This window comes from Massilia sp. ZL223 (genome assembly GCF_018119395.1).
Lineage (GTDB): Bacteria > Pseudomonadota > Gammaproteobacteria > Burkholderiales > Burkholderiaceae_D > Telluria.
Window position 1 is genome coordinate 56065 of record NZ_JAGPWD010000007.1, and the last position, 56441, is coordinate 112505.

Below are 56441 nucleotides of genomic sequence, written 5' to 3' on the forward strand. Positions count from 1 at the left end.
GAGAAGCTGCGCACCAATGCGTCGCGCGATGCGCAGCTGATGGCGGAATGGCAGAACGCGGCCAGCCAGTTCCAGCGCACCCTGAAGAACCAGGCGGGCAAGAACAACGATCCGCGCATGGTGGAGTTCCGCTGGATGCTGGAGGAGTTGAGGGTGTCGCTGTTCGCGCAGGAACTGAGGACGCCGATGCCGGTGTCGGCCAAGCGGCTGCAGAAGGTGTGGGAGTCGATGATTCGGTAGAGCTGATCGACTGTTCGACAGTTGGTTGAACTTGGGTCCCCGCCAAGGGGGCCGCCGAGGCCGGGACGACGGGCCTAGGAGCTGGCTAAAGAGTGAACGGCCAGATTTCACGCACCTGAATCAACGTCGTCCCCGCGAAGGCGGGGACCCAAGTTTTAAGCAAACCACCATTGCATCATTTACCCGATATTGCTCCCCCGGATCCTGCTCAGATCCTTGTCATCGCCATCATGCCCCGGCCGCGGATCGGCACTGCCGCCCGGACCATAGGACGAGCCTCCGGCGGCAGTCCCGCCCCCTGCGCTGCCACCCAGGTTGCTGCTCCCGCCACCCGCACCAGACCCCATCCCGGCATTGCCGGTTCCGGAGCCCACACCACCCAGCCCCGACCCGCTGCCCAGGTCGCCGCCGCCAGCCGAGCCCGACCCCATGCTCGAGCCCATGCCGCTGCCCATGCGCGAGGACCCCGTCCCCGCGCTGGCGCCGCCCACCATGCCGCCCACGGCCACGCCCGGCCCCATGCTCGGCGCACCCGGACGATCCATGTCGGTGCCGTAGAAGCTGTGAATGCCGCTCGCCCAGTTGACGTCGCTCATGTCCGGCCAGGCATCCTTGTCGAACCCCGGCGCATTCTTCAGGCGATCCTTGTCGACATTCAACACGAAGCGGTGGTGCGCGGTATCGAGGTGCAGCGCTTGCCAGGGCACGGCGAACAGCTTTTCGCCCATGCCGAGGAAGCCGCCGAAAGCGAGCACGGCGTAAGCCACCTGGCCGGTCTGCATGTCGAGCATGATTTCCTTGATGTCGCCAAGGTTCTCTTCTTTGCCATTGACGACGCTGTCGCCGATCAAGGTGTCGGCGCCCATGAGTGCCGGGCCAGGACCCGCATGCCGCGTGTCCTTGTACATCCCGTACTTGTCACGATCTGCGTAGCTCATCTTGTCCTCCTTGGTCTGTAGACCTTTGCTGCAATGTCGACGGCTACCCGACAAGGGTGGCGCGCAACAATGCTGTAACAATGATATGGCTCAATCCATGCAGGGCGCGCGCGTTAGTTACGGTCGAGTTGACGTGCAATGCGAGCTAGCGCACAGAAGCCGGTAGAAGGCGTAGTTATTCTGCTAAGTAATGTTTCGGAGGCTACAAGAAATGACGATCAACTCGCGTTGCAACTATGGCGGCTCGTTGGGCAAACTGATCCGCACCCGTTCGCTGTCTTCTCTTTTCGCCAGCCTGCGCTGGGTGCGCAACCGCTAAGTCCGGAGCGCATTCGCCTGCGCAGAGTGGACCTCGGACGCTTTGCCGTCCAGGTAGCGTGACAGAACGAGTATATCTGGGCCCGGCTTCCTGCTAGCATGCGTCATTCGACAGGGAGAATGGGGCTGGCAGTGATCACGCTATTATCGACCTCCGGCAGGCTGACATTCGCCTGCGCTACGCTCCTGCTTGGCATCTTGGCCAGCCCGGACAGCAGTGCCTGCCGTGCGCTTCCACGAAAGCAAATCGTCACACCGGACGAGCAGATTGCGATCGCAACCGATGTCTCTGTCGCCAGGGTGGTTCGAGCGACTCCCTTGCCGGTACCTGTGCCTGGGATGAGTCCCGACATCGAGTACGAGTTCGAAGTCCAGGAGCGCATCCTGGGGCCTGACGACAAGCGCTTTATCCTCATCGGTGGGGAGGTCCCAACGCGGACCGGACCGTCATCGGACAATCATAGCGACAAAGCGTTCTGGGAGCGTAATGGAGGACGTCTGTACCACGGTACCGATTGCCTCCTGAAACTGGACTTCGTCGTCGGCGAACACTATCTCGTTTTTCGCGGCAAGCCCGCCACCCGGCGCAGCTTCGAGCATATCGACACCGTGGGTGGCCGGCCCGATCCGGATGACAAATGGCTGTCTTATGTGAAGGAGAGGCTGGGCGGTCGACAGCAATAGCATCCAGGCGCACCCCGGATAGACGGGACATATAAAAACGGGATGGCATCACAGCCATCCCGTTTTGCATTCGACGCCAAGTCCGGATCGGTCGACAAGTCCATACCTCCAGCACCTGAAACGGATGCAGACGCGGTAAGCATGGCCCAGGCGCTGTCCCAGTCACGCGAATTCCATTAATTGGCAATAAATACTGCTACGGCATGGTAGTTAACATGCTAGCATTGATCCACTTCGTTGCTTCTTCGATGAGGTTCTGGCCCGAGAAAGCATTAAACCCCCGCGTGCACAATCAGAGGAAAACATGATCAAAAAATGGATTGTCATACCGCTTTTGCTGGTTTTCACGATGTACGGTGTGATTTACACCATGGATACCTGGGTTCCATTTCTACAAAGACTAAAGCCGAGGACTGAGATTGTCATCGACAAAGCAACCCAGAAAGAGGCGATCAATACATTAATAGCGAAGCTGAACGCTCACTATGTCTATCCCGAGAAGGCCCGGCAGATGGAAGTGGTCTTGCGTCAGCATCTGCGCGAGGGCAAGTACGAGAAGATAACGGACGGGGAAGAGTTCGCAGATCGGCTCACCGACGACCTTCGCGGGGTAAGCCGTGACCTGCATATGATGGTGCACTCCAGCCCCGAGGAGGTGCCGTACGACCGTGAACTCCCACCCCCGCCGGCCTCGAAAGCGGAGTGGGAACGACGCACCCCGTTTGCCAGGCGCCTGCTCCTGAACCTTGGCCTTGGCCTCGGAAAAGCTGGCGTGGCAAAGGTCGATCACCTCAGTTCCAATATTGGTTACCTGAAGCTGCCTGACTTTCCTCCTGGTTTCGTCATGGCCGAACGATATGCCGCAGCGATGGACAAGCTGGCCGACACTGACGGCCTCATCGTGGACTTGCGTGAGAACGGTGGCGGCGACCCGGCAACCGTAGCCTTACTGATCAGCTACTTCGTCGACCAGCCTACACGTGTCAACGACATGTGGGATCGCACTTCCGGTATCACCACGCAGCGGTGGACGGTGGATAAGCTTGACGGCAAGCGTTATGGCGGCAGAAAGCCGATCGTCATCCTGGTCGGCCCCAATACCAAATCGGCCGGCGAAGATTTCGCCTATACGATGCAGGCATTGAAACGGGCCACCGTGATCGGCGGGCCGACCTGGGGTGGCGCCCATCCCAGCCGGCCCTATCGCCTTGGCGACCACTTTGCTGCCTGGATACCGAGTCGCCGTGCGATCAATCCGATTACCCATACCAATTGGGAGGGGGGGGCGTCATTCCGGATGTTGCAGCGACGCAGGACAACGCGCTCTCGATAGGGAAGGAGCTGCTGCAGCGTCGATTCAAAGAGCTTCCCCGGCAAATTGCCGCAGGTCGTTGACGCCGCTGCGCATTACCAGCGCCGCACGTGCGACGCCGACGCCTCATAAAGAAAATGGGATGGCCATGACAGCCATCCCATTCGGATCAGACACTAGTCCGGATATCAGTCGACGGTCGCGCCGCTGTCCTTGACCACTTTCGACCACTTGACCGATTCAGCCTGGACGAACTTGGCGAAGTTCGCCGGGGTGTCGCCCACGTATTCGGTGCCGGTGTCGTGCAGCACTTTCTGGAAGTCCGCGCCCTTCATGACCTTTTGCGCTTCGGCATTGATCTTGGCGACCACCGCAGCCGGGGTCTTGGCCGGTGCGAACATGCCGTACCAGGCATAGGACTCGATGGCCGGCAGGCCGGCTTCAGCGAAGGTCGGCACGTCCGGCAGCAGCGGCGAGCGCTTGGTGCCCGACTGGGCGATCGGCTTGACCTTGCCGCTCTTGATGTGCGGCATGATCGCGATGGTGCTGTCGAACATCATCGGTACGTGGCCGCCCAGCAGGTCCGAGATCGCCGGCGCCGAACCCTTGTACGGCACGTGGATCATCTCCAGCTTGGCCACGCTGGCGAACAGTTCGCCGGTCAGGTGCTGCGGAGTGCCGTTGCCCGACGAAGCGTACTGGAACTTGCCTTTCTGCGCCTGGATGTGGGCCATCAGTTCCTTCAGATTCTTGGCCGGCACCGAGGGGTGGGCGACCAGCACCAGCGGGGCGCGCAGCAGGTTGGTGACCGGGGTCAGTTCCTTGATCGGATCGAAAGCCATCTTCTTGTACAGGCTCGGATTGATGACGATCGGTGCGCTCGAGGTGATCAGGAGGGTCTGGCCATCCGGCTCGGCGCGGGTGACCGCGGCGGTGCCGATGTTGCCGCCGCCGCCGGCGCGGTTGTCGATGACGAAGGTCTGGCCCAGGTTCTGGGTCAGGCCCTTGGCCAGCGGACGCGCCGCGATGTCGGACGGGCCGCCCGGCGGCCACGGCACGACGACCGTGACGGTTCCGGCGGGCCAGTTCTGGGCCAGGGCGCTGGCGGACAGGATGGTGGCGGCGACAGCAAACGCGAATTTGCCTTGGGTGGGGAAGAGACGCATATTCGAACCCTTTATTTGGTCTACATTCGGTGGTTGATGATTCAATAACCGGCGCAAAGATTCTACACTAATGAGAATATGACAGAACAGCGTGTCACTGCGTATTCACCTGAGCAATTTGTCGTGCTAGACTGACATCATGCAGATCAAAAAATTCTACTTTGGAGCATGTCGACACAGGCCATAGAAGCCTGTCGTACGCATTTCTGCACCTTATTTAGTCTTCTATCGGCCACAGCGAACTTGTTTCCCTGTGGCCTTTGTCTTTTCTGGAGCCGCCATGGACCTCAAGCTGTACGACACCTACGAGCGCGCACTGCGCCCCTTCCAACCGATCCAGGCGGGACGCGTGGGCTTGTACGCCTGCGGTCCCACGGTCTACGACTACGCCCACATCGGCAACCTGCGCACCTATCTGTTCGGCGACACCCTGCGCCGGGTGCTGGAACTGAACGGCTATGCGGTCCACCACGTGATCAACATCACCGACGTCGGCCACCTGAGCTCGGATGGCGACACCGGCGAGGACAAGATGGAGAAGGGGACGCGGCGCACCGGCCGCTCGGCCTGGGACATCGCCGCCTATTACACGCAAGCCTTCCAGCAGGACCTGGCGCTGCTCGGCATCCAGGCCCCGGCCGTGTGGGCGCGCGCTACCGACCACATCCCCGAGCAGATCGACTTCATCGCCGGGATCGAGCGCCAGGGCTACGCCTACCGGACCGAGGACGGCATCTATTTCGACACCGCCAAACTGGCGGCCTACGGCCACCTGGCGCGCCTGAACACCGCCGGCCAGCGCGCCGGGCACCGGGTGGAGCTCGGCGGCAAGCGCTCGCCGACCGATTTCGCGTTGTGGAAGTTCAGCGGCGCGGGCGAGCAGCGCCAGATGGAATGGGACAGCCCCTGGGGACGCGGCTTCCCGGGCTGGCACATCGAGTGCTCGGCCATGTCGAGCAAGTACCTGGGCGCGCTGTTCGACATCCACATCGGCGGCGAGGACCATATCCCGGTGCACCACTCGAACGAGATCGCCCAGCACGAAGCCTGCCACGGCCACGCGCCGGCGCGCTACTGGCTGCACGGCGCTTTCCTGCAGCTCGAAAGCGGGGACAAGATGTCGAAGTCGGACGGCGGTTTCCTGCGCCTCGCCACACTGGCCGAGCGCGGTTTCGATCCGCTGGCCTACCGCTACCTGGTGCTGACGGCCCATTACCGTTCGCCGCTGGCCTTCTCCTGGCCGGCCTTGCAGGCGGCGCAGACGGCCCTGAACCGCCTGCGGCAGGCGCTGCACGCGCTGCCCGAAGGCGGCATGCCCGACGCGGCCTATCGCGACGCCATGCTGGCGGAACTGAACGAGGACCTGAATACGCCGCGCGCGCTGGCGCTGGCCTGGGAAGTCCTGAAGTCGCCGCTGGATGGCCAAACGAAGCGGGCGACGGTCGCGTGGCTGGACCAGGCGCTTGGCCTGGGCCTGGAACAATGGCGTCCCGCCGCGATCGAAGTGCCGCTGGCCGTCAGGGAGCTGGTTGAAGCACGCGGCCTGGCGCGCAGGGAGAAGCGCTGGAAGGACGCCGATGCGCTGCGCCTCGCCATCGAGGAGGCAGGCTTCATCCTGCGCGATACCCCGGACGGTACGGTGGCCGAACCGGTGCCGGGGTAAGAAGGGAGCTTAGCCCGGCTGCACGCGCGACCCGGCGCCGACGAAATGCTGCTCGATCTCTTCCAGCGTCTTGCCCTTGGTCTCGGGCAGCAGGAAGGCCGCGGTCAGGAAGTACAGGACCGAGAACGCCGCCCCGAAGAAGAACACGGTCGAGTAGCCGTAGAAGCCGACGGTGGGCAGGAACATGGCGGCGATCACGGTCGAGACGAACTGGTTGATCAGGAGGGCGATGCTCATGCCGTTGGAGCGGATCCGGGTCGGCATCAGCTCCGACAGCGCCAGCCACACGCACACGCCGGGACCGACCGCGAAGCCGGCCACGAACAGGCAAATCGCCAGCGCCACCTGCCAGCCGTGCGCCTCGGGCGGCACCGGGCCGAGCCAGGCGCGTTCGATGGTGAGCGGCGCATCCCTGGCGGCGGCCGGGTCGGCGAAGGGATTCAGGTGCCAGCGGCGCAGGGAGGCGCCGATCACGCTGTCGTTCTGCACGGTATCTTCACGGCTCAGGGTCATGGCCGGCAGCAGCGGGTCGTCGCTGCGGCGCGACTGCACGTTGGTGAAGGGGCCGTAGGCATAGGCCACCGTCAGCTGCTGGGGCGCGTCTTTGCCTTCAATTTCGCCTCCGCCAAGGGCCGCGAGCTGGGCGCCGTCCAGGCGCAGCGCCAGTCCGCCATTCTTCACCTGGGCTTCGACCGCGGCGCGCACGTCGCGCTGGTTCGATTCCGCCCCACGGAACAGCAGGCCCGCCGACACCAGCGCCACCACGATGCAGCCGCTGCCCAGTTTCAAGAGGAACTTGCGGCCCTTGCGGTCGACCAGGATGACGGCCACCACGGTCATGACCGCGTTCAGCACCTTGAGGGCCACGTCCGCCGCGTTGGCGGTGGCGCCGGGCAGGCCGGCCTGGTTCAGGATCGTGACCACATAGGCCAGGATGGAGTTGATGCCGGTGGCCTGGGTCAGCGCCAGCACCAGGCAGGCCAGCAGGAAGGGCAGCACGTAGCGGCGGCTCGCGAGCGAATCGCGTCCGACTGCAAGCTTGGCGATGGGCTGGTCGATCTTGCCTTGCCCGCGCAGGGCCAGCCAGCGCGGCGATTCCTTCAGCGCCAGGCTGCCGAGGGTGAACACCAGGCCCGGCGCCAGGCAGAGCCAGAAGATGGTGCGCCAGGCGTGGTCCTGGGCCGCGAACACGGCGGCGGCCCGATCAAGCGGCGCCAGCGCGGCGGCGGCCTGGGTGGCAGCGTCGACGTTCTGGGCCTGGCTCAGGCCGATGACGGCCGCGCCCACCAGGCCGATGGTCAGCATCAGCTGGAACAGGGCGGCGCCGCGTCCACGCTGGGCGGCGGGCAGCGACTCGGCCAGGTAGAGCGGCACCACGACGCCGATCAGGCCACCGCTGATGCCCTGCAGCAGGCGGCCCAGCAGCAGGGGCGTGTAGCCGTCGGACAGCGCGATCATCGGAATGCTGACGGTGAACAGCGCGCCCGACAGCACCATCGCCCAGCGCCGCCCGATGGCGTCGGCCAGCGCGCCCGCGAACAGCGAGGACAGCACGGACCCGAGCAGCACCGCCGCCACGATGAAGGACAGCTGCTGGGTGCTCAGCTTCCAGGCCACCGTGGCCGTCGATTCCAGGTAGGGCAGGGCGCCGGCGATGATGCCGACGTCGATTCCGTACAGCAGGCCGCCCATGCCGGCGATGAACAGCAGGTAGCGCTTGCCGCGCTCCGCCGAAGAGGTTGAAGCGTCCATGGTGTCTCCGTTGATTTGGTTTTGGTCAGTTCAGATCGATCGCTTCGCCTTCGACGAAGACGGCCACCGGCCGCAATGCTTCGTCGAGCACGACGATGTCGGCCCAGGCGCCCGGCTGCAGGCGCCCGCGCTGGGTCTCGCCCAGGTAGTCGGCCGGGTAGGTCGAGACGCGCAGCGCGGCGTCGGCCAGGTCCAGGCCCAGGCCGACGAAGTTGCGCAGCGCCTGGTCCATGGTCAGCACGCTGCCGGCCAGCGAACCAGCGCCGTTTTGATCACCCTTCAGGCGTACGCAGCCCGCGCACTTGAACACGCGCTGGGTGCCGAGCGCGTATTCGCCGTCCGGCATGCCGGTGGCGGCGGTGGCGTCGGTGATGCCGTACAGGCGCGGGATCGCGCGCAGGGCGGCGTGCAGCGCGCCCGGGCTCACGTGCTCCAGGTCGGGAATGATCTCGGCGTACTCGGCGTGCGCCAGGGCCGCGCCGACGATGCCGGGCTCGCGGTGGTGGATGCCGGTCATGCCGTTGTACAGGTGGGTGAAGCCGGCCGCGCCGGCGCGCAGGGCGGCCACGCCATCTTCGTAGCTGCCGTCGCTGTGGCCGATCTGCACCCGGATGCCGAGCGCGGCGAGGTCCGGGATCAGCGCCAGGTGGCCGTCGACTTCCGGCGCGATGGTGAGCACGCGGATCGGCGCCATGGCGTGCAGGCTGTTCACCAGTTCCAGGGTGGCGGGAATGACGTCGGGCGGCTGGGCGCCCAGGCGCTTCTGGCTGAGGAAGGGTCCTTCGAGGTGCACGCCCAGCATGCGCGCGCCGCCTTGCGGGCGCTCGGCGATGACGCCGGCCAGGCCGCGCAGGGCGCGCCGGATGTCGAGCTCCTTGGCGGTCATGGTGGTGCCGAGCAGGGAAGTGGTGCCGTATCTGGCGTGGGTGCGGGCGATGGTGATGCCCGCATCGCCGCCCTGCATGGTGTCGGCGCCGGCCGCGCCGTGCACGTGCAGGTCGACGAAGCCGGGGAGGATGGTGTGCTTGCCGGCGGCAGGGCCTTCGATGATCCGGTGGATGCAGTCGCTGAACTCGATGCTGCCTGTGATCCAGCCTTGGGGAGTAAGGATTCTGCCGCTGAGCATTTATTCCGCTATGAGTAATTCGATGCCCAGCTTTTGCAGCCCCTCACGGTATTCAGGGCTGATGCTGGCATCGGTGATGACGGTATGGACCCGGTCCAGCTGCACGATGCGGTGCAGGCTGACGCGGCCGAATTTGGAAGCGTCGGTGAGCACGATGATCTTCTTCGCGCGCTCGACCATCTTGTGATTCAGGCTGGCCTCGGCCTCGTGGTGGGTGGTGACCCCGAACTGCAGGTCGAAGCCGTCGACGCCCAGGAACAGCTTGTCGAAGTTATAGGCCTGCAGGGTGGCCTCGGCCTGGCTGCCTTGGATCGACAGCGACTGCTTGCGCAGCAGGCCGCCGGTCAGGATCAGGTCCACGCCCGGCGACTCCGCCAGTTCCCAGGCGATGTTCAGGCCATTCGTCATCACCGTCACGTTGTTCGCATCGCGCAGGTGGCGCGCCAGCGAAATGGTCGTGGTGCCCGAGTCGATGATGATGTTGTCGCCTTCCTGCACCAGGGTGGCGGCCAGCGCGCCGATGCGCTCCTTCTGCTCCTGGTTGATCGCATCCTTCTGGCGGATCGTGTGCTCGGTCGGCGGGGTGCGGGTGAGGGTGGCGCCGCCGTGGCTGCGCGTGGCCAGTCCCTGCGCCTCGAGCGCGCTCAGGTCGCTGCGGATGGTCACCGCCGACACGCCGTACTCCTGCACCAGGTCGGTCACCTGGACCGAGCCCTGGCGGGTCAGGAGCTGGAGGATGGCTTCGCGGCGTTGGGTGGTGTTTCGCATGATGGCGGATGGGTCGACGGTAAAAACGCCGAGCTTAACAGATAGGCACGCCCTTGTTGACGGCTTCCGCCGCATTCCGGTTGCAGGCCCGCGCATACTGCGCCAGCACGCGGCCGATCTTGTGCTCCAGCAGCGCGCGGCTGCCGGTTTTCAGCTGCCCCTGCAGCACGTCCAGGTACTGCTCCGGCAGGTGCTGGCTCAGGAGCGGCAGCGGAATCTCGATCGCGTCCAGGTTGGCGAACAGCTGCTCCACGGCGGCCGCCACCGGCGGTTCGCCCCAGTAGTAGCGGCAGCGGTCGGACAGGCCGTAGCGGCGCATCACGCGCTGCTCGTCGCTGCTGCCCGGGTAGTGCTTGCGCCAGTGCTCGGGCTTGGCCAGCATCACTTCGTCCAGCACCTGCATCAGGCGCGAGGAGCGCTCGGGCGCCACCAGTTCGTCCTCGATCTGGCACAGGGCCAGCAGGCCTTCGCGCAGGGCGAAGGTCGCGGCCGGGCCGACCTTGAGGATGGCGAAGTGGTCGCGCACCATTTCGTGCAGGCCGGACTCCTTCTGGTAGTCGGTGGAGTGCGCCTCGAACACCAGGCCTGGCTGGCCGGCCACGAAGGCCGACAGGCTGGCCGCTTGGGCAGCGTCGTAATGCTGGATATGGCTGTGGTCGAAGTCCACGCCCGGCTGCACCACCATGGCGATCACGCGGCGCCAGGCGTCGTGCAGGCCGGCGTCGAGGAAGGCGCGGCAATGCACTTCCAGCGTGCGCCCGGCCGCCAGCGGCGAGGTCGGGGCGCCCGCATCGGCCAGCGCGGATTCGCCGCCCGGCACCGGCACTTCGGTACCGATCACGTAGACCGGCGGCGCATGGCCGGCGCTGCGCGCGGCCGCGTCGGCCACGATGGCCAGGCGCACGGCGCGCTCGGCGACGATGGCGTCGTCCAGGGCAGGCGGATCGTCGGCGCAGCGCATGCTGCAGTCCAGGTGGATCTTGTGGAAGCCCGCGGCGGCGTAGGCCGCTACCAGGGTCTCGGCCTTGGCCATTGCCTCATCGGCGGGACGGCCCTGCCAGGCGTTCGGACCCAGATGGTCGCCCCCGAGCACCAGGCGATCGAGCGGGAAGCCGCGCTCGCGCGCCAGCTGTTCGACATAGGCGCGGAACTGGGCCGGATTCATGCCGGTGTAGCCGCCGTACTGGTCGACCTGGTTCGAGGTCGCCTCGACCAGCAGCAGGGTAGCGTAATCCTGCGCCACGCGCATGGCGGCGGTGAGGACGATCGGATGACTGCAGCATACGCTGTACAGTCCGGCCGCTTCGCCGCGGCGGTGCGCCTTGATCACTTGCTGGATGGGGGAGAGGGCCTGGTTCATGGTGCGCTCGTCTTCAGGTGCTGGTGGATCAGCAGGGCCGCGCCGCGCGCGCCGCCGGCGTCGCCGAAGCGCGGCGGCAGGATCGGCGGCACCTGGGCGCCGGCGAACAAATGGCGCTTGATGGCGTCGGGCAGCTGTTTATAAAGGTGGGGAAGCTGGGACAGCCCGCCGCCGAGCACGATCGCATGCGGATCGAGGGCCAGCACCAGGCTGGACATCGCGTGGGCCAGCAGGTCGAGGTGGGCGGACAGCGTCTTGGCGGCGATGGCGTCGCCCGTGTTGGCGCGCGCCGCGACGACCATGGGTGCGGCGCCGTCGCCGCCGAAGTGGCGGTGCAGCATGCTCATGCCGGGGCCGGAGACATAGCGCTCCATGCAGCCGGCGCGCCCGCAAGGGCAGGCGATGACCGGCAGCTTGTACAGGGACAGCAGGTGCGCCGGCGCGGCCCAGTGGCCCCATTCGCCGGCGACGCCGTTGAAACCGCGGTGCAGGCGGCCGCGCGAGCAGTAGCCGCCGCCGGCGCCGGTGCCGAGGATGGCGCCGAACATGGTCGGCAGGCCGTCGGCGGCGCCGCCTTGCGCTTCGGACAGGGCGAAGCACTGGCAATCGTTGCCGATGACGACGGGACGATGCAGCGCTTCTTCCAGCGCAGGGGTAACCAGGCGGCCGTTCAGCGCCGGCACATTGGAGCTGAGCTGGCGGCCGGTGAGGGAATCGACCACGCCGGGCAGGCCGATGCCGACCGGCGCGGCGGCGCCGAGGACGGCGTCGGCGCGCCGTACGATGGCGGCGATGGCCTGGACGAACTCCTGGAAGTCGTGTCCGGGCGTGGCGATGCGCTCGCGATGCACCTCGCCCATCTGCGCATCGAAGGCGACCAGCTCGATCTTGCTGCCGCCGATGTCGATGCCGTGGAAGCCGCGCAGGTCAGGAGGCGTCATGGCGGTAGATGGTGACGCCCTTGACGACACGGTTGACCGTGCCGCTGGCGAAAGGATTATCGGGAGTCAGCTGCAGCGTGGCCGAGAGGTGCAGGGCATACTGCTGGGCGAACAGCAGCCACAGCGGAGCGAGCCAAGCGTCGGGCAAGCCCGGGGTGTCCACATCAAAATCGCCGCCCGGACCGATCGTCAGCACGCGCTGGGCGATACCGTCGCGACGCACTTCCTCGACCAGATCCGCCTCGTAGCGGCGCGACAGCGCGCGGCTGCTGTTGAAGACGAGGACCGCCGATGCGCCGTTCAGCACCGACTTGGGACCGTGGCGGAAGCCCAGCGGCGTATTCGCCATCGCGGTCACGCGTCCGCCCGTCAGTTCGAGCAGCTTGAGGGCGCTTTCCTTGGCCAGGCCTTCCAGCGGGCCGCTGCCCAGGTAGACGACGCGCTCGGCCACCGTGCCGCCGAGGGCGGCGACCGGCGCTTCCCAGGCGAGCAAGGCCCGCTCCGCCAGCTGGGAGAGGGCGGCGATGCGGTCGAGCTGGTCGCCTTTGCCCAGCACGCCCAGCGCCGCCAGCAGCATGCAGGTGAAGCTGCTGGTCATGGCGAAGCCGCGGTCGCAGCTGGCGGCCGGCATCAGGAGGTTGAAGCTGTTCGGGTCGGCGGCGCTTTCGCGCGCCAGCCGGCCTTCGGCGTTGCAGGTGATGTTCAGCAGGCGTGCGCCCGGCACCAGCTCGCGCACCAGGTTGACGGCGGCCAGGCTTTCCGGGCTGTCGCCGCTGCGGGCGAAGGACACCAGCAGGGTAGGCGCGTTCGCATCCAGGTAGAGCTCGGGGTGGGTGAGCAGGGTGGTGGTGGCCAGCGCGCGCACCTGGGCCGGCCAGGCGGCATTGATCTCGTCGGCGACGATCTCGCCGACGTAGGCGGAGCTGCCGGCGCCGGTGAGGATCACCCGCTGCAGCGGATTCGCCAGGCAGCCGCCCAGGAAGGCCTCGACGCGTTCGCGCTCGCTGCGCAGGTTCGCGTACAGTGCGCCCCAGAGCGCCGGCTGCTGCGCGATTTCCTCGGCGGTGTGCAGGCCGCCGATATCGCGCCACGCTTGTTGGCTTCGCTGCAGAAGAGTAGTCATCGAAAGAAATGTAAAAAGTTTTTAGTGTGATCAATCTTAAATAGAAAGTTTGCGAAAGTCAAACACGAAAGATAAACGAAAGATACTGGGCGGGCGATCGTGGCTATTTTGCAGCCATCTGGACTGCGAGGAGCCGATTCATGCACAGATGTGTGCTTGCTACGCCACAATTCGAAAGATGACTCGGCATTTTTTAGTTTAAACGAAAGGTTTTTGGCGTGTTTCGTTCGTAGTTTGGAACTTTTTTAGGGTTTTCCTTTCCTTTTTGTTGACCTTCTTTGTTTTTGTTCATACATTATCTTCATCAAATCGCAAAACGATCCGAAAGACCTTGTCCATGAAGCACGCATCTTCCCTGCATCGTCCTCTCGCCGTCTCCCTGCTGGCGCTGGCTGTTTCCTCCGCCTGGGCCGCGCCGCTCGGCAGCCTGCGCAGCGTCAGCCCGGTCCAGGCCGACAGCCCGTCCTGGGACCTGGTGTCGGATTCCGGCGCCTTGGTGCGTGTCAGCCTGCCGCGTGCGGACGTGGTGCGCATCCAGGCCGGGCGCAAGGAACTGACCGGCCCCGGCGACAAGGCCGCAGCCATCGTGGTCGCCACGGCGTCGAAGGACGTGAAGCACGAATTCAAGGAAGAGAACGGCCAGCTGGTGCTGCGCACCGATGCGCTGACCCTGCGCGTGGACCGCAAGCCGCTGCGTTTCACCCTTTACCGCGCCGGCGAGACCCAGCCGTTGTGGCGCGAGCTCCAGGCGCTCGACCTCGGCGACAAGCAAAGCGTGCAGGTGCTCTCCAGCGACAAGGCCGAGCGCTTCTTCGGCGGCGGCCAGCAGAACGGGCGCTTCGAATTCAAGGGCCGCGAACTGCCGGTCTCCTACTCGGGGGGCTGGGAAGAGGGCGACCGCCCGAATCCCGCGCCCTTCCTGATGAGTTCCCGCGGCTGGGGCATGCTGCGCAACAGCTGGGCCGACGGCAACTACGACCTGCGTGAAGACAACCAGCTCACCCTGCAGCACGCCGAAGGGCGCTTCGACGCCTATTACTTTGTCGGCAAGTCGATGCACGAGGTGCTGGCCCGCTATACCGAATGGACCGGCCGCGCGCGCATGCTGCCGCGCTGGGCCCTGGAATACGGCGACGCCGACTGTTATAACGACGGCGACAACGTCAAGAAGCCGGGCACGGTGCCGCGCGGCTGGAGCGACGGCCCCACCGGCAAGACGCCGGACGTGGTCGAGACCGTCGCCAAACAATACCGCGAACACGACATGCCGGGCGGCTGGATCCTGCCGAACGACGGCTACGGCTGCGGCTACACGGCGCTGCCGGAGACCGTGCAGGGCCTGGCCAAACAGGGCTTCCGTACCGGCCTGTGGACCGAGAACGGCGTCGACAAGATCGCCTGGGAAGTCGGCCAGGCCGGCAGCCGCGTGCAGAAGCTCGACGTGGCCTGGACCGGCAAGGGCTACCAGTTCTCGCTGGACGCCAACAAGTCCGCCTACGACGGCATCCTGAATAACTCGAACAGCCGCCCCTTCATCTGGACCGTGATGGGCTGGGCCGGCACCCAGCGCTACGCGGTGGCCTGGACCGGCGACCAGAGCGCCAGCTGGGACTACATCCGCTGGCACGTGCCGACCCTGATCGGCTCGGGCCTGTCCGGCCAGGCCTATGCCACCGGCGACGTCGACGCCATCTTCGGCGGCAGCCCGGAAACCTATACCCGCGACCTGCAGTGGAAGAGCTTCACCCCGGTGCTGATGGGGATGTCCGGCTGGTCGGCCAGCGCGCGCAAGCATCCATGGTGGTTCGACGAGCCTTACCGCAGCATCAACCGCCGCTACCTCAAGCTCAAGCTGCGCCTGACGCCCTACATGTACAACCTGACGCGCGAGGCCGAGGAAACCGGCGCGCCGATCGTGCGCGGCCTGATGTGGGATTACCCGAACGACCCGGCCGCGCTGCTCGAGACGCACAAGTACCAGTTCCTGCTGGGCCGCGACCTGCTGGTGGCGCCGGTCTACCGCAGCCAGGCCGTGAGCCAGGGCTGGCGCAAGGGCATCCACCTGCCGCAGGGCCGCTGGATCGACTACTGGGACGGCCGCCAGGTCGTCGCCGGGGCGCAAGGGAAGGACATCGACCTCCAGGTCAGCCTCGACAAGCTGCCGGTCTTCGTGCGCGCCGGCGCCATCGTGCCGATGTATCCCGAGATGCTGTACGACGGCCACAAGCCGAAGGACAGGCTCACACTCGACCTCTACCCGCAGGGCGAGTCCGCTTACACCCTGTATGAAGACGACGGCAATACCCGGCGCTACCAGCAGGGCGCGTTCAGCCGCCAGAAGATCGCGATGCGCGAGGCTGGAGGCAAGGTCGACGTCACCATCCACCCGGTCGAAGGTGCGTACGACGGCCAGGAAGCGAAGCGCGGCTACAGCCTGCGCATGCCCAGCCGCCAGCGTCCCACGAAGGTGCTGGCGCAAGGCGCCGCACTCAAAGAGCTCAGCCGCGCCGGGTTCGACGCCGCCGATGCGGGCTGGTTCTTCGACGCCCAGGAGCGCCTCGGTACCGTGCACGTCAAGACCCCGAGCCAGGACATCCGCCAGGCGCTGGGCTTCACGCTGGAAGGCATCGCCCAGGCCGCGGGCGACGACGCCTTCCCGGCCGCTCCGGCGCAAGGCCGCGCGCTGCCGCCGGACGCCATGGTCGTGGTGAACCGTCCTGCGGAAGAGCCGGGCCACCCGATGGAGAACGCCTTCGACGGCAACCCGGCCACCTGGTTCCGCACCGTGCGCAGCCAGGCTGTGAAGAGCGGCGCCCACGAATGGGTGATCGGCTTCACCGAACGCCGCCTGGTGGATGGCATCGAGATCGCGCCGCGCAGCGACGCTAACTGGAAGCATGGCCAGGTGCGCGACTACGAGATCTACCTGGCGGACACGAATGGCGAGTGGGGCGCGCCGGTCAAGCGCGGCCAGCTCACTCTGACCAAGGACACGCAGACCATCGCCTTCCCGGCCAGCGCCGGCCGCCTGCTGCGCTTCCGCGTGCTGAGCACGCAGAATCCGGACGGCAGCGGCGCCGCCAGCACCGATCCGATGGTGACGGCGGTCTCGGGTGACGCACCCGCCCGCGCCTTCGATGCCGCGGCCCCGGCCGAGGTGGCGCCGATCACCCTATCCGAATTCCGCATCCTCGAGCACCCGGTGCCGGAAGGCCAGGAACTGCGCCGCTACCTGAGCGAGCTGCCGCTGCCGAAGGCCCTCGGCCGCGACAAGCCCGCAAGCAAGGCGAGCGAAATGCGCATGAACGGCCTGCGCTTCAACAAGGGTGTCGGCATGGGCCCGGCCGGGCGCCTCGACCTGCAGCTGGGCGGCGCCTGGCGCCTGCTGCGCGCCGACCTGGGCGTGGACGACAGCTGCCGCGATGCAGGTGGGCTGCGCTTCCAGGTGTGGAGCGGCGAGCGCCTGCTCTACGACAGCGGCCTGGTGAAGGCGCCGGCCGTGGTCAAGCCCGAAATCGACGTGCGCGGACTGGGCCAGCTCAGCCTGCGAACCCTCGGCGCAACGGGCGCCCAGCCGGCCCGAACGTGCGGTAACTGGGCCAACGCCGTGTTGATCGGCACGGAAGGCGCCACGGTCAAGCCCCGCTAAGTACTTCAACCTCAAGCGATGTCGGAGCCCCCTCCTTGGAGCGGGGAGGGCCCCGCTCATCCCTCGCATCGAAAAAAAGACGGAGACAGCATATGAAACGACGCAATTTTCTTTCCCTGGGTTCGGCGCTGGCAGGCAGCGCGCTGTCGGCAGGCGTGATGTCGAGCGCTTCGGCGGCCAGCCGCGAGCGCCTGCGCATCGGCATGATCGGCACCGGCATGCGCGGCCAGGTCCTGCTGCGCGAACTGGTGCGCCGTGACGACGTCGACGTGGTGGCGCTGTGCGACATCGAGCCGATCATGCTGGGCCGCGCGGTCGAGATGGTGACCAAGGCCGGCAAGGCGCGTCCCGCCACCTTCGGCGAGAACGGCCATAGCCTGGACTACCGCCGCATGCTGGACGCCAGCAAGCTCGATGGCGTGATCATCGCCACGCCCTGGGAATGGCATGCGCCGATGGCGATCGAGGCCATGCGCGCCAAGGTGCCGGTCGGCTGCGAAGTGGTGGCCGGCGTGACCCTGCAGGACCACTGGGACGTGCTGGATGCCCAGCTCAAGACCGGCACCCCCTACATGCTGCTCGAGAACGTCTGCTACCGCCGCGACGTGCTGGCGGTGCTGCGCATGGTGCGCTCCGGCCTGTTCGGCGAACTGGTGCACCTGCAGGGCGGCTACCAGCACGACCTGCGGGCCGTGAAGTTCAACAGCGGCGATCCGGCCAAGCCCTACGGCGGCGGCGTGGAATTCGGCCAGAAGGGCTGGTCCGAGGCGCGCTGGCGCACCGAGCACTCGGTGCGCCGCAACGGCGAGCTGTATCCGAGCCATGGCATCGGCCCGATCGCCATGTACACCAACATCAACCGCGGCAACCGCTTCACCCGCATCAATGCCTTCGCCAGCAAGGCGGCCGGGCTGCACGACTACGTGCAGCGCCAGGGCGGCAAGGACCACCCCAACGGGAAGACCCGTTTCAGCCTGGGCGACCTGGTAACCACCACGCTCTCCTGCGACAACGGCGAGACCATCATCCTGCAGCATGACACTTCGCTGCCGCGTCCGTATTCGCTGGGCTTCCGCGTGCAGGGCACGCGCGGCCTGTGGATGGACCTGAACCGCTCGGTGCACGTGGAAGGCGTGAGCAAGCCCCACGAATGGGACGACTTCAAGCAGTGGCAGGACAAGTACGAGCACCCGCTCTGGCGCAAGTACGGCGAACGCGCGGCGAGCGCAGGCCACGGCGGCATGGACTTCTTCGTGATCCACGCCTTTATCGAGGCGCTGAAGGAGAACGCGCCGATGCCAATCGATATCTACGACGCCATCACCTGGAGCGCGATCACGCCGCTGTCCGAGCAGTCGATCGCCCTCGGCTTCCAGACCCTCGACTTCCCGGACTTCACGGGCGGCCAGTGGCGCAACCGCAAACCGATCTTCGCTTTCGACGACCGCTATTGATGCGGACTCATGCTGTTCCACACCTCGAGGAGAACCAGATGAAATCCAGGATGCTGATGTTGAATGCCGTCGCAATCGCCTTGCTGGGTTGCGCCCATGTCCACGCCGAACCGCGCGCAGCCGCAGACCCGACGGCGGGCAAGAAGGCGGTGGTGGCGGCGCCGCTGAACGTGGCGCTGGCTGGCAATGCCTTCGTGACGACGGCGGGCGCCGGTGCGACCGAGACCATCACCGCGAATGGCCTGTCCAACTGGACCAATCCGTCCACCGTCACCAGCATCTGGTTCCGGATGGCGCAGGCGGGCAGCGCCACCATTGGCCTGGACGCCAGCCTGTCCGGCAGCAAGAGCAGCACCATGCGCGTCACCGTCGACGGCGCGCCGTACACGCTGGCGCTGAGCAAGGGCGCGAAGAAGACCTACACCGTCGGCACGCTCGATCTGCCGGCCGGCTACATCAAGGTCGACTTGCAGGGCGTGAGCAAGGACGGCGGCTATTTCGGCGACGTCGCCGGCCTCACCGTCGACACGGCGACGCCGGTCAATTATGCGAATGACGCCGCCAACTACTACTGGTCGCGGCGCGGCCCCTCGGTCCACCTGGGCTTTGCGGTGCCGGCGAATACCGAATACTTCTACAGCGAGCTGTCGGTGCCGGTGGGGCAGGACGCGATCGGCTCCTACTACATGGCCAACGGTTTCAATGGCGGCTACTTCGGCATCCAGGTCAATTCGCCGTCCGAGCGCCGCGTGCTGTTCTCGATCTGGGACGCCGACAACGGCGCCAAGACCACCCTGGTGGGCAAGGGGGCGGGCGTGGTGGACAACGGCTTCGGCGGCGAAGGCACGGGCGGCCAGTCCTACCTGCTGTACAACTGGGTGGCGGGCAATACCTACCGCTTCGTCACCCGCGTGCGCCCGGATGGCGCCGGCGCCACCGATTTCTCGGCCTGGTTCTTCGCGCCGGAAACCGGCGCCTGGCGCTACATCGCCACCTGGAAGCGCCCGGCGACCACGACCTACCACGCGGGCGTGTATTCCTTCCTCGAGAACTTCCTGGACACCAAGGGCTACCTGGGCCGCCTGGCCGAATACGGCAACCAGTGGGCGCGCTCCACCAGCGGGACCTGGAGCGAGATCACCAATGCGCGCTTCACCGGCGACGCCACCGCCGCCAACGCCCAGCGCATGGACTACGCGGGCGGGCTGCGTGGCAGTGCTTTCTACCTGCGCAACGGCGGCTTTTTCAGCGACTACGTCCCGATCAACCAGAACTTCACCCGTCCCGCACTGGGCCTCGCGCCCGGCGTGGACGTGAACACGCTCCCCATGCAGTAAGCGATTTACACACAACTATTATTACAAAAGGAGAGGCACTTGAAACTCAAGACACTGATCGCCGCGCTGGCGGCCGCAGGAATGGCGTCGAGCGCACTGGCCGCCGGCCAGGTGGATGACAAAACGACCAACAAGGAGGAGGGCAAGCCCGAGAAGATGGCGCGGGTCGAAGTGACCGGCTCCAGCCTGAAGCGCATCAACGCCGAAACCGCCTCGCCGGTGCAGGTAGTGGACGCCAAGCAGATCGAGAACATGGGCGCCCGCACCCTGATGCAGGTGCTGGACAACCTGCCGGCGGCGCGTCCCGCCCAGCAGGACTTCCGCTCGATGTTCACCGGTTCGGACGGCGCCTCGCAGGCCAACCTGCGCGGCCTCGGCGCCCAGGGCACCCTGGTGCTGCTCAACGGCCGCCGGTTGTCCTTCTATGGCGCGCCGTCCGGCTTCCAGACCATGTTCGTGAACATCGACGCCATTCCGGCGGCGGCGATCGAACGCATGGAAGTCCTGACCGACGGCGCTTCGGCGGTCTACGGTTCGGACGCGGTGGCCGGCGTGATCAACGTGATCACCAAGAAGAACTACCAGGGCCTGGAAGCGCGCGCCAGCTATGACACGTCCGCCGATGTCAAGTCCTACGGCGAGAAGCAGGGCAGCCTGCTGTTCGGCACCGGCGACCTGGCCGAAGACGGCTACAACATCTATGGCTCGGTCAACGTCTACCAGCGCGACCGCATTTCGCTGGCCGACACCTACGACAAGCGCCCCGATTACTTCTACGTCAACAATCCGAACTTCATCTCCAACTTCCGCATCGGCACCGGCAGTGAGCCGGGCGTGCTGAATCCGGGCACCCTGTTCGTGTTCGACCCGGCGCGCAACAACGCCCGCGTCCAGCGCGCCGTCAACGGCTGCCCGACCGCGATCACCGAAGCCTCCGGTACGCGCTGTATCTGGAACAACCTGCCGTACGCGCTCGATACCGGCCCGACCTCGGACCGCATCACCGGCTACCTGGCCGGCCGCAAGCGCTTCGGCGGCGGCCTGGAAGGCTTCGCGGAAGCGGCATACACCCACATCCGCATGCGCGGCGAGAACGGCCCGCGCAGCTTCAACAGCGGCAGCACCAGCAACTGGTTTGCGCGCAACACCGGCACCAAGCTGAATACCTTCGTCAATCCCTACCTGGGCCCGAACAACGTCTACCTGCAGGGCAGGCTGTCGCCGGAGATGGCGGCCATGATGGGCGGCGCGGCCGGCCTGAACTACCTGATGCAGGACGCCGTCGGCCACTTCGGCCAGAAAAACGTGGACGACAGCTACCGCGCGGTGGCCGGCCTGCGCGGCAGCGTATTCGGCGACTGGGAATTCGAGACCGCGCTGAGCATCGCAGGCAGCCACTCGACCCTGTACCAGACCGTGAACATCAACACCGCCGGTTTCGCCAAGGCTTTCGGCCCGTTCACGACCGACCCGGTCACCGGCCGCACCTATATCGCGGACAACCCGGCCTATAAATTCGGCGAAATCAGCGAGGCCAATGCCGCGCTGCTGCGCGAAGCCTACCCGACCTTCGACATCCAGTCCTGGACCAAGCTGATCACCTGGGACGGCAAGATCGAAGGCACGCTGATGAAGCTGGGCGACCGCGAAGTGCGCGCCGCCTTCGGGGCCAACCTGATGCGCGAAAGCTTCGACACCCCGGGCAATGCCGACGCGGCGAATGGCCTGATCACCCAGCAGGGCGGTTCCTGGTTCGACGGCGAGCGCACCATCAGCGCGGTGTTCGGCGAAGTGGTGGTCCCGGTGACCGACAAGCTCGAAGTCAACGCCGCCGCGCGCCTGGACAAGTACCCGAACTTCAGCGCCAACCTGGCGCCGAAGATCGGCGTGGTGTGGCGCGCGCGTCCCGAGGTGATGGTGCGCGGCACATATTCCGAAGGCTTCCGCGCCCCGAACCTGGCCGAATCCGGCTCGGGCGGCGTGTTCGCCCAGGTGGGCGGCATCCGCGACACCGTGCGCTGCGACGAGACCAACGCCATCGCCAACCTGTTGATGAAATCGGCGATCGCCACCGAGGTCGACCTGGGCAAGAGCCTGTTCAACTCCAACTGCTCGACCACGGTGGGCGGCCTGACCCCGCCGAACCCGGACCTGCAGCCGGAGAAGGCCAAGATCGCGACCGTGGGCCTGGTGCTGCAGCCGATCAAGGACCTCAGCATCTCGTTCGACTACTGGTACGTGAAGCGCCGCAACGAGATCGTGCGCCAGGACTTCAACGAGCTGTTCACCGAACTGGTCGACCAGTACGGCCCGGGCCTGGCCGGCACCGACAAGGCGATCCGCAACGCCCTGACCGACGCCGACCGCGCCAACATGGCGGCCGTGGCCACCATGTGCGCCAACCCGGCCAATGCGGCGGCCTGCGCCGGCGGCCTGCCGACCTACTCGGTGGGCAACCTGGGCGGCCTGATCAACTCCTACCTGAACCGCGGCAGCACGCTGGTCGACGGCTTCGACATCGACGCGCGCACCCGTTTCTCGCTGGGGAACTGGGGCAAGCTGAACACCGGCGCCGCGGTGACGATCCGCCGCCGCGAGACCTACGACTACGGCGACGGCAGCGGTTTCTCGGGCAACTACGTCGGCTACTACGACTCGCCGCGCGTGCGCGGCACGGTCAACGCGGATTGGATGTACGGTAACTTCACCACCAGCCTGTTCGTGAACTACACGGGCGGGACCAAGTGGGCCTACGGCGACTACGACACCGACAACACGCCGGAGAACTGCACCGCGGCGGGTGTGTCGCTGCCGGAAGAGCTGTGCGACGGCGCCCCGTCGTACACGACGGTGAACCTGGGCTTCAACTGGAAACCGATGAAGAACCTGAACCTGGGTATCAACATCAAGAACGTGCTCGACAAGAAACCGTACTACGATCCGAACGGCTGGGAAGGCTACAACCACAGCCAGAACCTGTTTGGGCGCCAGTTCGCGTTCTCGGCAAGCTACAAGTTCTGGTAAGCCGCGAAGTAATCTAGTTTAGTTAGCATCCAAACGTCGTCCCGGCGAAGGCCGGGACCCAAGTTTAGCGTCTCAGTAACGCTCGCAGAACTTGGGTCCCGGCCTTCGCCGGGACGACGGTCTTTCTGCTAACTGAAGTTTGTAAGGTTCGCGGGTTTGCCAAATACTGCTTGTCATTTCGCACAACTGTGCTAAAGTGGCTCCATGAACTCCACTGCCAAAAGCGAAGCCACCTATGCCACCATCGTCGGCGCTGCCATGGAAATGGCCGCCGCCGAGGGGATCGGCAAGCTCTCGCTGGGCGAGCTGTCCAAGCGCACCGGCATCAGCAAGAGCGGCATCTTCTCCCGCGTCGCGTCGCTCGAAGCGCTGCAGCTCGCGGTGCTGGAGGAGTACGACCGCGTGTTCGCGGAAGAAGTCTTCCTGCCGGCACTGAAAGCGCCCAGGGGCTTGCCGCGCCTGGTGAAGCAGGTCGAGCTGTGGCTCAAGCGCATCGGCAGCGATACCTCGCGCGGCGCCTGTCTTTATACGGCGGGCGCCTTCGAATTCGACGACGTCCCCGGCCCACTGCGCGACCGGCTGGAAGAGGGCGTGGTGCGCTGGCGCGCATCGCTGCGCAAGACGGTGCTGCAGGCGATCGAGGAAGGACACCTGCGCCCGGACACCGATCCCGAGCAGCTGGTGTTCGAGATCTACAGCCTGATCATCGGGATGATGCACGACGTGCGCTTCCTGCGCGGCGACGCCACGGCGCGCCGGGTGCAGCGGGCCTTCAACCGCCTGATCTCGACCTACAAGAGTTTCAACGACCTGGAATAGCAGTACCGGCGGTGGGCCAAGCCCGCCATTTTTTTCAAGTTATTTCGCACAGGTGTGCGAAATGAAGCGTGAGTGAGGAGATCGTCATGTCCAATCTATGGTTGCTGGCCCTGCCTTTCGGCGGCTATGTCTGGTATGTGCTGGGCTGCGTGATGCGCATCGTCCCGAAATCGAACGAGGATTTCACCTTTTTCTAAAGCGGTCGGCTGGGGGAGACGTACGCCTGGATCAGCTATGCGACATGCACTTCAACTTGTCGCTACGATCTGATCAAGCGAACAACAAAAGGACGATGCCATGTCTTCTCCAACGACCGCCGGCGTACACTATCGCCACCCGCCAGGGCCGCTGCACGCCACCTTGCTTGCCGGTAGTGTTCCTCTTTTCCTGGGCGCCTTGCTGAGCGATGTCGCCTACTACCAGACGTACCAGATTCAGTGGGGCAACTTCGCGTCCTGGCTCATCGCGGGCGGCTTGCTGTTCTGCGGCCTGGCTCTTCTGTTTGCCCTGGTCAATCTCATCCGGGCGGAGCGCAAGGCGGGGCATCCCGCGCTGTATTTCCTGCTGCTGCTGGCAACCTGGGTGCTGGGACTGATCGACGCTTTCGTGCATGCCAAGGACGCCTGGGCCGTGATGCCGGCCGGCCTGGTCTTGTCCATCATCGTGGCCGTGCTGGCCTGCGCCGCGACCTGGGTGGGACTGGGACCGCGTCAGGGAGGTGTGAAATGAAGCCATGGAAGCCATTGACGGTGCTGGGCGCGGCGCTGCTGCTGGCCGCATGCGGAGAAGACGGCGCAGGCAGCCAGGCGCTCGGGGCCGATCCGAAGTTGCCCGAACCGCAGCGCGGTTTGCTGCCCAGCATGAAGATTGCCGAACCGGAGGCCTGGGGCGATCGCAAGCCCAGCGTACCGAAGGGTTTTACCATCACGGCGATCGCAACCGGCCTGAAGATTCCGCGGCAGACCCTGGTGCTGCCCAACGGCGATATCCTGGTGGCGGAAGGACGCGGAGGCGGCGCGGCCAAGCTCAAGCCCAAGGATGTGATCGCCGGTTATATCAAGGCCAAGGGCAATACCAAGGTCAAAGGCGGGAATCGCCTGACTTTGCTGCGCGATGCCGATGGCGACGGCCAGTACGAGCTGAATACCGTGTTCGCGGAAAACCTGAATGCCCCTTACGGCCTGGCCCTGGCCGGCAACAAGCTTTACGTGGCCAACCAGGACGAGCTGGTCAGCTTCGACTACAAGGAAGGCCAGACCAAGGCCAGCGGCCCGCCCGTCAGCGTCACCAAGCTGCCCTCCGAGATCAATCACCACTGGACCAAGGCGCTGACCGTCAGTCCCGATGGGCGCTTCCTGTATGTCGGCATCGGCTCCAACAGCAATATCACCGAGCGCGGCATGGAGGCCGAGGTCGACCGGGCCATGGTATGGCAGGTCGACGCCGCCACGGGCGCCCACAAGCCGTATGCGACCGGGCTACGCAATCCGACGGCCCTGGCGATGCATCCGCAAACCGGGCAGTTGTGGGCAGTGGTCAACGAACGCGACGAACTGGGACCGGACCTGGTGCCGGACTACCTGACCTCGGTGCGCGAAGGGGCATTCTATGGCTGGCCGTACAGCTACTGGGGCCAGAACGTCGATACCCGTGTCAAGCCCCAGGACAAGGAAAAGGTCGCCGCCGCCGTCAAGCCGGATTACAGCCTGGGCTCGCACGTCGCGGCGCTCGGCCTGAGCTTCTCCGTGCCGGCGATGGGCGAACGGTTTGCGAGCGGAGCCTTCGTCGGGGAGCACGGCAGCTGGAACCGCATCCCGCCGGTCGGCTACAAGGTGATCTACGTACCCTTCAGCAACGGGCGGCCTGCCGGCGCGCCGGTCGACTTCGTGACGGGCTTCCGCGATGCGGACGGCAAGACACGCGGGCGGCCGGTGGGCGTGACGGTCGATCCGCGCGGGGCACTCATTGTCGCGGACGACCTGGCGAACACGGTGTGGAGGGTCGTTCCGAGTCCTTGAATCCGCTCAGAGATACCGGGCGAAGTGCCGCACCGGGATAAAGTACTCCTGCAAGACATATGTCTGGATGGCGCGGGTGCGCGGGTCCAGTTCGGCCAGGTCCAGGCTCAGGTATCGGTCTTGATCCGGGCCCTGGTGTCGTCGTCGAGTATCTGCCTGACCGCGGAGAACAGCGGATGCGCCTGGGTGTAGCGCTGACCGTAGCCGAGGTTGAAGGCATAGTCGAAGTCTGGCGGATTGTCGCCCTGGTTGTGCTGCAGGATGGTCTCCAGCTTGTCCATGGCCTTGACGGCCTGCGCTTCGGGCGTGGCCGCCGTCTCGTACTCCTCCCACAGCGCCAGGATCTCCTGTCGCAGCATCGGATCGAGCGGGCTGGTGAGCTGCAGCATGTCTTGCCGCTCCTGTTCGCTCTTGGCTGCGGGATCGGATTGAACGATGGCCGGGATGTCGCCGTGGATGGCCTCTCCCAGGTCGTGGACCACGCACAGCTTCAGCACCTTCAGCATGTCCAGGCCCGCCAGGCCGTCTTCGAAGGCCAGGGCCATCAGGCACAGGCGCCAGGTGTGTTCGGCGGTGCTCTCCGGGCGTCCGGACGAGGTGTGGCCGCTGCGCAGGACGCTCTTGAGCGATTCGGCGGCGCGCAGGAAGGCCAGTCTGGCCCGGATGGTCTCCTGGTCCATGCGGTCTCCGTCAGGCGCCCACCGGCCGCCAGTCGTTCAGCCCTTCGATCTCGCACATGGTCTTCCAGCTCGGGCGCTGGAACACGCGCAGCGCGAGGTCGTTCAGGTGCGTCCAGGTGGTGCCCGGACGCGGCATGTTGCGCGCCCAGCGGATGTACATGGTCAGCTGGAGGTCGGCGCTGGAGAAGGTCTCGCCCAGCAGGTAGGGGCCGTTGCTGGCGAGATGGCGGTCGATGCGGTCCAGGGTAGATTCGATCTTCCCGCGCAGGGCTTCGCGCACGGCGGCCGGATGCTCGTCGAGGCCGATGTCCCGCGAATAAAACCAGGTCCGGTACAAGGCGCCCAGGTGGCAGGACAAATGCACGCTCCACTTCATCCAGTCGGCGCGGCCGGGCGTGCCCGGCGCCGGCGCCAGGCTTGCCTCGGGGTGGCGCTCGGCCAACAGCATGACTTGCGCCGCCGATTCCTGCATCACGACGCCGTCCACGACCAGGGTGGGCACCACGCCGTCGGGGTTGAGCTCCAGGTAGGCGCTGTCGTGCTGCTGGTCCTTGTCGAAGTCGACCAATTGCAGCTGGTGCGGCGCCCCGGTTTCCAGCAGCATCGCGTGAACCACCATGCTGGCGGTGCCCGGTGAGTAGTGCAGCGTGTACATCGGTTTCCTCCCTTGAATGGAAGTGCAGAGCTTAGGCCATGTGCATGCGGGATGTCACGCATAATCATCGAAAAAAATGGCCGGTATCAGCGCTTGATGAGTTGCCGCCGCCGCAGCTTCCGCTGCAGCTGCATGATTCCGTAGATCAGGGCCTCCGCCGTGGGCGGGCAGCCGGGAATGTAGACGTCGACCGGGATGATGCGGTCGCAGCCGCGCACTACCGAATACGAGTAATGGTAATAGCCGCCGCCGTTGGCGCAGGAACCCATCGAGATCACGTATTTCGGGTCCGGCATCTGGTCGTAGACCTTGCGCAGCGCGGTCGCCATCTTGTTGGTCAGGGTGCCGGCGACGATCATCAGGTCCGCCTGGCGCGGACTGGCGCGCGGAATGAGGCCGAAGCGGTCCATGTCGTAGCGGGCCGAGGCGGCCTGCATCATCTCGACCGCGCAGCAGGCCAGGCCGAAGGACAAGTACCAGATGCTGTTGCTGCGTACGTGGCCAACCAGGGTGTCGACGCTGGTCAGCAGATAGTGCTGGCCTTCCAGCGCCGTGTCTTGCAGGGTGTTCGTGTCTTCCATGCCGGTCTCCTTGTGAACGCCTGGAAGCATACGAAGGCGGACCGGCGGCGTCTTGTACGGACGCGACATGCGCTAGGTGGTGAAAGCCTGCAGCTCCTCGCTGTCGAACTGCCAGAATCCGTAGCCGGTGCCGCTGTCGAAACGGCTCCTGAGGAAGCTGGCCGGGGTGTCGCCGACGAACTGCCTGAAGTCGCGCGTGAAGTGAGGCTGGTCGACATAGCCTGCCGCATGGGCCGCCGCGGCCAGGCCGCCCGGCCCGCCGCGCATCAGGATCGCCAGCCCCAGCGAGAAGCGCGCTAGCCTGCGCACGTCGCGCAAGGGCAGGCCGTGGTGCATCAGGAAGCGGCGTTCGAACTGGCGGGTGCTCAGCCCCAGGTCGCCGGCCAGCTCCGCTGCCGGCCGCAGCAGCCGTTCTGCCGGCAGGGCCGGCAGGGCAGGGGCTTCGCGCCCGCCTTGCATGCGCTTGCGCAGCAAGAAGGCTTCGAGCGCCTCGACCAGCTCGCCGACGCGCCGGCCACGGTGCAGGCGCTCCAGCAGCGGCAGCAGCTCGTCCGGCGGCAGCAGGGCGTCGAGCGGCACGGGGTCCGGGCCGAGCAGGTTGACCGGCACGCCGAAGCAGCGCAGGAAGCCGGATGGCTTGAAGGTCGCGGAAATGAAGCAGCTGTGCGGCGCCGCGCGAAAGCGGCCCGGCGCCAGCACGGGACCGGTCACGAAGGCCTGAGGCAGCTGCTGCGCGGGACCGTCCTCGCGCAGCACCAGGCTGCCGCCGCGCAGGTAGACCACCAGCTGCGGGTCGGGGCGGGCCGGCAGGTGCACCTCGGCGCTGTCGAAGCCGCCGAACATGAAGTTGCGTACGAAGGGCGCCAACTCCCGGCGCGGCAGGACGATGGCGCGCAAAGGCTGTTCGTTCAGGGCGGGAAGGGCGGGCATCCGCCTATGGTAGCAGCTCAGGCCTTGCAGGCAGGCTGGTGTCAGGCCACCAGTCTTCCCGCCAGTTCGTCCAGGGTCACGTGCCCGCGGAATGCCCCGCCGCCGCGGACGTTCCTGCCCTCTTCGATCTCCAGCGCGAAGCGCCCCGCCGGGGAGTTCCTGACGCGCTCCGCATGGCGGTGGATCGCGGGGAACAGCGCCTGCGTATCGAACAGCTGGTGGTAGTCGGCCCAGCGGCTGACGGCGAACAGGTAGGCATCGGCCACCGTCGGCGCTTCGCCGCCCAGCAACCAGCTGCGCTCGCCGAGCATGCGTTCGACGTGGCCGAATTCGTGCCTGACCAATGCCAGGCCGTCCGCGCGCATCTGCTGCTTGCGCTCTTCGCTCAAGCCTTGCCCTTCATACGACTTCCACAGCGGGGCGAAGGCGGCGAAGAAATCAGTGGTGAGGTAGGACAGCATCTCGGCCAGGCGGTCGAACTCCAGCGTGCCCTGGCGGAAGCCGAGGCCCTGCTTGATGCCGCGCCCCCCGATATGCTGGAGAATGGCCGCGCTTTCGGTCAGGCTGGCGCCGCCCCCGCCGAGCCGCAGGGCAGGCGTCTTCATGCGCGGATTGAAGCGGGTGAAGGTGGGCGGCCAGGGCTGCTCCAGCATCTCGATGCGGCACAGCTTGTAAGGCTGGCCGAGCCACTCGAGTGCAATGATGGAAGCAAGCGAGCATCCGCCGGGTACGCCGTAAAACAGGACTGGTTCCATGGTTTCTTTTCCTTTGAAGTATTCGTAGTAAAGCGCGTCCGGATGCGTGGGATAACTATAGCTTCGTGGACGATGGGCGGATAGACTGGCCGGTGTAGAATCAGCGTCCATATTTATGGACGATGAAAATGCTGAACCTGAACGACGTTTCCTTCTTCGTGCAGGTCGTCGACCGCGGCGGGTTCTCGCCGGCGGCGCGCGCGACCGGCACGCCCAAGTCGACCCTGGCCAAGCGCGTCGCCGCACTGGAAGCGCACCTGGGCGTGCGCCTGATCCAGCGCTCCTCGCGCCGCTTCTCGGTGACCGACCTGGGCCAGGAGTTCTACCGCCACGCCGTGGCCATGCTGATCGAGGCGGAAACCGCGGAGAATCTCGTCAGGGGACGCCTGGCCGAGCCGAGCGGCACGGTGCGGATCACGGCCTCGCTGCCGACGGTGCAGCTGGCCTTGGCCAGGCCGCTGGTGGAACTGGCGCAGAAGTATCCGCGCCTGCACGTGGCGGTGCAGGCGGCCGACCGCTTTGTCGACATCGTGCAGGAAGGATTCGACATCGCCGTGCGCGACCATTTCGCGCCGCTTCCGGATTCAGGGCTGATCCAGCGCACCGTGTGCAGCGATGCGGTCTACCTGGTCGCTTCGCCGGATTACCTGGCGGCGCATGGCGAACCGGCGCGGCCGGACGAACTCCCTGGCCACCAGGGCTTGCTGACCAATCCGCAGGCAGGCGGCTGGCAGTTGCAGGACGAGGCGGGGAAGGCGGCGGAGGGGCGGCCGCAAGCGAAGTTTTCGGCCAACGAGTCCAGCGTGCTGCTCGCGGCGGCCGCGGCAGGCCTGGGCATCGCCTGCCTGCCGCGCAAGCTGTGCAACGCCGCCCTGAAGGCCGGGACCCTGGTCCGGGTGCTGCCGCGATGGACCGCCGGAAGCGTCACGACGACGCTCCTGATGCCGCACCGGCGCGGACAGCTTCCTTCGGTACGGGCCGTGGCGGAGCTGCTGGCGCAGCGGATTCCGGAAGCGGGCTGACGCTTCAGCGCAGCAGCTTGAGGCCTGGCGGCAGGGCCTCGCCCAGCATGCGCGATTCGACCGCCTGGTCCAGCTCGACCACCTCGCGCACCATGGCCGACCAGGACGCGGGGGCGCCGCTGGACGCCAGCCGGCGCAGGACCTGTTCGCGTACCGGCTCGCCAATGTCGCGCGAGCGGTCGCTCGTCATGCGCGCGATATGGGCCGCCGCGAAGCCGGCCGGCTCCACCTTGCGCCAGTCGAGCTGCATCAGCCTGCCCAGCCATTGCTCGGCCACCTCCAGCGGCGCCACTTCGTGGGCGCTGGACTGGAAGGACTGGCGCGCGCCCACGCGGCCCAGCGCCCACAGGTAGCGGGCGTAGCGCGCGGTGGTCTTGGCGTCCAGCTTGGCGGCCGTGGGAATCGCCATGATCTGCTCCAGCAGCCATTCGCCGATCTCGGCCTTGTAGCTGGACGGGATGCGTTCCAGCGAGGCGCCCATGCGCAGCATGTCGTCCTCGCTGCCGTCCACCAGCGTGACCGGGCGGCGTCCGCGTTCGGATTCGTCGGCCTGCAGGTTGAAGGCGAAATCGTCGAGCAGGCGCAGCTGGGCTTCGGTATCCAGGCCGCCGGCCACGCGGCGCCACAGGGTCCACCATTCGGCGCGCACTTGGCTGTCCTTGTGGTACTGGACCCCGTTCTCGAACATGGCCCACAGCTCTTCCATGCGCCATTCGTCGAGCGCATGGCCGAAGCCGGGACGCAGGCAGTAGCCGGCCAGGTTCAGCCAGGCACGTTCGTGCTCGGCCGAGCGGCGCCGGCCCTTGGCGCGCGCCATCAGGGCGTCGAACAGGCGGCGCAGCAGCGGCGTGTCCCAGCGTTCGCGCGCGCCCAGCAGGTATTCGAGGCTGGCGCGCAGTTGGCGCACTTCCTTCGTATCGACTTGCTTGGAACGTGCGCCGAACACGCGCTCGATCCTGTCGATGGCCGCGTCGAGCTGCGGAGGCATGATTTCCGATTCCGGCGTGGCGCCTTCCTCGTCGCCGCTGTCGCGCAGCTGGAAGGCAAGCTGCCAGCGCTGGCAGCTGCCATCCTCGGCGACGCAGTGCACGTCGAGCGAGCCGACTTCGCTCAGCGCGGTCACCAGCTGCACGGGAATCTCGGCGCGCGCTGCCGCTCCGGGAGCGGCGCGCAGCACGGTGGAGATGGCGGGCAGGCGGACCACGTCCGAGGGATCGAGATCGACCAGGTCGCCGGCCTGTGGTGGAGCAGCGTCGGCCACCGTGGAGACGAGGTGGAAGCGCACCGGGCGACCGACGCGCAGGCCGAAGCTGCGGCCTGCCAGCGGCACCTCGATGGCGGCCGGCGTCCCGCGCGGCAGCAGGCAGACGGCGCGCAGGCTGTCGCCTTTCGCTTCTCCGTCGAGCAGCAGGTAATAGCTGCGCGCCGCGCCGCTTTCGATGGCTGGCGCCAGGCCCTGGCGCGCCAGCGAGTAGGCGACGCCGCCGCGCGCCACGGCCACGTCCGGGTTCTCGTTGTGCAGCACGCGCAGGGGCGCGCCGCGCCAGCTGGCCAGCGTGCCGGCCAGCCTTTGCGCGAGCGCCGCGCCGCGGAATACGCCGCCGTTGAGGAGCAGGGTGTCCGGCACCGGCAAGCTGCCGTCGTCGGGCAGGCCGAGCGCTTCGCGCGCGGCGGGTGCGTGCTGGCGCAGGAAGCCCGCCAGGTGGCGCGTGATGGCCGGGTCGCTCGCGTAGGGCAGGCCGAATTCGACGATGCCGGCGCGTGCGCGCCTGGCTTCTTCCCGGGTTTCGTTCAGCGGCAAGAAGCCGTCGAGCACGATGCGCTCGATGTCGTCGCGGCGCAGGTCGGCCTTGCGGCTGCCGCCGATCAGGCGCGAGCCGGTGCCCAGCAAGGTCACCGTGACCGAGTCCGGCGCGTCAGGCGCCAGCAGTTGCTCTTTGGCTGCGCGGCAGCGTTCTGTGAGCTGGGCCAGGCGCGCCGCGGACAGGCGCGTGCGCGCTTCTCCGCTTTGCTCCGCCATGCGGTTTTCGATGAGATGGGCGAGCGCCAGGTCCATGTTGTCGCCGCCCAGGATCAGGTGGTTGCCCACGCCGATGCGCGTCAAGGTGGGGCTGGGCTCGCCGTCCTGCAGCTCCACCTTGACCAGGCTGAAGTCGGTGGTGCCGCCGCCGACGTCGGCCACCAGCACCAGGCGCGCGTCGCCCAGGTCTTGCGCCAGCGTGGTGCGGTGGCGGTACAGCCAGTCGTAGAGCGCGGCCTGTGGTTCCTCCAGCAGGCGCACCGTGGGCAGGCCGGCCAGCCTGGCCGCCTCCAGCGTCAGCGCGCGTGCGCCTTCGTCGAAGGATGCGGGGACAGTCAGGACAATTTGCTGCCGTTCGAGCGGCTGCTTGGGGAAGCGCGTGTTCCAGGCTGCGCGCAGGTGCGCGAGATAGCTGGCGCTGGCCGCCACCGGCGAGACCTTGGCGACATCGCTTTCCGCACCCCAGGGCAGGATGGGCGCCATGCGGTCCACGCCCGGATGCGAGAGCCAGCTCTTGGCGCTGGCCACCAGGCGTCCCGGCGTGGCGGCGCCGAGCACGCGCGCCAGTCTTCCCAACGCTACCTGGGCGACGCCGGCCGGATCGTCCTGCGTCCAAGGCAGTTGCAGCTCGCCCGGTGCGAGTTCGTCATCCAGTGGGTGATAACGCATCGATGGCAGCAGCGGCGCGCCGGCGACTTCGCCGGGCGCGACCAGCTGAGCTATGGAGAACAGCTCGATGTTCCCGGCCTTGCCGCTATAGGCCAGCACCGTGTTGGTGGTGCCGAGGTCGATGCCGACGAGGTAGGTCACGTTCCTTCAGGACCGGTGCGGACGTCGAACTCCACCTTCCAGCGCTGGCCGTCGCGCGAGACGGCGGCCAGTTCCAGGGTGCCGGTGTCCGTGGCCAGCGCATGCAGCTTGACCTGCACCACGTCGCCTGGCACGCGGCCTTCCGCCGGCAGGGTGGCCTGGATCTCGTTCAGCTCCTGCAGCTCGTCCGGGCCCCAGAATTCCAGCACTTCGCCGATGCGGTCCTGGCGGCGCGTGGTCGAGCCGAAGAAGCGGAAGTGCACCGGCTCGCCGACCACCAGGCCGAATTCCTGGCCCGGCAGTTCGAGTTCGCTGCCTTCTTCCATGCCGAAGGGCGCCACGCACAGCGCCTCGATCGGCGGCTCCATGCCGGGGATGGCCGGCATCGAGGATTCCACGCCGACGTAGTAGGAACGCGCCGTGCCGCCGCGGATGCGCACGCCGCCGCCGCGCCGCGCGTAGCTGTAATAGGCCGCGCCGCGCGCGACCGCCAGGTCCAGGTCCGCGCCTTCCAGCATGCGCGCCGGCTGCGCGCCTTCCAGGTACAGCCAGTCGTTGATGGTGTCCATCACGCGCTGGGCCAGGATGTTCGACTTGAACACGCCGCCGTTGAACAGCACCGCGCTCGGGTGGAGGAAGCTGTGCTCGGCATTGACGCGGCCGCTGAAGCCTTCCAGTTCGGCGGTGGCGCCGGCCTGGCGCGCCAGGAAGGCGGCCAGGTGGCGGGTGATCGCCGCATCCTGCGCATAGGGCAAGCCAATCTGGGTGAGACCTGCACGTGCGCGCGTCGCCGGACGTGCGGACGCTTCGACGCGCGGGAAGAAGCCGTCGGTGATGAAGGTGGTGACTTCCTCGCGCGTGAGTTCGGTGCGGATCGAGCCGCCGATGAGCTTGGAGCCGCGGCTCGGCACGACGATGGGCCAGGTGGTGGCGTTGGCGTCGGCCAGCAGGGCTTCCTTGGCGCTGCGGCAGCCGTAGGTGAGGGCGCGCATCTGCCAGGCGTCGAGCTGGGTGCCGTTGGCGGAGAGCTTGCGCGCCACCAGGTGGGCCAGGGCCAGGTCCATGTTGTCGCCGCCCAGCAGGATATGGTCGCCCACGGCCACGCGGTGCGGTTCCAGCTTGCCGTCGCGCTCGAGGATGGCGATCAGGGAGAAGTCGCTGGTGCCGCCGCCGACGTCGACCACCAGGATGATGTCGCCCGGCTGTACCTGCTTGCGCCAGCGGCCGCCGCTGCCCTGGATCCAGCTGTACAGGGCCGCCTGCGGCTCTTCCAGCAGGGTGGGCGCGAAGCCGGCCTGGCGGGCCGCCTCGGCGGTCAGCTCGCGCGCGGCCGGATCGAAGGAGGCCGGGATGGTGACGGTGACCGATTGCTGCTCGAAAGGCGCTTCCGGATGCGCCGCGTTCCAGGCCTGGCGCAGGTGCTGCAGGTAGCGGGTGGAGGCCGCCAAGGGAGAGACGCGCTCGACTTCTTCCGGCGCGTCGTGCGGCAGGATGGCGGCGCGGCGGTCCACGCCGGGATGGCACAGCCAGCTCTTGGCCGAGGACACCAGGCGGATCGGCGTGGTGGCGCCGCGGCTGCGCGCAAATTCACCTGCAATCGCACCGGAAGCCTCGCCGCCCGTACTCCAGGGCAGGGCCAGCTCGCCCGGCGCCAGTTCGTCCGGGTGCGGCAGGTAGAGGAAGGAAGGCAGCAGCGGCAGCGCTTCGACCGTGCCGGGCGCGGTCAGCTGCGGGACGGGCAGGACGCCGTCCGCGGTCTTCTCGCCGTCGCTGGCCTGCAGGTCGACATAGGACAGGGCGCTGTGGGTGGTGCCCAGGTCGATGCCGATGGCATAACGCGCATCTTCGTTCGATTGGCTCACAGTTCCACCTCCGCCGGCGCCAGCACGCGCGCGTCGTGCTTCTCGGCCAGTTGCGGCAGGGTGACCTTGGACGCGCGCCAGCCGCGGTGGCTCAGGGTACCCTTGAACGGGGCCTGCCCGACCACGTTGCCGGTCAGGCGCACACTGGCGGCGTCGAAGCCTTCTTCCAGGGTGATGCGGGCGCCTTCGTTCTCGTTGCGTACCGGTTCGATGGTGAAGTGCTCGCGCAGCACGCGCGCGCAGCCTTCGTGCACCACGCGGGCGGCGGCGCCGATGTCGGCGTCGGAATAGGCGCTCAGGTTTTCCTGGGTAAAGTCGATCAGGCGGGCTTCGCGCTGGAACAGACTCAACAGTTGCAGGGCGGAATCCGGCGTCGGAGCGCGCAGAGGGGCAGGCGCTGGAGCGGGAGCCGGGGCTGGCGCCACAGGAGCTGGTGCGGCCACCGGGCCGACGCTGTCATCGCGCACGCGCGCGGCGAACTCGGCATCGCCGAGCGACTTGAAGAAGGCGCCGAAGGCGATCGAAATCCTGCTCCAGAAGGAGGGCAAATTGGTCGGTGTGGTCATTTCTTGCTTTTGGTAAGTAGGTGTTGCACCGCTAGAGCGTGTCAGGCGGCGTCGGGATCGAAGTCCGGAAACGCGCCATGATACCAGTTAGCGCGTGTCCGACGCGCCGCCCCTTCACTCTGTGGGAGTGCGGGCTCCGCTGAGCAAGGCGGCGGCATAGACGCCGAAATCGTCCAGTCCGCGCTTGATGATGGTCACCAGCGCGGGCAGGGGCGCTTGCTGGTAATCCCATTCGGCGCGGCAGAATTCGCCGGTGCGCTTGAGGTCTTCGGCCAGGGTGGCCTCGATCCAGCCATGTTCGGCCAGCAGGGTGATGACTTCGCGCTCGTCCTGCGGCAGGCCGAGGCGGGCATTGCCGATCACATAGTCGCCCATCTCGATCGCCGCTTCCCAGGCGCGGATCACGTTGAGCGTGGCCGCGTCCTGGCGCGTGATGTCTTCGGTAAAGGTGGCCGGTTCCTTCGCATACTCTTCGCGGGCGCGGCGGCAGCAGCGTTCGATGGTGCCGGCCTTGCTGACCAGAATGTCGTCGTCCATTACCGCCTCCATTTCCATTGTCAGATCAGGAAGAACAGCGCCGCCACGCAGGTGGGCAGCAGCGCGCCCAGGAACAGGCCCACGGCCCCGATCGATCCGTGGGCGAAACCCTGGCGCACCAGGGCGGCGCCGGCCGGGTTGGGCGCGTTGGCGATGACGGTCAGGCCGCCGCCGCACACGGCGCCCGCCACCAGCATGTACTTGGCATGGTCGCTCAGGCCGGTGATCAGGGAACCCAGGTAGGTCAAGGCTGCATTGTCCGTGATTGCGGTCAGGCCGAGCGCACCGAAGAAGATGGCGGTCGGGCCCAGGCTCGACACCAGGGGCTGCAGCCACCATTGCTGCATGCCGCCCAGCACCACCAGGCCGGCCAGGAAAAAGCCCACCAGCAGGCCTTCCTTCAGGATCAGCGGATCCTGGTGGCGCTGGTAGGCCGTGGTGAAGCCGAGGAAGAGCAGGAACAGGCCGATGAACAGCACCGGATGGTGGGCCAGCAGCACCACCAGCGCCAGGAAGGCGATGTGGATCATCGATACCGCCAGCGGCGCGGCTTCGGTGCTGGCGGCTTCCTGTGGGGCCAGGTGGCGGCGCAGCAGCAGGGTGGCCACGGTGGCGTTGATGGCCACCGCCAGCGCGGTGCGCCAGCCGAAGTGGGTGAGCATGAAGACGCTGTCCCAGCCCCAGGTGCCGGCCACCATCAGCACCGGCGGCGCGGCGTAGGAGGTGAGGGTGCCGCCGATGGACACGTTCACGAACAGCACGCCGAGGGCGGCGTACTTGCCCCATTCCGGCATGCCGGGACGGAACACGATGGGGGCCAGGGTGAGGGCGGCCAGGGTCATCGCGGCCGGCTCGGTGATCAGGGAACCGGCCAGCGGCACCAGCGCCAGGCCCAGCCAGCACAGCGCCACCTCGGTGCGCACCGGGGCCAGGCGCGCCAGCAGGCCGAGCAGGGCGCGCACGGCGTCCAGCACCGGGCGCGAGGCCGCGATCACCATGACCACGAACACGAACAGCGGCTCGGTGTACTGGCGCGACTCCACATAGCCGATGGCCGCGGCGCCTCCGCCCATCAGGGCCATCACGGCGATCAGGACGAAGGCCCAGAAGCCGAACACCACCTCGACCTCGCCCAGCAGGTGGAACAGGCCGGCATGGCGCGGATAGCGGTGGGCCAGGGCGTGGAAGGCCTTGGTGGAGAAGGTGTGGACCAGGGCAAGGGCGAACAGGACGGCGCCGACGAGATCGACAGGATTCAAGGGCGGCCTCCCGGCAGACGGAGCAGTGAAGTCATTGCTGAAGCGGAAATAGATGAGCCCGCATTATTTCATCTTTTGCCTTGATGCTGGGCTGGCGCGAGTTTAAGTTTTATCAATACCAAATACCCAACTGGTATGTTCAAAATGAATATACCTTGCCAAACTCCGGCTCAGATAGTACTGTATATTTATACAGTATTTCTACCAGCACAACTATGCTAACAACCAACACCAATGTTGCGCCGGAGGCTTTGCACCCTTCGCTGTGGCTGGCGTCGCAGCTGGCGCATGCCGGCACCCGCTGCGTCGACACCGGCCACGCGGCCCTGTCGTCCCAGCTGCCCGGCGGAGGCTGGCCCACCGGCACCCTGACCGACCTGATGCTGCAGCAGCCCGGCATCGGCGAAATGCGCCTGCTGCAGCCCGCGCTGGCGCAGTGCGCCGCACGCCGCATCGTGCTGCTGCAGCCGCCCCATCCGCCCCAGGCGCTGGCGCTGGCCGCGCTCGGCCTGGACCCAGCACACCTGCTGTGGCTGCGCAGCAGCCGCACGGCGGATGCGCTGTGGGCGGCGGAACAGGTGCTGCGCAGCGGCAGTTGCGGGGCGCTGCTGTTCTGGACCAATCACGTGCGCAGCGACAGCCTGCGCCGCCTGCATCTGGCGGCGCAGGCCGGCGAGACCCTGTTTTTCATGCTCCGTCCGCTGGCCGCGGCGCAGGACGCATCGCCCGCGCCACTGCGTCTTGCCCTGCGGCCGGCGGCGGGCGGCATGCACATCGACTTTCTCAAACGCCGGGGACCGCAGCGCGACGCGCCGCTGTTCCTTCCCTTGACTCCTTCTCTTCTCCAACGTCATGCGTCTCTGGATCGGCCTGTATTTGCCCCAGCTACCGCTCGAGGTCTTCAGCCCGAACTGGTCCAGTGACCCCGGCAGCGTGGTGCTGGAGCAGGAGCGCGTGCTGGCAATGTCGCCCGCCGCGCGCGCGGCCGGAGTCCGGCCCGGCATGCGCCGCGGCGGCGTGCTGATGCTGATGCCCGAGGCGCGCCTGCATGAGCGCCATCCCGCGCGCGAGGCCGAGGCCTTGCAGGCGGTGGCGATGAGCATGCTGCAGTACACGCCGCAGGTGGCGCAGGCCGAGGAAGCCACCTTGCTGCTGGACATAGGCGCCAGCCTGCGCCTGTTCGGCGGCATCCGCCGGCTGTGCGCGCGGGTGCGCGAGAACCTGCGCGCGCTCGGTTTTACGGCCTGCATCAGCTGCGCGCCCACCGCGCGCGGGGCCTGGCTGCTGGCGCGCCGCAATGCGGGGCGGGCCGTGCGCATGGACTCGCTCACGCGCCGCCTCGACCGGCTGCCGGTGGTGCTGCTGCCGCCCGCACGCACCTATGCGTCCTGGTTCGAGGGCATCGGCTGCGAGCGCCTGGAGGAACTGCGGCGCCTGCCGCGGCCCGGCCTGCAGCGCCGTTGCGGACGGCCTTTGCTCGACCTGGTCGATGCGGCCTATGGCCTGAGTCCGGAGCTGTTCGAATGGATCGCGCCGCCCGAGCACTTCCAGGCGCGGCTGGAGCTGTTCGACCGCATCGACCAGGCCGACCTGCTGCTGGCCGGCGCCCACCACCTGGTGCTGCAGCTTACCGGCTGGCTGTGCGCGCGCCAGCTGGCGGTGGAGCGCATCCGCCTGCTGCTGGAGCACGAACGCGGCCGGGTGGCGCGTCCGCCCACGGCGCTGGAGATCGCCCTGGCCGAACCGACCTGGCGCGACGAGCACCTGGTGCGCCTGCTCAAGGAACGCCTGGGCAAGCTGGAACTGGAAGCGCCGGTGATCGGCCTGGCACTGGAAGCGCAGCAGATGCGAGCCATGGCGCCGCCGAGCGAGTCGCTGTTTCCCGAGCCGGGCGGCACCGAGGAAGACCGGCTGCGCATGATCGAGCTGCTGGTGGCGCGCCTGGGCGCGGACAATGTGCTGCAGGCGGTGCCGCTGGCCGACTACCGCCCCGAGGTCGCCAATGTCTGGATTCCGGTGGAAGAGCGCGTGAGCCGGGCGGCGCGCGAGGCCGGCAGGCCGCCCGACGTGCAAAGCCTGCCGCGTCCGACCTGGCTGCTGGCCAAGCCGATCGCGCTATTGATCCGCAACCACCGGCCCTTCTACGGCTCGCCGCTGAAGGTGGCCTCGACCCCGGAGCGCATCGAGGCGGGGTGGTGGAGCGAGACCCAGACGCGCGACTACTTCATCGCGGAAGGGGAGGACCACACGCTGTACTGGATCTACCGCGAGCGCATCGTCGGCTCGGGCGAGGATGCCGCGCCGCGCTGGTACTTGCATGGTTTGTTTGGATGAATCGCCGGCGTCATCGTAGCGTGGGCGGGTTTACCGCCCACGCGGCGATAGTTATCGGTTCCAGTGCTGCGCCTGGTGATCTGCCGATTACCGGTTGTTAAGGGGCTCCGATTTCATGCCGCATTATTTCGCCGTCAACTATCACCGCGTGGAGTGAAATGCCCCAGTGGGGCATTTCACGAGCCGTCCACACCCTACGGGTATTGCGGCAAAAGGACAGGTCACCTGTTCGCTGATGACCGACCTCATTCCGGCGCCGTCACCCTGGTCAGCTGCAAGGTCCTGCGCGCCACATAGCCCAGCGACTCATACAGCGCGATCGCACTTGCATTGTCCGGGTACACGTGCAGGAAGGGCAGGTCGCCGCGGTCCACGATGCGGCGCATTTTCTCGACCATCAGGATGCGCGCATACGCCTTGCCGCGGTGTTCGGGATGCACGCACACCGCGCTCACCTCGACCATCCCGCTGGGACGCATGCGCTCGCCCGTCATCGCCGCCAGCGTGCCGCCATCGCGGATGCCGAGGAACTCGCCCAGCTCGTGGGTGCGCACGCCGAAGGGCCCCGGATTGGTCAGTCCCGTCAGGCTGCGCATCTCGGCCGCATCGTCCTCGCCCAGCAGCAAGGTCGCCGCAGCGGCGCTGCCGGCGTCGCGCGTCGCCACCATCTGCAGCACCGGTCCGAGCCGGGTGGCCTCCAGCCCATCCGCACCCACGACCGGATCGGGCGTCACCAGCATGACCGATTCGCCAGGCGCGAGCAGGCTGGCCAGCGCGGTCCAGGCCGCCGGGCTGTCGCCGAGCAAGGCCGCGAAGGGCCCGACCTCGCGCGGATAGCGCAGGGCAAGCGGGCCGCCCTGGGCGAAATGGCGGTGCCCGCCCGCCAGGCTGGACCAGACGGGGTGATCGAGCGCCGCGTGCCGCTCTGGAGAAAGCGCAAATATGTGCATGCCGTAATGTAGAGGAACGTTCGCCGCAGCGCAGGCGCGCCGCAGCAGACAAGGCGAGACCCAATGCAATTATCATACAGTGGCGCCAGCCCGTCTGCATCTCTCTGCATCGCCCGCCGCATGTGCTATCGTTGCGCCCAAAAAGCGCACTGCGACTGCCTTGTGCAACCCATGAAGGAGATGTTTGATGGCTGGCGGAACCGTTCACTTCCCCGGCGCGGACGGCCAGCTATTGGCCGCCCGTCTCGATGTACCGGACGGCCCCGTGCGGGCCTACGCCTTGTTCGCCCATTGCTTCAGCTGCAGCAAGGACGTGCTCGCGGCCAGCCGCACGGCGCACGGCCTGGCGCGCCACGGCATCGCCGTGCTGCGCTTCGACTTCACCGGCCTCGGCGCCAGCGAAGGCGAATTTGCGAACACCAATTTTTCCTCGAATATTGCTGACCTGATCGCGGCCGTCGATTTCCTGCGCGCCGAGTATGCCGCGCCGCAATTGCTGGTCGGCCACAGCCTGGGCGGCGCAGCGGTGCTGGCCGCCGCCGCCACCGTGCCGGAAGCGCGCGCCGTGGCCACCATCGCGGCGCCCAGCGATCCGCATCACGTTACCGGCCTGTTCGGCGAGCACCTGGACACCATTGCTGAGCACGGTGAGGCGCGCGTGCGCCTGGCGGGTCGCGAATTCACGATCCGCCGCCAGTTCCTCGAGGATATTGCCGAGCACAGCCTGGCGGAGAGGATCCATGCCCTGAAGCTCCCGCTGCTGGTGCTGCATTCGCCGCTCGACCGGACCGTGCCGCTGTCGGACGCCATGCAGATCTTCGAGGCCGCCCGCCATCCGAAGAGCTTCGTGTCGCTCGACAGCGCCGACCACCTGTTGACGCGCCGCGAAGATGCGCAGTACGTGGCCGGCGTCATCGCCGCGTGGAGCGCGCGCTACCTTGATTCACCACACGACGCCTTATGAAAACAACGATGAAAACGAACCTGAACTACCGCCAGGCGGAATTGAAAGATATCCCCGAGTTGTCGGTGCTGCGCCTGTCCGTGCGCGAGAACCAGCTGTCCTCGCCGGACAAGGTCACTCTGGCCATGTACCACGATTACCTGACCACGCTGGGGCAGGGATGGCTGTGCGAGGAGGACGGGCAAATCCTCGGCTTTTCCGTGGCCGACGTGCGCGATGGTTCGATCTGGGCGCTGTTCGTGCGCCCGGACAGCGAAGGCCGCGGCATCGGCCGCACCTTGCTCGAGATGGCCTGCGACTGGCTGTTTGCCCAGGGGCACCCGAAGGTCTCGCTGAGCACCGGCATCGGCACGCGCGCGGACCGCTTCTACGAAGCCCACGGCTGGCAGCGCGAGCTGCAACCCGGTGACAGGGAAGTCAGCTACACCGTTCTTCCAAACTTACGCAAAGCTATCCGTAGTTAACTTTGCTGCTGGATTCCTGCTTCACCAGGGCCGGTTTCGTCCCGCGCTCGCACGCAGGACCAGCGCCTTCCCCTCCACAGGCAGTCACGGTGGAACTCACCGCGATATGCTTCAGATTGATGGCCGCATTCACGTCTCGCTCGTGCGCCATCCCGCAGTCCGGGCAGGCCCAGTAGCGGATCGCCAGGCTTAGCGCTTCCAGCCGGTATCCGCAGCTGGAGCACAGCTTGCTGCTCGGGTACCATCGGCCCGCCACCACCACCTGGCCGCCGCACCACGCCGCCTTGTATTCCAGCTGGCGGCGCAGTTCGTAGAAACCCATATCCGAGATCGCCCGCGCCAGGCGTCCGTTGGCCAGCATGCCCTTGACGTTCAAGTCCTCGATACCGATCGTGCGGAAGCGGCGAGTAATGTTAGTACTCAGCTGGTGCAGGCTATCGCGGCGAATGTTGCCGATCCGGGCATGCAGGCGCGCCAGTTCCAGCTTCGCCTTCGCCCGGTTACGCGAACCTTTGACCTTGCGCGACAGGCTGCGCGACAGGCGGCGCAGGCGCGGCAGCAGGGTGCGCAGTGCCTTCGGTCCTTCGAACTTCTCTCCAGTCGACAGGGGCGCCAGCGCCGAAAACCCCGAGGTCGATTCCTACCGCACCTTGGTTTTCGGCTGGCGGCAAGGACAGTTCAAGGGTGTCGACGGTGATGCTGGCGTACCAGTGGTCGGCAACGCGTGAGACCGCAGCCGATACGATCCGGCCGGTAAAACGCAAAGTTTCGCACATGCGGATCCAGCCCAACTTCGGGATGCGGATCCGCTTGTCCTCGACCCGGAACTGGTCGTTGCTCAAACTAAAACGGTCGTCGCAGCCCTTGCGGCGGAAGATAGGGTAGCGGGCACGCTTGTTAAAGAAATTATCGAACGCGCGGCCCAGCTGCATGATCGCCATCTGGGGCGCATTCTTGGTGACTTCCAAGATCCAGGGAAATTGTTCGCGCTTAATGGCGTTGAGCTGGCGCCGCAGCGCCGCTTCGGACGGCTTGCGCAACGAGGGATCGGCCTCGCAGGCTGCGTACTGTTTCCCCCACTCGTCTAAAGCCCAGTTATAGGCGAAGCGCGCCACGCCAGCCGCCCGGGCAAGGTACGTCGCCTGGACATTGTTGGGATCGAGCCGGATGCGGTGCGCTACGAGCATTGCGCCTCCTTCACGGCGCTGCGCACGCCTTCCAGCAGCTTCTGGTTCTTGCGCGACCTGCTGCCGTACAGCCGTGCCGAGAACACGGTAACGATCTCCAGTACGTCGCTGGCCAAGTCTTCCTCGAACGTCGTGTCCGCACCTTGATTGATGATCACGACCTCGACCTCCCTGGCCTCGCAGAGAGCAAACACCAATTCGGCGCCAAAACACAGCAGCCGGTCCTTGTGCGTGAGCACGAGACGACCGATCTCGCCCGCCAGGATCCGCTCCAGCAGCTTTCTCAAGCCCTTCTTGCGGTAGTTCATGCCAGAGCCCAGATCCTCGATCACGTCGAAGGTCCAGCCCTGGTTTGCGCAGTACAATTCCAGCACCTGCTTTTGCCGTTCGAGGCCGGCCTTCTGGTCGTGGCTGGAGACACGCACGTAGGCGACTGTTCTCCGTTCGGACTGGATGCCATGGTGCAGTCCAGGGGCGCAGCGCGGCCAGGTCATAGCGCCGCTGTCCGCTCTCGGTCCTGGCAGGAATAAGCTTCCCGCTCCTTTCCCAGCGCCGTAGCGTACTGGTAGAGACACCAATCGCTTTCGCGGCGGCACCAATTGTGATTAGCTTGGTCATAATGCATATGACCGCACAAATCCGAATAAGTTCTGAGCTAACTGTTCAAACCCTGCCCGCACGGCGGCGCCACCACGCCTGACCCTGCCTGGCCGCGGCGCCGTCTGCGGCGATGGTCACTTGGCGGCCTGGCGCCAGTGCCGGTCGATGGTCCCCGATGCCGCCGAGGCCAGCAGCTTGCGGAAGGTCGGGCATTCCATGTGGCTGGGGGCAGGGCAGGCTACCGCATGCCGCAAGCCCTTGCTCATCGCTTTCAAGCGCCGCACCAGCGCATCGATCTCGTCCGCCCTGGCCGCCAGCACCTGGCGGTCGATCCGCGGCCCGTTGGGCGTGAACATTCCGCGGATATCGTCCAGCGACAGCCCGGCCGCCTGGCCCAGTGAAATCAGGGCCAGCTGGTCCAGCACATCCTTGCCGAAGGTGCGGCGCAGTCCTTGGCGTCCTGTCGAGGCGATCAAACCCTTCTTCTCGTAATAGCGCAGCGTCGACGCCGCCATGCCGCTGCGTTTCGCGACTTCCGCAATGTCCATGCCAAATCCCTTGACTTGAAGTTGACTTCAACTTCTATAGTGGACCACATACGCAGTCCGGTCAATCGAAAGGAATACCATGGAAGCGCTCGCAGTCATCCTCGACATCGTCCTCATCGGCGCTGGCGCCACCGTCGTGATGGACGCCTGGCTCATCGTGCTGAAACGCATGGGTGTCAAGACCCTCGACTTCGCCCTGGTCGGCCGCTGGGTCGGCCACCTGGCGCGCGGCCGGGTCGCGCATGCCGCCATCGCCAAGGCGTCCCCGGTAGCCGGCGAACGCCTGCTGGGCTGGGCCACCCACTACGCCGTCGGCGTCGGCTTCGCCGCGCTGCTGGTCGGCTTGAACGGCCTGCGCTGGCTGGACAGCCCGACGCTCTTGCCGGCGCTGGCGGTCGGCGTCGCCACCGTGGCCGCGCCGCTGTTCGTCATGCAGCCCGCCATGGGTGCGGGCTTCGCCGCCTCGAAGACCCCGACACCCGTCAGGAACTGCCTGCGCAGCCTGGCCAACCACGCCGTGTTCGGCCTCGGCCTTTATCTTGCCGCCCGCCTGCTGGCGTTCTGAGGACATCCACTCATCACATCGGAGGAAGCATGAAACGACTCGCAGTCATCTACCACAGCGGCCATGGCCACACCGCCCACATCGCCGGCCACGTGGCCGAAGGCGCCGGCAGCCGGGAAGGCATCGGCGTCGACCTGCTGCTGGCGCAGGACCTGGCGCAGGAGACCCATCGGCTGTGCGATTACGACGGCATCATCCTCGGCTCGCCCACCTACCTGGGCGGCGTGTCGGGACCGTTCAAGGGCTTCATGGACGCCACCGGTCCGCTGTGGCGCACCCAGAAGCTCAAGGGCAAGCTGGCGGCCGGATTCACCGTGTCCTCGCTGCCGGCGGGCGACAAGCAATCGACCCTCCTGTCGATGTTCACCTTCTGCATGCAGCACGGGATGCTCTGGCTCGGCAACCAGATCCTGCCCGAGCAGCACGCCGGCGTGCCCTACGACGAAGCGGCCAACCGACTCGGCTCGTGGTCGGGACTGATGGCCCAGGCCGGACACGCATCCCCGCCCGACGCCTTCCCGCCGGGCGACATCAAGACCGCGCGCCTGTTCGGCCGCCAGTTCGCGGCTACCCTGCAGCGCCTGGCGGGCGAGCGGCCATGATTCCGAAAAAATATGCGCCCCAGCTGTTCGCCTTCATCCTGTCGGGGCAGATGTCGCTGGTGATCTCGGGTGTGTCGACCTGGCGCGCCATTGGCTGGGTGGGGGACTTCCTCAGCCAATGGCTGGGCGCGTGGCTGATGGCCTGGGTCATCGCTTTTCCTGCCGTGCTGCTGCTGTCCGCGCCGGCCCGCATCGCGGTGCGCATCCTCACCAGCGAACGCCAGGCGAGTTGAAGACGTGCCGGGTTGCGCGAAACGCTTCCTACCGCCGGCTGGTGCGGTAGGTGTAATAGCTGACGGTGGCGATCGCGATGAAATTCATGAGGGGATGTACTGGGTGGCGCGGGTAGTGGTCAAGCTGCCGTGGTGCGCGACGAACTTGGGTCCCCGCGTAGGCGGGGACCCAAGTTTGCTTACGCACCACGAGCTAAACCATCACTTCATCGGCTTGAACAGTTCTTCCAGCCTGTCCTTCGTCCCCGCAATCCGCTCCAGGCGCGGATAACGCAGCCCCTCGCGGTAATCGAGCGAGATGGTGCGCAGGTTGTTCCCCTTCTTCACCAGCAGTTCGATCGGCGCCTTGCCGTCCCTGGCCGCCTTGATCGCCGCCTTCAGCACCTCGCCTTTGTAGGCCTTGTTGTTGACCGCGATGATGGTGGTGTTGGCCGCCAGCCCCGCGCGGAAGCCCACGCCGTCCCAGATCACGCCGGTCACGCTGCCGTCCTGGCGCACCGAGAAGCCCAGCGAGTAGCTCAGGTCAGTCAGCTTGTTGCGCTCGTCCGCGGCCTTGACCGCATCGGTCGGGGTGTCGGTGTACACCAGCTTCCAGCCGGCGCGCGCCAGGCCGTCGAGCGGGGCGCCCGGGCCGTGGCCTTCCAGGCGGGTGCGCAGGAAGGGCGCCCAGTCGAATTTCTGCACCTTGTTCAGCGCCACCACCACGTCCTCGAACGTGTAGTGCAGCGCGTCCACGCGGCCGTCCTCGACGCCGAAGAAGGCGCGTGCGAAGTCGTTCAGCGAGCGCTTGTCGCCGGACAGCTCGCGGATCCTGGTGTCCACATCCAGCCAGATCAGCATGCCCTCGACGTAGTAGTCCTCGCTGCGCTGCCAGTTGCCCCAGCCGATCGGGCGGCGGCCGTTGATGATCGGGTCGTTGACGGTGTCCTGCACCGCGCGCCAGGCGCGGCCCTGCGTGTTGTCGTAGCGGGCGGCGCTGGCCGCCAGCGATTCGCGTGCGTGCGCCATCGAGATCAGGCCCGAGCGCGCCGCCAGCACATTGCCCCAGAACTGGGTCTGGCCCTCGTACACCCACAGCAGGCTGTTTTGCAGCGGCGTGTTGAAGTTGGGGACGTCCTGGCCCGCGGGACGGCGGAACTTGCCGTTCCACGAGTGCACGAATTCGTGCGGCAGCAGTTCGCGTCCGCCTTCGTTCTTGCTCCACTCGGTGAAGTAGCCCAGCTTGACGCCGTTCTCGCTCGACTGGTGGTGCTCGCGGCCGATGCCGCCGAATTCGTCCGAGATCGCGAACAGGAAGTCGTAGTGCTTGTAGTGGTGCGAGCCGAACAGCTTGAGGGCCTGCTCCACCATCGCGCGGTGCAGGGCGATCTGTTCCGGCTTGGCTTCCAGGCTTTCCGGATTATCCGCGACCACGTTCAGCATTACGGGCGCCTTGGCGCCCGGCGCCAGGTCGATGCGCTTGAAGTAGCGGCCGGCGAAGATCGGCGAGTCGACCAGGGTGTCGAGGTCGTGCGGCTTGAAGCGCACTTCGTTGCCGCGCTTTTCCTGGACCTCGAGCGCGCTGGCGAACTGCCAGCCGGCCGGGAACACGACGCTCGGCTGCACCGTGATGCGGCGCGCGTGGTAGCCCGCCGGGTAGAGCAGCACCGATTGCCACTGCACGCCGAGGATGTCGTCGGTCATGGTGATGCGGCCCTGGCCGCCGTCCAGCGGCGACAGGAACTGGTACTCGGCGTCCAGGGTCGTGGCGCCTTCCGGCACCGTGACGTGGAAGGCGTAGACGTTGACCGGGTCGCGCGTCCATTCGACCGGTTTGCCGCCCGCGCTGAACTTCAGGCCAGCGAGCTGGGTCAGCGGAATGTTCGGGCCGTGGTTGCCCGGCGCCCACTGCGGATAGAGCAGGGTCAGCGGACCCGGTTGCACGGGAATCGCCATCTGCATGCGGAAGATCTGCTGCGACAAATTGGTCGCGTCGACCTTGACGGCGATGGTGCCCGGATAGGGCTGGTCGCCGACGGCCGGGACGGCGGCCTGGGCCGGCAGGGTCAAGGCAAGGGCGAAGGCAAGGGCACTGGCCGGACGCGCGGCGCGCGCGAGCAGATTGCGGGTCGAAGTCATGGATGGCAAGGGGATGATGGAAGCAAACGGACGAGTGTAGCACCGCTCTGCAGGCCTAGATTCCATGGAAACATACTGCAAACAAAATTTGCTAAACATGCTTAAAAACCATATTTCGCATACCTTGAAAAGTCAAAGACCTGGCATTAGATTGGCTTCAACGGATGCTCAATGAGGTCCGTCAACTTATCGCTTAACTTGAAAAAGGATATGTAATCATGCGTACTTTTGATCTGACTCCGCTGTACCGTTCCGCCATTGGTTTCGATCGCCTGGCCAACCTGCTCGAGCAGCGTGGCGAGCCGAGCTACCCGCCGTACAACATCGAACTGGTGAGCGAGGACGAGTACCGCATCGTGATGGCACTCGCCGGCTTCAGCCGCGACGAGATCGAGATCGTGACCGAGCGTGACAGCCTGCATGTCACCGGCCGCAAGCAGAAGGACGAGACCCAGCGTACCTACCTGCACCGCGGCATCGCGGCACGCGATTTCGAACAGCGTTTCCAGCTGGCCAACCACGTGAAGGTCACCACTGCGTCGTTCGACAACGGCATGCTCACCATCGAACTGGTGCGCGAAGTGCCTGAAGCCCTGAAGCCGCGCAAGATCGCCATTGCGGATGCGCTGGGCAACACGGGTAATGTCCAGGCACTGGAGCAACGCGACGCCGCCTAAGCAGGCAGTGGTAACAGCAGTAGTGAATTAAAAGGAGGGCGCTCGCGGTACGGGGCGCCCTTTTTGTTTTTGGAACCGATGAGTTAACCCGTCCTTAAGCCTGCCCTAAGGCGGACTCTTGCCAACTTAAGCATGGTCTAAGGCTCATGCGGGAAACTACCTCCATCGATCATCCACACCATCGACAATTTTCATCAGGAGCTCATACATGTCTAACGAACCTGCCATCACCGCCAAACGCCTGACCCTGGCCCTGTGTGCCGCGGGCGTCATTGGCGGAGCGGTTGGTGCCATTGCGGTCAACCACAACAACGTTGCAGCCGAGACTGCGCCTGCCGCAGCCGCCCCCGCGCCGGCCGCCGCGCCCGCGCCTGCCGCTGCAGTGGCCGCCCCTGCGGCGACGGTGACGCTTCCTGATTTCACGCGCATCGCTGCGCAAAACGGCAAGGCCGTGGTCAACATCCGTGTCAGCGGCACCAGCCGCGCCGCCAACCGCGGCGCCATGCCGCGCATGGACCCGAGCCATCCGTTCTACGAGTTTTTCCGGCAGTTCCAGGACCCGCGCTACGGTGGTGGCGGCGGTCGTGAAGCGCCGGTCGTTTTCGGCGCCGGATCGGGCTTCATTGTCAGCCCGGACGGCGTCATCCTGACCAACGCCCACGTCGTGCAAGGCGCCGACGAAGTCACCGTCAAGCTGCAGGACCGCCGCGAATTCCGCGCCAAGGTCCTGGGCTCGGACCCGAAGACCGACGTGGCCGTGCTGAAGATCGACGCCAAGAACCTGCCGGTGGTGCCGGTCGGCAGATCGCGTTCGCTGCTGGTGGGCGAGTGGGTGCTGGCCATCGGTTCGCCGTATGGCCTGGAAAGCACCGTCACCGCCGGCGTGGTGAGCGCCACCGGCCGCTCGCTGCCGGACGGCGCCGTGCCCTTCATCCAGACCGACGTCGCCGTCAACCCCGGCAACTCGGGCGGCCCGCTGTTCAACACCCGCGGCGAAGTGGTCGGCATCAACTCGCAGATCTACAGCCAGACCGGCGGCTACCAGGGCCTGTCGTTCTCGATCCCGATCGACGTCGCGGTGCGCATCAAGGACCAGATCGTCGCCACCGGCAAGGTGCAGCACGCCAAGCTGGGCGTGAGCGTGCAGGAAGTCGGCCAGGGCTTCGCCGATTCCTTCCGCCTCGAATCGCCGGAAGGCGCCCTGGTCTCGAGCGTCGAGCGCGGCGGCCCGGCCGAGCGCGCCGGCCTGAAGTCGGGCGACGTGATCCGCCGCGTGAACGGCCAGTCCATCGTGTCCTCGGGCGACCTGCCGGGCATCATCGCCCTGGCCAAGCCGGGCGAACGCGTGAGCCTCGACGTCTGGCGCGACGGCAAGCTGGTGCGCGTCGATGCGACGCTCGGCGACGCCAGCGAGAAGGGCAAGCGCCCGCAGGAAGAGCTGGCCGCGGATGTGCAGGACAACAGCGCCAAGCTGGGCCTGGCCCTGCGTCCGCTCGAACCGATCGAGCGCCGCCAGAGCGGCATCGCCTCCGGCCTCGTGATCGAGGACGCCTCGGGCGCCGCCGCCGTGGCGGGCATCGAGCCGGGCGACGTACTTATTTCAGTCAACGGTCGCGCGGTGAACTCCGTCGACCAGGTCCGCGACGTGGTGGCGAAAGCCAGCAAGTCTGTGGCCTTGCTGATCCAGCGCGGGAGTGACAGAATCTTCATTCCGGTGCGGATCGGTTAAGGAAGCGTAGCGTCCTCGACCTGCTGGTTTCAAGAACGGGGAATTCATGCGGCTATTGCTGGTGGAAGACGATACGATGATCGGCGAAGTAGTGCTCGACCTGTTAAGGGCCGAGCACTACGCCGTCGACTGGGTCAAGGACGGCGAAATGGCCGACACGGCCCTGATGCAGAACCAGAACTACGACCTGGTCCTGCTCGACCTTGGGCTCCCGCGCAAGGACGGGCTGGACGTGCTGCGGTCCATGCGCTCCCGCAAGGACCGCACCCCGGTGCTGGTCGCCACCGCGCGCGACTCGGTGGCCCAGCGCATCGCCGGCCTCGACGCCGGCGCCGACGACTACGTCCTCAAACCCTACGATCTCGACGAACTGCTGGCGCGCATCCGCGCGCTGCTGCGCCGCGCCGCCGGGCGCGCCGAACCCATCTTCGAATACAAGAACATCTCGGTCAACCCCGCCACCCGCGAGGTGCTGGTCGACGGCACGCAGGTAGCGCTGTCGGCGCGCGAATGGGCGGTGCTGGAAGCCCTGGTCGCTCGTCCCGGCGCCGTGCTGTCGCGCGCCCAGCTCGAGGAAAAGCTGTACAGCTGGCGCGACGAAGTCTCCAGCAACGCGGTCGAGGTCTACATCCACGGCCTGCGCAAGAAGCTGGGCAGCGACCTGATTCAGAACGTGCGCGGCGTGGGCTACATGGTCCCGAAGGCATGAAGGTCACCCATTCGCTCCGGGGCCGCCTGCTGTGGTTCCTGCTGGCGGCCATCACGATCGCGGCGCTGGCCCAGGCATCCATCGCCTACCGCACGGCCCTGCACGACGCCGACCAGATCTTCGACTACCACATGCAGCAAATGGCGCTCTCGCTGCGCTCGGGCACGCCCTTGTCGAACACCGAGGTGCAGGAGCGCATGGAAGCCAACAGCGAAAGCGGCGGCAACGACGACATGGTGGTGCAGATGTGGTCTCCGGACGGGGTCCAGATGTTCCACAGCGTCTCGCGCGCGCGCCTGCCGCAGCGTGCGGTGCTGGGCTTTTCCAACGTGAAGGCCAACGGCACCGTCTACCGCGTGTTCTCGATCCAGACCGCGAACCAGACCGTGCAGGTGGCCCAGGACCTGGCCGTGCGCCGCAACATGGCGGGCAACCTGGCGCTGCGCACCCTGGGGCCGATCGCGGTGATGATGCCGATCCTGATGCTGGTGGTGTGGTGGGTGGTGAGCGGATCGCTCGAGCCGGTGGCGCGGGTGCGCTCGCAGGTGGCCTCGCGCCAGGCGGACGACTTGTCGCCGGTATCGGAAGCTGGCTTGCCGGACGAGGTGCGTCCGCTGGTGCAGGAACTGAACCTGCTGTTCGGACGCGTGAAGACCGCCTTCGACGCCCAGCAGAATTTCGTGGCCGACGCCGCGCACGAGCTGCGCACGCCGCTGGCCGCGCTGCGCCTGCAGGCGCAAAGCCTGGACCGCGCCGATAACGCCGACGCGCGCAAGCTCGCGGTGGCGCGCCTGACGGCCGGCATCGACCGCGCCACGCGCCTGGTCGAACAGCTGCTGGTGCTGGCGCGCCAGGAAGCGACCGCCGCCAGCGGCGCCGCCTGCCGCCCGGTCGACCTGGCCGACCTGGCGCGCCGCACCGTGGCCGACCTGGCCGGCGTGGCCGCCGCCAAGGGCGTCGACGTGGGCGTGCAGCAGGCCGACCCGGCCAGTGTGGAAGGCCAGCCGGATGCGCTGCAGATCCTGCTGCGCAACCTGGTCGACAACGCCATCAAGTACACGCCCGCCGGCGGCACGGCCGATATCTCGGTGGTCGCCGAGGGCGCGGCGGTCAAGGTCACGGTGGAAGATAGCGGCCCGGGGATCCCGGAAGAGGAACGCGAAAGGGTGTTCGACCGCTTCTACCGCGTGGCCGGCAGCGAAGCCGCCGGCAGCGGCCTGGGCCTGGCCATCATCAAGGCCATCGCCGAACGCCACGGCGCCGCGCTCACGCTCGGCCGTTCCGAGCGATTGGGCGGACTGGCGGCCACGGTCGTCTTCAAGAAACAGGAAAGCTGATCAGCAGCCCAACTGGCGATGGCGCTTGCGTAGGCTGAGCAAGTCCTGGCGCAGCGATTCGATCACACCGGCGCCGGTGCTGCGCCGTTCCGCTTGTTCGCTCACCTGGATCGCATCCTGCAAGCCCCGGCATTCGCGCTTCGTGCGTGCGGAAACGGCGTGGCGGGGGCCTTGGATGGCGGCCGTGGGGCGGGGCGTCTTGCCCAGTACGGCGCCGGCACAGGGCTGGCCGTGGCGGCCAGCCTGCGCGCATGCGTCGGTGGCCGGGTCCAGCCCGGCGGCATGGACCGGCAGCGCGGTCGACAAAAACAGCAGGCCGCCGGCAAGCGCGCCGGCAGCCCTGATTCTGGCTGGGGTATCGATGGTGGTCTCCGTGGTACGTCGTTTTCTGCCTATTGCTGCCAGGGGCTGGCGTCTTTTGCGCCGATGAGCGCGGAGAATACAGCAGTTAGCAAGATGGCATTCTCACCAATTGTCACAAGCAGCACGCCCGTGCGGCAGCCGGTAGAATGGACGGTTTTGGCGCGCTAGCGCTAGCAGTGACAATGAGGATGCGATGAACAAGCAGGTAATGATGGTCGGCGCCCTGGCGGCGGCGGCTGGCATGGCGACGGCGCAGGAGGTGGTGAAGATCGGCCATGCGGCGGCCGTGACCGGGCCGGTGGCCTACTTCGGCAAGGACACCGAGAACGGCGCCCGCATGGCGGTGGAAGCGCTGAACGCGCGCGGCGTGAGCATCGGCGGCAAGAAGGTCACCTTCCAGCTGATGGCCGAGGACGACGGCGGCGACCCGAAGCAGGCCACCAGCGTGGCCCAGAAACTGGTCGACGCGAAGATCCATGGCATGGTCGGCCACGAGACCTCGGGCACCACGATCCCGGCCTCCAAGATCTACCACGCGGCCGGCATCCCGCAAATCTCGCCCTCGTCGACTTCGCCGAAGTACACCCAGCAGGGCTTCAACACCACCTTCCGCGTGGTGGCCAACGACGTGCAGCTGGGCCAGGCGCTGGGCCGCTACGCCCTCGACGGCATGAAGGCGAAGCGCGTGGCGGTGGTCGACGACCGCACCGCCTACGGCCAGGGCCTGGTGACCGAATTCTCGCGCAGCCTGCAGAAGCAGGGCGGCAGCGTGGTGGCGCGCGAGTTCACCCACGACAAGGCGACCGACTTCTCGGCCATCATCACCCGCATCCGCGCCAGCAAGCCGGACCTGGTCTTCTTCGGCGGCATGAGCGCGACCGCCGGCCCCATGCTGCGCCAGATGAAGCAGCTCGGCATGAACGTGCGCATGATGGGCGGCGACGGCATCTGCTCGGACGAGATCCACAAGCTCTCCGGCGGCACCATGGCGGACGGCCAGGTGGTGTGCGCGGAAGCGGGCGGCGTGCAGGGCGAGGCCAAGGCCGGCATGGACAAATTCCGGGCGGATTACAAGAAGCGCTTCGGCATCGACGTGCAGATCAACGCGCCTTACGCCTACGACGCCGTGATGGTCATGGCGGAGGCCATGGTCAAGGCCGGGTCGTCCGCGCCGGCCAAGTACCTGCCGGTGCTGGCCAGCATCCAGTACAAAGGCGTGACCGGTCCGATCGCTTTCGATGCGAAGGGCGACATCCGCGACGGCACCATCACCCTGTATGGCTTCAAGGGCGGCAAGCGCAGCGTCCTCACGGTGACCAAATGAGCCCCGGCGGGTATCATCGGCAGCATGAACTCCATGGCATGAACCGATGACCCGCCAATTCGACGACATCCTCCTGGGCAGCATCGAGCTGTTCTGCTCCACGGCAGAACTGGGCAGTTTCACGGCCGCGGCGACGGCGGCGGGCGTCACCCCGGCGGCGGTGAGCCGCGCCATCTCGCGCCTGGAAGCGCGCCTGGACGTGCGCCTGTTCGTGCGCACCACGCGCACCCTGCACCTGACCGAAGCGGGACGCGAGTACTACGAACAGTGCCGCGCGGCGCTCGCTCAATTGGTGGAGGCCGAGCGCATGGTCACCGGGCGCCAGAGCGCGCCCTCCGGCCTGCTGCGCATCAGCCTTCCTACGCCCTACGGCCACTACCGGGTGCTGCCGCTGTTGCCCGAGTTCACGCGCCGCTATCCGGACGTGCGCATCGAATTCCACCTCAGTAACCGCAACGTCGACTTTGGCGACGAAGGCTTCGACCTGGCGATCCGCGGCCGCACGCCGCCCGATTCCACCATGATCTCCCGCCAGCTGGAAGACGCCGAACTGGTGGTGGTCGCCTCTCCGGATTACCTGGAGCGCGCCGGCACGCCCGATTCTCTGGAGGCGCTGCGCGCCCACAACTGCATCCAGTTCGCCTTGCCCAGCAACGGGCGCAACATCCCCTGGCTGTTCCGCGACGGCGGCGCGGACATCGAGCTGCCCACAAACGGCCTGTATGGCTGCGCCGGGGACATCCTTGGCGCGGTAACGCTGGCGCGCGCCGGCGGCGGCGTGTTCCAGACCTACCGCTTCATCGTCGAAGACGACCTGAGGGCAGGGCGGCTGGTCGAACTGCTGCCGCGATACGGCGGGCGCTCGCGGCCCTTCTGCCTGCTCTATCCGCATGCGCGCCACGTGGCCCTGCGCGTGCGCGCCTTCGTCGACTTCCTGGTCGAGCAGCTGAGAGGCTAGGCGATTCATTACATCGTGTATCGATTGTATTACTGCCGATCACCTTTTTCCGGCGGTGCGGACTTCCTATAGTTCAGGCCATGGACGGCGCAACGACGCTGCTGTCCACACCACCGAACAAAGGAGCGCATCATGCAAGCAGCAAACCGTACCGTCGTCATCACTGGCGCATCGAGCGGCATCGGCCTGGCCCTGGCCGCGGCCTATCTCGAACGCGGCTACAACGTGGTGGGCAACGCCCGCAGCGCCGAGCGCCTGGAGCAGGCGAGGGCCAGCCTGGGCAAGCCGCAGAACTTCCTCGGCGTGGCCGGCGACATCGCCGAACCCGCAACCGCCGAGGCCCTGTTCGCGGCGGCCTCGGACCGCTTCGGCAAGGCCGACATCCTGATCAACAATGCCGGCATCTTCACCGCCAAGCCCTTCGCCGCCTACACGCCGGACGATGTGGAGCGCCTGGTGGCGACCAACCTGATGGGCTTCTTCTACCCGTCGCAGCAGGCCGCCACGCACATGGCGGCGCACGGCGGCGGCCACATCGTCAACATCACGGCCAGCATCGCGCTGCAACCCAATGCCAGGGTGCCGGCCGCGCTGCCGGTGCTGGTCAAGGGTGGCCTGAACGCCGCGACCCGCGCGCTGGCGCTGGAGCTGGCCCCGCAGAACATCAAGGTATCCGCCGTCGCGCCGGGGATCATCGACACGCCGATGCACGACAGCGGCTTCCACGACTTCCTGCGCACCCTGCAGCCGACCGGCCAGCTCGGCAAGGTGGACGACATTGTCGACGCGGTGCTGTACCTGACCGACGCCAGCTTCGCCACCGGCGTGGTGCTGAACGTGGACGGCGGCGCCACCGCCGGCACCTGGTAAACGCAAGGAGAACGCCATGCCTTATATCCTGATCCAGGTCACCGACGAAGGCGTGACCAGGCAGCAGAAGGAAGCGCTGATCGCGGGCGCCACGGACCTCATGAAGGAGGTGCTGGACAAGGACCCGGCATCGACTTTCGTCGTGATCGACGAAGTGAACACCGATAACTGGGGCGTGGGCGGCGAAGCCGTCACCAGGCTGCGCCAGCGCCAGGCGGCGGCGCGCGGCGGCGCCAAGTAAGCCTGCGCTGACGGCGCGCGGGGATCGATACCGATATCGGTATCGATCCCCGTTTTAATGTGATTTGTCGAAAATATAAAAACTCTTCATTCTGTCCATTCACCGTACATACCCAGGACGGCCGTGCCAGACGCGCCGCAGGGAACGTGCGTCCTGCGATCCGGCAGGCGCAACGACGATAACGCAAACGATAACAAGACGGAGACACGCAATGAAGAAGCCATTCTCTCTATGGGGAATAGGGGCGCTATTGGCCTCGTCCCTCCTGTCCCTCGACGCCGCCGCCCAGGCAGGCTACA

52 protein-coding genes and 1 pseudogene (2 of these 53 only partly in view) are annotated in these 56441 nt (G+C 66.7%); 28 read left to right on the plus strand and 25 right to left on the minus strand.

Translation table 11 applies throughout. The features are described 5' to 3' along the window. Positions 1-240, plus strand: partial view of an ATP-dependent RNA helicase HrpA gene (gene hrpA, locus KBW95_RS07100; RefSeq protein WP_211527822.1) — the 3' portion only. 3789 nt of this gene lie to the left of the window's left edge; 240 of the gene's 4029 nt are visible here — the last part of the coding sequence; its start codon lies off the left edge, out of view; the stop codon is at positions 238-240. A 179-nt stretch (positions 241-419) separates the two neighbouring features. Here hrpA and KBW95_RS07105 read toward each other — a convergent pair whose 3' ends face one another. After that, positions 420-1178 carry a PRC-barrel domain-containing protein gene (locus KBW95_RS07105; protein WP_211527823.1) on the minus strand — a complete coding sequence of 253 codons (759 nt, stop codon included), beginning with the start codon at positions 1176-1178 and terminating at the stop codon, positions 420-422. Between the two features lie 438 nt (positions 1179-1616). Between KBW95_RS07105 and KBW95_RS07110 the strand changes: the two genes are divergently transcribed. Both KBW95_RS07110 and KBW95_RS07115 read left to right on the plus strand, forming a co-directional pair. After that, positions 1617-2180 carry a hypothetical protein gene (locus KBW95_RS07110; protein ID WP_211527824.1) on the plus strand — a complete coding sequence of 188 codons (564 nt, stop codon included), beginning with the start codon at positions 1617-1619 and terminating at the stop codon, positions 2178-2180. 304 nt (positions 2181-2484) lie between these two features. Beyond that, positions 2485-3513 (plus strand): S41 family peptidase, encoded by a 1029-nt coding sequence (locus KBW95_RS07115; RefSeq protein ID WP_211527825.1) that lies wholly within the window; start codon positions 2485-2487, stop codon positions 3511-3513. A gap of 167 nt (positions 3514-3680) precedes the next feature. Here the strand turns inward: KBW95_RS07115 and KBW95_RS07120 are convergent, their stop codons facing one another. Continuing rightward, complete coding sequence (locus KBW95_RS07120) at positions 3681-4658, minus strand: tripartite tricarboxylate transporter substrate binding protein (RefSeq protein ID WP_211524455.1); 978 nt, start codon at positions 4656-4658, stop codon at positions 3681-3683. A gap of 280 nt (positions 4659-4938) precedes the next feature. Here KBW95_RS07120 and cysS point away from each other — a divergent pair, with 280 nt between their 5' ends. Then, positions 4939-6321 (plus strand): cysteine--tRNA ligase, encoded by a 1383-nt coding sequence (gene cysS, locus KBW95_RS07125; RefSeq protein ID WP_211527826.1) that lies wholly within the window; start codon positions 4939-4941, stop codon positions 6319-6321. Positions 6322-6330: 9 nt separating this feature from the next. Here cysS and KBW95_RS07130 read toward each other — a convergent pair whose 3' ends face one another. Genes KBW95_RS07130 through KBW95_RS07155 form a run of 6 tightly spaced genes read right to left on the minus strand, consistent with a single transcriptional unit; the run spans position 6331 to position 13391 of the window. Further along, the gene (locus tag KBW95_RS07130) at positions 6331-8073 is read right to left on the minus strand and encodes an MFS transporter (protein ID WP_211527827.1); all 1743 of its coding nucleotides are present in this window, start codon (positions 8071-8073) and stop codon (positions 6331-6333) included. A gap of 25 nt (positions 8074-8098) precedes the next feature. After that, positions 8099-9199 carry an N-acetylglucosamine-6-phosphate deacetylase gene (locus tag KBW95_RS07135; protein WP_211524452.1) on the minus strand — a complete coding sequence of 367 codons (1101 nt, stop codon included), beginning with the start codon at positions 9197-9199 and terminating at the stop codon, positions 8099-8101. Next, positions 9200-9967, minus strand: coding sequence for a DeoR family transcriptional regulator (locus KBW95_RS07140; protein WP_211524451.1), 768 nt, complete (start codon positions 9965-9967; stop codon positions 9200-9202). It lies immediately after the preceding gene. Between the two features lie 34 nt (positions 9968-10001). Then, positions 10002-11327, minus strand: coding sequence for a D-tagatose-bisphosphate aldolase, class II, non-catalytic subunit (locus KBW95_RS07145; protein ID WP_211527828.1), 1326 nt, complete (start codon positions 11325-11327; stop codon positions 10002-10004). Further along, on the minus strand, positions 11324-12268 hold the full coding sequence (locus KBW95_RS07150; protein WP_211527829.1) for an ROK family protein: 945 nt from the start codon (positions 12266-12268) through the stop codon (positions 11324-11326). The genes KBW95_RS07145 and KBW95_RS07150 overlap by 4 nt, the downstream gene beginning before the upstream one ends. Continuing rightward, the gene (locus tag KBW95_RS07155) at positions 12255-13391 is read right to left on the minus strand and encodes an SIS domain-containing protein (protein WP_211527830.1); all 1137 of its coding nucleotides are present in this window, start codon (positions 13389-13391) and stop codon (positions 12255-12257) included. Before KBW95_RS07155 ends, KBW95_RS07150 begins: the two co-directional genes overlap by 14 nt. A 337-nt stretch (positions 13392-13728) precedes the next feature. Between KBW95_RS07155 and KBW95_RS07160 the strand changes: the two genes are divergently transcribed. The 7 genes from KBW95_RS07160 to KBW95_RS07190 all read left to right on the plus strand — a co-directional run bounded on the left by KBW95_RS07160 (position 13729) and on the right by KBW95_RS07190 (position 25692). Further along, positions 13729-17040, plus strand: a complete 3312-nt coding sequence (locus KBW95_RS07160) for a TIM-barrel domain-containing protein (protein ID WP_211527831.1) — start codon at positions 13729-13731, stop codon at positions 17038-17040. Positions 17041-17132: 92 nt separating this feature from the next. Next, entirely contained in the window at positions 17133-18494 is a 1362-nt protein-coding gene (locus KBW95_RS07165; protein ID WP_211527832.1) for a Gfo/Idh/MocA family protein, read from the plus strand. A 38-nt stretch (positions 18495-18532) separates the two neighbouring features. Then, entirely contained in the window at positions 18533-19831 is a 1299-nt protein-coding gene (locus tag KBW95_RS07170; protein ID WP_211527833.1) for a DUF3472 domain-containing protein, read from the plus strand. A gap of 39 nt (positions 19832-19870) precedes the next feature. Further along, positions 19871-22855, plus strand: coding sequence for a TonB-dependent receptor domain-containing protein (locus tag KBW95_RS07175; RefSeq protein ID WP_211527834.1), 2985 nt, complete (start codon positions 19871-19873; stop codon positions 22853-22855). Between the two features lie 204 nt (positions 22856-23059). Continuing rightward, positions 23060-23674 (plus strand): TetR/AcrR family transcriptional regulator, encoded by a 615-nt coding sequence (locus tag KBW95_RS07180; protein ID WP_211524443.1) that lies wholly within the window; start codon positions 23060-23062, stop codon positions 23672-23674. Positions 23675-23971: 297 nt separating this feature from the next. Continuing rightward, positions 23972-24403 (plus strand): DUF2231 domain-containing protein, encoded by a 432-nt coding sequence (locus KBW95_RS07185; protein WP_211524442.1) that lies wholly within the window; start codon positions 23972-23974, stop codon positions 24401-24403. Further along, positions 24400-25692 carry a sorbosone dehydrogenase family protein gene (locus KBW95_RS07190; RefSeq protein ID WP_211527835.1) on the plus strand — a complete coding sequence of 431 codons (1293 nt, stop codon included), beginning with the start codon at positions 24400-24402 and terminating at the stop codon, positions 25690-25692. The genes KBW95_RS07185 and KBW95_RS07190 overlap by 4 nt, the downstream gene beginning before the upstream one ends. Before the next feature lie 107 nt (positions 25693-25799). Here KBW95_RS07190 and KBW95_RS07195 read toward each other — a convergent pair whose 3' ends face one another. From KBW95_RS07195 to KBW95_RS07215, 5 genes are all read right to left on the minus strand, one after another. After that, complete coding sequence (locus KBW95_RS07195) at positions 25800-26372, minus strand: HD domain-containing protein (RefSeq protein WP_211527836.1); 573 nt, start codon at positions 26370-26372, stop codon at positions 25800-25802. A 10-nt stretch (positions 26373-26382) separates the two neighbouring features. Continuing rightward, a complete protein-coding gene (locus KBW95_RS07200) occupies positions 26383-27027 on the minus strand; it encodes a glutathione S-transferase family protein (protein WP_211527837.1) in 645 nt (214 codons plus the stop codon). A gap of 86 nt (positions 27028-27113) precedes the next feature. Next, positions 27114-27677 (minus strand): NADH-quinone oxidoreductase subunit B family protein, encoded by a 564-nt coding sequence (locus tag KBW95_RS07205; protein WP_373888767.1) that lies wholly within the window; start codon positions 27675-27677, stop codon positions 27114-27116. Between the two features lie 3 nt (positions 27678-27680). Further along, on the minus strand, positions 27681-28538 hold the full coding sequence (locus KBW95_RS07210) for a helix-turn-helix domain-containing protein (protein WP_211527838.1): 858 nt from the start codon (positions 28536-28538) through the stop codon (positions 27681-27683). Positions 28539-28579: 41 nt separating this feature from the next. Continuing rightward, positions 28580-29293: a glutathione S-transferase family protein gene (locus KBW95_RS07215; RefSeq protein ID WP_211527839.1), complete on the minus strand. Its 714-nt coding sequence runs from the start codon at positions 29291-29293 to the stop codon at positions 28580-28582. Positions 29294-29421: 128 nt separating this feature from the next. Here KBW95_RS07215 and KBW95_RS07220 point away from each other — a divergent pair, with 128 nt between their 5' ends. Beyond that, on the plus strand, positions 29422-30315 hold the full coding sequence (locus KBW95_RS07220) for a LysR substrate-binding domain-containing protein (RefSeq protein ID WP_211527840.1): 894 nt from the start codon (positions 29422-29424) through the stop codon (positions 30313-30315). 4 nt (positions 30316-30319) lie between these two features. On the opposite strand, the gene KBW95_RS07225 is transcribed toward KBW95_RS07220, so the two are convergent. The 5 genes from KBW95_RS07225 to KBW95_RS07245 form a co-directional block, all read right to left on the minus strand. After that, the gene (locus tag KBW95_RS07225) at positions 30320-33145 is read right to left on the minus strand and encodes an Hsp70 family protein (RefSeq protein WP_211527841.1); all 2826 of its coding nucleotides are present in this window, start codon (positions 33143-33145) and stop codon (positions 30320-30322) included. After that, entirely contained in the window at positions 33142-35007 is a 1866-nt protein-coding gene (locus KBW95_RS07230; protein WP_211527842.1) for an Hsp70 family protein, read from the minus strand. Before KBW95_RS07230 ends, KBW95_RS07225 begins: the two co-directional genes overlap by 4 nt. Continuing rightward, complete coding sequence (locus KBW95_RS07235) at positions 35004-35573, minus strand: DUF2760 domain-containing protein (protein WP_211524433.1); 570 nt, start codon at positions 35571-35573, stop codon at positions 35004-35006. The genes KBW95_RS07230 and KBW95_RS07235 overlap by 4 nt, the downstream gene beginning before the upstream one ends. Positions 35574-35687: 114 nt before the next feature. After that, positions 35688-36110: a DUF86 domain-containing protein gene (locus KBW95_RS07240; RefSeq protein ID WP_211524432.1), complete on the minus strand. Its 423-nt coding sequence runs from the start codon at positions 36108-36110 to the stop codon at positions 35688-35690. Between the two features lie 20 nt (positions 36111-36130). After that, positions 36131-37369, minus strand: coding sequence for a putative Na+/H+ antiporter (locus KBW95_RS07245; protein ID WP_211527843.1), 1239 nt, complete (start codon positions 37367-37369; stop codon positions 36131-36133). Positions 37370-37584: 215 nt separating this feature from the next. Here KBW95_RS07245 and imuA point away from each other — a divergent pair, with 215 nt between their 5' ends. Further along, positions 37585-38292: a translesion DNA synthesis-associated protein ImuA gene (imuA, locus tag KBW95_RS07250; RefSeq protein ID WP_211527844.1), complete on the plus strand. Its 708-nt coding sequence runs from the start codon at positions 37585-37587 to the stop codon at positions 38290-38292. Beyond that, positions 38222-39703, plus strand: a complete 1482-nt coding sequence (locus KBW95_RS07255) for a DNA polymerase Y family protein (RefSeq protein ID WP_211527845.1) — start codon at positions 38222-38224, stop codon at positions 39701-39703. The genes imuA and KBW95_RS07255 overlap by 71 nt, the downstream gene beginning before the upstream one ends. A 245-nt stretch (positions 39704-39948) precedes the next feature. Here the strand turns inward: KBW95_RS07255 and KBW95_RS07260 are convergent, their stop codons facing one another. Beyond that, entirely contained in the window at positions 39949-40653 is a 705-nt protein-coding gene (locus KBW95_RS07260; RefSeq protein WP_211524428.1) for a GNAT family N-acetyltransferase, read from the minus strand. 187 nt (positions 40654-40840) lie between these two features. Here KBW95_RS07260 and KBW95_RS07265 point away from each other — a divergent pair, with 187 nt between their 5' ends. Both KBW95_RS07265 and KBW95_RS07270 read left to right on the plus strand, forming a co-directional pair. After that, positions 40841-41617, plus strand: coding sequence for a S9 family peptidase (locus KBW95_RS07265; RefSeq protein WP_211524427.1), 777 nt, complete (start codon positions 40841-40843; stop codon positions 41615-41617). Positions 41618-41625: 8 nt separating this feature from the next. Then, positions 41626-42081, plus strand: a complete 456-nt coding sequence (locus tag KBW95_RS07270; protein WP_229429598.1) for a GNAT family N-acetyltransferase — start codon at positions 41626-41628, stop codon at positions 42079-42081. Here KBW95_RS07270 and KBW95_RS24510 read toward each other — a convergent pair. From KBW95_RS24510 to KBW95_RS07285, 4 genes and pseudogenes are all read right to left on the minus strand, one after another. Next, positions 42068-42697, minus strand: a complete 630-nt coding sequence (locus KBW95_RS24510; protein ID WP_307727638.1) for an RNA-guided endonuclease TnpB family protein — start codon at positions 42695-42697, stop codon at positions 42068-42070. The two genes, KBW95_RS07270 and KBW95_RS24510, sit on opposite strands and share 14 nt — an antisense overlap. Continuing rightward, positions 42582-43268, minus strand: a complete 687-nt coding sequence (locus KBW95_RS24515) for a helix-turn-helix domain-containing protein (RefSeq protein WP_229429599.1) — start codon at positions 43266-43268, stop codon at positions 42582-42584. The genes KBW95_RS24510 and KBW95_RS24515 overlap by 116 nt, the downstream gene beginning before the upstream one ends. Then, a pseudogene (locus KBW95_RS07280) lies at positions 43259-43886 on the minus strand (IS607 family transposase). The gene KBW95_RS24515 and the pseudogene KBW95_RS07280 overlap by 10 nt, the downstream one beginning before the upstream one ends. Positions 43887-44002: 116 nt before the next feature. Next, positions 44003-44416, minus strand: a complete 414-nt coding sequence (locus KBW95_RS07285; protein ID WP_211527847.1) for a helix-turn-helix domain-containing protein — start codon at positions 44414-44416, stop codon at positions 44003-44005. Between the two features lie 79 nt (positions 44417-44495). On the opposite strand from KBW95_RS07285, the gene KBW95_RS07290 reads away from it, so the two are divergent. The 3 genes from KBW95_RS07290 to KBW95_RS07300 are packed head-to-tail and all read left to right on the plus strand — an operon-like array spanning position 44496 to position 45816. Further along, positions 44496-44981 (plus strand): DUF2938 domain-containing protein, encoded by a 486-nt coding sequence (locus KBW95_RS07290; protein WP_211527848.1) that lies wholly within the window; start codon positions 44496-44498, stop codon positions 44979-44981. A gap of 29 nt (positions 44982-45010) precedes the next feature. After that, positions 45011-45583, plus strand: coding sequence for a flavodoxin family protein (locus KBW95_RS07295; RefSeq protein WP_211527849.1), 573 nt, complete (start codon positions 45011-45013; stop codon positions 45581-45583). Beyond that, on the plus strand, positions 45580-45816 hold the full coding sequence (locus KBW95_RS07300; protein WP_211524422.1) for a DUF2798 domain-containing protein: 237 nt from the start codon (positions 45580-45582) through the stop codon (positions 45814-45816). Before KBW95_RS07295 ends, KBW95_RS07300 begins: the two co-directional genes overlap by 4 nt. Positions 45817-46017: 201 nt before the next feature. On the opposite strand, the gene KBW95_RS07305 is transcribed toward KBW95_RS07300, so the two are convergent. Then, positions 46018-47934, minus strand: coding sequence for a M61 family metallopeptidase (locus KBW95_RS07305; protein ID WP_211527850.1), 1917 nt, complete (start codon positions 47932-47934; stop codon positions 46018-46020). A 218-nt stretch (positions 47935-48152) separates the two neighbouring features. Between KBW95_RS07305 and KBW95_RS07310 the strand changes: the two genes are divergently transcribed. The 4 genes from KBW95_RS07310 (at position 48153) to KBW95_RS07325 (ending at position 52386) form a co-directional block, all read left to right on the plus strand. After that, a complete protein-coding gene (locus tag KBW95_RS07310; RefSeq protein WP_211524420.1) occupies positions 48153-48611 on the plus strand; it encodes an Hsp20 family protein in 459 nt (152 codons plus the stop codon). Positions 48612-48819: 208 nt separating this feature from the next. Then, the gene (locus KBW95_RS07315; protein ID WP_211524419.1) at positions 48820-50340 is read left to right on the plus strand and encodes a Do family serine endopeptidase; all 1521 of its coding nucleotides are present in this window, start codon (positions 48820-48822) and stop codon (positions 50338-50340) included. 46 nt (positions 50341-50386) lie between these two features. Next, complete coding sequence (locus KBW95_RS07320; protein ID WP_211524418.1) at positions 50387-51049, plus strand: response regulator transcription factor; 663 nt, start codon at positions 50387-50389, stop codon at positions 51047-51049. Next, positions 51046-52386 carry an ATP-binding protein gene (locus KBW95_RS07325; RefSeq protein ID WP_211524417.1) on the plus strand — a complete coding sequence of 447 codons (1341 nt, stop codon included), beginning with the start codon at positions 51046-51048 and terminating at the stop codon, positions 52384-52386. The genes KBW95_RS07320 and KBW95_RS07325 overlap by 4 nt, the downstream gene beginning before the upstream one ends. Here the strand turns inward: KBW95_RS07325 and KBW95_RS07330 are convergent, their stop codons facing one another. Continuing rightward, on the minus strand, positions 52387-52692 hold the full coding sequence (locus KBW95_RS07330) for a hypothetical protein (RefSeq protein ID WP_211524416.1): 306 nt from the start codon (positions 52690-52692) through the stop codon (positions 52387-52389). Positions 52693-52942: 250 nt separating this feature from the next. Here KBW95_RS07330 and KBW95_RS07335 point away from each other — a divergent pair, with 250 nt between their 5' ends. The 5 genes from KBW95_RS07335 to KBW95_RS24790 form a co-directional block, all read left to right on the plus strand. Further along, positions 52943-54073 (plus strand): branched-chain amino acid ABC transporter substrate-binding protein, encoded by a 1131-nt coding sequence (locus tag KBW95_RS07335; RefSeq protein ID WP_211524415.1) that lies wholly within the window; start codon positions 52943-52945, stop codon positions 54071-54073. 46 nt (positions 54074-54119) lie between these two features. Beyond that, a complete protein-coding gene (locus KBW95_RS07340) occupies positions 54120-55031 on the plus strand; it encodes a LysR family transcriptional regulator (RefSeq protein WP_211524414.1) in 912 nt (303 codons plus the stop codon). 132 nt (positions 55032-55163) lie between these two features. Next, positions 55164-55901, plus strand: a complete 738-nt coding sequence (locus KBW95_RS07345) for an SDR family NAD(P)-dependent oxidoreductase (protein ID WP_211524413.1) — start codon at positions 55164-55166, stop codon at positions 55899-55901. A gap of 16 nt (positions 55902-55917) precedes the next feature. Further along, positions 55918-56142, plus strand: a complete 225-nt coding sequence (locus KBW95_RS07350) for a 2-hydroxymuconate tautomerase family protein (RefSeq protein WP_211524412.1) — start codon at positions 55918-55920, stop codon at positions 56140-56142. A 211-nt stretch (positions 56143-56353) separates the two neighbouring features. Beyond that, positions 56354-56441 carry the 5' portion of a family 43 glycosylhydrolase gene (locus tag KBW95_RS24790; protein WP_211527851.1) on the plus strand. It continues 2252 nt past the right edge of the window, so 88 of the gene's 2340 nt are visible here — the first part of the coding sequence; the start codon lies at positions 56354-56356; its stop codon lies off the right edge, out of view.

Coding starts and splice junctions, on each gene's coding strand:
- KBW95_RS07105 (WP_211527823.1), bottom strand. CDS start 1,178: ATGAGCTACGCAGATCGTGACAAGTACGGGATGTACAAGGACACGCGG.
- KBW95_RS07110 (WP_211527824.1), top strand. CDS start 1,617: ATGGGGCTGGCAGTGATCACGCTATTATCGACCTCCGGCAGGCTGACA.
- KBW95_RS07115 (WP_211527825.1), top strand. CDS start 2,485: ATGATCAAAAAATGGATTGTCATACCGCTTTTGCTGGTTTTCACGATG.
- KBW95_RS07120 (WP_211524455.1), bottom strand. CDS start 4,658: ATGCGTCTCTTCCCCACCCAAGGCAAATTCGCGTTTGCTGTCGCCGCC.
- cysS (WP_211527826.1), top strand. CDS start 4,939: ATGGACCTCAAGCTGTACGACACCTACGAGCGCGCACTGCGCCCCTTC.
- KBW95_RS07130 (WP_211527827.1), bottom strand. CDS start 8,073: ATGGACGCTTCAACCTCTTCGGCGGAGCGCGGCAAGCGCTACCTGCTG.
- KBW95_RS07135 (WP_211524452.1), bottom strand. CDS start 9,199: ATGCTCAGCGGCAGAATCCTTACTCCCCAAGGCTGGATCACAGGCAGC.
- KBW95_RS07140 (WP_211524451.1), bottom strand. CDS start 9,967: ATGCGAAACACCACCCAACGCCGCGAAGCCATCCTCCAGCTCCTGACC.
- KBW95_RS07145 (WP_211527828.1), bottom strand. CDS start 11,327: ATGAACCAGGCCCTCTCCCCCATCCAGCAAGTGATCAAGGCGCACCGC.
- KBW95_RS07150 (WP_211527829.1), bottom strand. CDS start 12,268: ATGACGCCTCCTGACCTGCGCGGCTTCCACGGCATCGACATCGGCGGC.
- KBW95_RS07155 (WP_211527830.1), bottom strand. CDS start 13,391: ATGACTACTCTTCTGCAGCGAAGCCAACAAGCGTGGCGCGATATCGGC.
- KBW95_RS07160 (WP_211527831.1), top strand. CDS start 13,729: ATGAAGCACGCATCTTCCCTGCATCGTCCTCTCGCCGTCTCCCTGCTG.
- KBW95_RS07165 (WP_211527832.1), top strand. CDS start 17,133: ATGAAACGACGCAATTTTCTTTCCCTGGGTTCGGCGCTGGCAGGCAGC.
- KBW95_RS07170 (WP_211527833.1), top strand. CDS start 18,533: ATGAAATCCAGGATGCTGATGTTGAATGCCGTCGCAATCGCCTTGCTG.
- KBW95_RS07180 (WP_211524443.1), top strand. CDS start 23,060: ATGAACTCCACTGCCAAAAGCGAAGCCACCTATGCCACCATCGTCGGC.
- KBW95_RS07185 (WP_211524442.1), top strand. CDS start 23,972: ATGTCTTCTCCAACGACCGCCGGCGTACACTATCGCCACCCGCCAGGG.
- KBW95_RS07190 (WP_211527835.1), top strand. CDS start 24,400: ATGAAGCCATGGAAGCCATTGACGGTGCTGGGCGCGGCGCTGCTGCTG.
- KBW95_RS07195 (WP_211527836.1), bottom strand. CDS start 26,372: ATGGACCAGGAGACCATCCGGGCCAGACTGGCCTTCCTGCGCGCCGCC.
- KBW95_RS07200 (WP_211527837.1), bottom strand. CDS start 27,027: ATGTACACGCTGCACTACTCACCGGGCACCGCCAGCATGGTGGTTCAC.
- KBW95_RS07205 (WP_373888767.1), bottom strand. CDS start 27,677: ATGTCGCGTCCGTACAAGACGCCGCCGGTCCGCCTTCGTATGCTTCCA.
- KBW95_RS07210 (WP_211527838.1), bottom strand. CDS start 28,538: ATGCCCGCCCTTCCCGCCCTGAACGAACAGCCTTTGCGCGCCATCGTC.
- KBW95_RS07215 (WP_211527839.1), bottom strand. CDS start 29,293: ATGGAACCAGTCCTGTTTTACGGCGTACCCGGCGGATGCTCGCTTGCT.
- KBW95_RS07220 (WP_211527840.1), top strand. CDS start 29,422: ATGCTGAACCTGAACGACGTTTCCTTCTTCGTGCAGGTCGTCGACCGC.
- KBW95_RS07235 (WP_211524433.1), bottom strand. CDS start 35,573: ATGACCACACCGACCAATTTGCCCTCCTTCTGGAGCAGGATTTCGATC.
- KBW95_RS07240 (WP_211524432.1), bottom strand. CDS start 36,110: ATGGACGACGACATTCTGGTCAGCAAGGCCGGCACCATCGAACGCTGC.
- imuA (WP_211527844.1), top strand. CDS start 37,585: ATGCTAACAACCAACACCAATGTTGCGCCGGAGGCTTTGCACCCTTCG.
- KBW95_RS07255 (WP_211527845.1), top strand. CDS start 38,222: ATGCGTCTCTGGATCGGCCTGTATTTGCCCCAGCTACCGCTCGAGGTC.
- KBW95_RS07260 (WP_211524428.1), bottom strand. CDS start 40,653: ATGCACATATTTGCGCTTTCTCCAGAGCGGCACGCGGCGCTCGATCAC.
- KBW95_RS07265 (WP_211524427.1), top strand. CDS start 40,841: ATGGCTGGCGGAACCGTTCACTTCCCCGGCGCGGACGGCCAGCTATTG.
- KBW95_RS07270 (WP_229429598.1), top strand. CDS start 41,626: ATGAAAACGAACCTGAACTACCGCCAGGCGGAATTGAAAGATATCCCC.
- KBW95_RS24515 (WP_229429599.1), bottom strand. CDS start 43,268: ATGCTCGTAGCGCACCGCATCCGGCTCGATCCCAACAATGTCCAGGCG.
- KBW95_RS07285 (WP_211527847.1), bottom strand. CDS start 44,416: ATGGACATTGCGGAAGTCGCGAAACGCAGCGGCATGGCGGCGTCGACG.
- KBW95_RS07290 (WP_211527848.1), top strand. CDS start 44,496: ATGGAAGCGCTCGCAGTCATCCTCGACATCGTCCTCATCGGCGCTGGC.
- KBW95_RS07295 (WP_211527849.1), top strand. CDS start 45,011: ATGAAACGACTCGCAGTCATCTACCACAGCGGCCATGGCCACACCGCC.
- KBW95_RS07300 (WP_211524422.1), top strand. CDS start 45,580: ATGATTCCGAAAAAATATGCGCCCCAGCTGTTCGCCTTCATCCTGTCG.
- KBW95_RS07305 (WP_211527850.1), bottom strand. CDS start 47,934: ATGACTTCGACCCGCAATCTGCTCGCGCGCGCCGCGCGTCCGGCCAGT.
- KBW95_RS07310 (WP_211524420.1), top strand. CDS start 48,153: ATGCGTACTTTTGATCTGACTCCGCTGTACCGTTCCGCCATTGGTTTC.
- KBW95_RS07315 (WP_211524419.1), top strand. CDS start 48,820: ATGTCTAACGAACCTGCCATCACCGCCAAACGCCTGACCCTGGCCCTG.
- KBW95_RS07320 (WP_211524418.1), top strand. CDS start 50,387: ATGCGGCTATTGCTGGTGGAAGACGATACGATGATCGGCGAAGTAGTG.
- KBW95_RS07325 (WP_211524417.1), top strand. CDS start 51,046: ATGAAGGTCACCCATTCGCTCCGGGGCCGCCTGCTGTGGTTCCTGCTG.
- KBW95_RS07335 (WP_211524415.1), top strand. CDS start 52,943: ATGAACAAGCAGGTAATGATGGTCGGCGCCCTGGCGGCGGCGGCTGGC.
- KBW95_RS07340 (WP_211524414.1), top strand. CDS start 54,120: ATGACCCGCCAATTCGACGACATCCTCCTGGGCAGCATCGAGCTGTTC.
- KBW95_RS07345 (WP_211524413.1), top strand. CDS start 55,164: ATGCAAGCAGCAAACCGTACCGTCGTCATCACTGGCGCATCGAGCGGC.
- KBW95_RS07350 (WP_211524412.1), top strand. CDS start 55,918: ATGCCTTATATCCTGATCCAGGTCACCGACGAAGGCGTGACCAGGCAG.